The organism is Lacinutrix sp. WUR7, assembly GCF_016864015.1.
GTDB lineage: Bacteria > Bacteroidota > Bacteroidia > Flavobacteriales > Flavobacteriaceae > Oceanihabitans.
This window is the reverse complement of the sequence record NZ_CP045067.1, coordinates 150,343-208,013: the sequence shown is the minus strand read 5'-3', so window position 1 is coordinate 208,013 and position 57,671 is coordinate 150,343. Positions and strand designations below refer to the sequence as shown.

The following is a 57,671-nucleotide window of genomic DNA, read 5'->3' as shown; positions in this document are numbered from 1 at the left end:
AATTGCCTTTTCATTATTTTTACTAGGTATTATTTTTGCAACTTGTTTTGCTTTGCTCTTTTTTGCATTTCGTAATCAATTACCTAAGTTATATGTCGATTTTGATGATGCCAAAAATTTAGTAGACAATACCGAAGTAGTTGCTATTGCGTCTAAATTAATGCTTGCAGCAGCCATTTTTCAAATCAGTGATAGTATTCAAGTTGTAGTTCTTGGTGCTTTACGTGGTTTGCAAGATGTAAAAATACCAACCATCATTACCTTTGTTTCCTATTGGCTAGTTGGTTTTCCAGTAAGCTGGTTTTTTGGTAAAGAAGAAGCTTATGCTAGTTTTGGTATTTGGTTAGGATTACTTGCAGGATTAACAACAGCATCTATATTATTGTTTATTCGTTTTAACTATTTGACTAAAAAGCTGATTAATGCTGAACGTTAATGTCAGGTGGAGCGCTGTCGAAACCTATTCGTTCTGGACAGCGCTGGAACAGACAAAATATTTATATTTGTAAAAACAAAACTAGACAAATGACACTTCCTAAATTTATACTTGGTGACAATACAGATCATCCAAATGCAATCTTTGTAATACACACAGAATTTCCAATGTTTATTATCAACTTGGAAGATGATGAGGTAGAATGGTTAGAAGATTTTGATCAACACGATCAAAAGGAACTAGAACTAGAAACGGAGAATCTAATAACAGAAGCGACTGCTTTTTACGATAGAGAAGTAGCGCGTTACGATGAATAACTGCGTTAAGGATTGCAGTGAAAATCCTTTTTTATTTTTCTTAAAAAAGATTGTAGCGTAAAGCCTGACTTTTTGCTAATCGGAAAGACGAATACTAAATTTGGCAAAAAAGTGCAAAAAGGAACGCCCAAAAAATAGAAAATGCTAGACCAACTGATACAATACGATAAAGAATTATTTTTATTTTTAAATAATTTAGGAACGCCAACTTGGGATGCTTTGTGGTTATTGATAACCAATAAGCTCACGTTTATTCCTTTATATGCTTTGTTGTTGTTTTTAATCTATAAGCAATTCGGGTTAAAAACATTAGTCTTTTCTGTTTTGCTAATTGCACTTATGGTTACGTTTACCGACCAAATAACCAATCTTTTTAAACACGGTTTTCAGCGTGCTAGACCTTGCCGACAAGAAGGTGTCATGGAACAAATGCGCTTTATTGCAGAGCGTTGTGGACCTTATGGTTTCTTTTCTGGGCATGCATCAAACACCATGGCAGCAGCAGTTTTTTCAGGTTTGTTACTTAGACCTTATTATAAAAAACTCATTTTTATGTTACTTCTTTGGAGTGCAATTGTGGCATATAGCAGAATTTATGTTGGCGTGCATTATCCTTTAGATATTCTTTGCGGAATGACTTTTGGCGCACTATCTGGTTTTATGTTCTATAAAATAATGAACTATATTATTAAACGCTTTGTTGTGTTAGAGCATGTTTAAATAAGAATATTAGATCTATATAAGACCTGAGTGTTTAAAGCGTGAAGGTTGACCTATTTTTTAGTCAGCACATAATAATCGCACATCAATCTGCCATTATATTTTCTAGAGTCTGTGGCCACTTTGTTTAGATCGTAAGTTGCTACTTTTTCTATAGTATATATGGTATTTAATTTTTCCTGATCTTCCGGTTTTATACCATTTGCTAACATACCAAAAGTATTCTCTTTTGGGAAGTTATACGTGCTATCTTCATTTTTTATTTCTGGAATCTTTGCTCCGAATTGCCAAATCATTTCTGGCGAAACATAATTAAAGCAATATACTTTTAATTGCGCGGCTGATGCTTCGGCATTTAAATTAGAAATAGGTTTGTAATTGCTACTAGTTAATACATTGCTTAGCGGTAAAGCAGTTAGTAAAACGGAAGCGAAGAATAATACGGTGTATATAAAGACTTGTTGCATGTTTTTCTTTTTTAAATGCATTAAAATCAAAACGCCGAGCGTTACTAAAACGATAGATGCCAATACATACCAAAACCAATAACCTGTTAAGTTATCCTTTAAAAATACATAAGCTATAACAGGAAAAGCGATTCCGATACAACCAATTAGTCCGAAATTAAAATAGACAGGTATTGTTTCTTTTTTATCTTTTAAGTCTTTAAATCTTCGGATTAAATATTCGATATAAAAACCAATGTTTATGGACAACGGAATTAAAACAGGCATGAGATAGCGCGATTTTTTTTCCGGAATTATAGAAAGTAAAACAACGGCAAGTATAGTCCATAAAAAACTAAATCGGTAGGCTTTTTTGTTACGCACTCTATTTTTTAAATACGGATAAAGTAAGCTTATAAATGCAGGAATGGTCCATAAACCACTTTGTGTAAAAAAGCTCCAATAATAGTAAAAAGGTCTCACATTATAACTCGACCAATTACCAGTTTCTTTTTTTGTAATGGCTTCAAAAGTAACAGGATCTTGCAGTCTTACATATATAAACCACCAAAGTCCAATGATCGCGGTTAGGATAATAATACTTACATACGAAAATGCTTTCGTTTTAAAGTTCTTATATTTAAAAGTGAATCCATAAGCTATTAAAAAAGGTAGTAGTAATGCATACATAGAAACAGGACCTTTACACATAAAGGAAAGCCCTATAAAAACACCAGAAATAAGCGTGTGTTTCCAGTAGTTCGTTTTTTTATTAAAAAGTTGCAGCAAATGAAAAATAGCAACTAGCATAAAACCATGTGCAAAAATATCCCAAGGTGCTTCTATAATAATTCCTATTACATAAAAAGAGCTAATGGTAATTAAGGCATTTATAAAACTGTGCTGGTTGTTTTTAAGTAGTACCTGTGATAATTTATAAACAAAAGTCCCAATAAGCATTACCATAATTACAGCTGGTAAACGCAAACCAAAAACGCTTTTGATACCGAAAATAAAACTGGAAATAGCAGCTAGCCAAGTTGGTAAAGGCGGTTTTTGGTAACGAGCAACACCATTCATTGTGGTTAATAGCCAATTGTTGTCTACATGCATTTCACGAGCAGTAATAAAATTTCGTGCTTCCATGATAGAAACAGGAATGATTTCCAGGTTTGGTAAAAGCATAATGGCTACCAATACGCAGATACTAATTATTGGGAATTTTTCAAGTGTTTTCAATAGGACTCTTTTTTAATAGCATTAAATTACGACTATAAATTACGGCACCAAAAAGCTGACCAACAAATAATACTGGATCTCTTCTAATAATAGCATAGGTTAAAATTAAAATAGAGCCAATTAAACTTAGTAGCCAAAAACCTAAAGGTAAAGAGGATTCTTTTTGTTTCTCAGAATATAGCCATTGAAATACAAAACGTAACGTAAAAACTACTTGCGAAACAATACCTAAAGCCAATAGCCAAAACGGAATTGCTTCGTTTTTAAACAGACGTTCTACGTCAATAGTATTGTTGTTAAAATAAAATATAGAAATAAAAACAGGAACTAAAAGTAAAAACCAACGCATTACTTTGGGGAATTTCTCCCATTGCTTTTGCAATTGTAAATTTCTTATATAAATAAAATAGGTGAGTCCTTGTCCTAGCATAATGGCAAAATCGTCACGTAAATAACCATATACAAATAATAAAAAGGAAGCGAATAAGCTTAATGTCCAGAATAGTGTAGGTGTCGTTACTTTTTTTTGTTTTTCGCTAGTAATCCATTGTATTATTAGTCGAGAAGAGAATAATAGTTGTGCTGTAAATCCAATGCTATATATTATCCAAGTACTCATTATACCAATTTAATTATAAAATGTTGTGTCAAAATCGTAGGTATTTTTAAATTTAAAAACGCCGTGATTAAATCGCATAGCATCGTTACGGAATTTATGAACAAGGTATTAAAATTTAAATAGAACAAGATGACAGGCTATGTTTTATGGTTAAATAGGTATTAACCTTGTTTTGCAACTTTGTAATTAATGTATTTTTTCTTCATCCATAAATAGGCAAAGCAATCTGCTAGCGGACCAAGTAATCGGTTCCATACACCAAAATTTGCTTGACCAGCTATTCTAGGAAAGTGTTGCACAGGAATTTGAATTACTTTTCCATTTTGCAATAAAATCATTGCTGGTAAAAATCGATGTAAACCTCTAAACATAGGAATACGTTTAGCGTAATCTGTTTTTATCACTTTTAACGGACAACCAGTATCGTCCATTCCGTCATGCGTAAAACTTCTTCTAATACCATTGGCAATTTTAGACGACATGTTTTTTACAAAACTATCCTTTCTGTTGGAGCGTACTCCAGTGACTAAATCGTAAGGCCCAATATGTTCTAAAAGTAAATTAAAATCTTCAGGAGCAGTTTGTAAATCGCTGTCTATATATCCAACTAGTTCTGTTTCTGTATAGTCAAAACCTGCTTTAACTGCTGCACTTAAGCCTCTGTTGGATTCGAAAGAAATAAATGAAAATTCTGGGTTTCTATTACAAATAGTCTCGATTAATTCTTGACTTTTGTCTTTAGACCCATCATTTACAAATAGAATTTTGGTTTTTTTTGTTGCTATTTTGGTATAAGCAAGTAATTCTTTTTCTACACGAAATAGATTGTCTTCTTCATTATAAACAGGAACAATGATGGTAAATTGAAAATTCATATAAACGTAACTTAATACTGCAAATGTATTCTTTTTTGGTCAATAGAAATTCTTTGTAAAAAAAAATCTGTTTCTTTGTGTTATAAATCTTTTATAGGTAACATCTATAACTAAAACTTGATAGGCAAGAATAAGGATTAAATAGATGTTACATGTGACTTTTGAAATATTATAGATATAAACACATGAAAATTTTAATAACTGGAGCTGCAGGTTTTATTGGCTCGCATACAGCAGAACGTTTACAAAGCTTAGGCCATGAAGTTATAGGTGTGGATAACTTTTCATCTTACTATAGTTTAGCATTAAAGAAACTAAACGAAAAGGCCCTTGCAGAAAAAGGGATTACGATAATTAATAAAGATTTGCGGGATACAGATTTAGCCGAAGTTTTACCAAAAGACATCAACTATATCTTTCACTATGCCGCTCAACCAGGAATATCTAAAACATCTACCTTCGAAGATTATTTTAGTAATAATATTATTGCTACTAAAAACCTGATTGATTATGCACTCACTTTAGACCATTTAGAATTATTTGTAAATATTGGAACCTCTTCTATATACGGATTAGAGGCTACTTTTCCAGAAACGGTTGCTGTAAAACCAGCTTCCCATTATGGTGTTACTAAATTAGCAGGAGAGCAATTAGTACTTCAAAAAAGTAGAGAAAATATTTTTAAATCTTGCTCTTTACGACTGTACTCTGTAATAGGACCTCGTGAAAGACCAGAAAAAATGTACACCAAACTTATTGCTTGTGCTTATAATGATACTGCTTTTCCATTATATGAAGGAAGTGGAAGTCACTTAAGAAGTTTTACCTATGTTGGTGATATTGTAGATGGCGTGGTTAGTGTTATTACTAATGAAGAAAAAGTAAATGGCGAAATTATTAACCTTGGTACAGAAGTAGAACATACTACACAAGATGGTATTGAAGCTGTTGAAAAAATTATTGGTAAGTCTATAAAAATTGATCACGTAGATGCTAGAGCAGGAGATCAATTGCGTACCAAAGCTAATATTGATAAAGCTAGAAAGTTATTAAATTACAATCCGAAAACAACCTTATTAGAAGGTGTGGAAGCACAAGTGAATTGGTATAAGGCTAATTTTTTGTAGGTTTTTGTTGTTGTGAACAAAGCGAAGAATCTCCTTAAGATTTCTATAGGTTAAAATATATAATAATATAATAAAGATAAAGCACCGTTTTAGGACTGTGCTTTTTTTTGTATTTAAAGAAAGGTTTTGTACCTAATCTACTCTGTTATTACTCGGATTCATTATCAAATGATAGGCCAATTCTAGTGCATTCTCTTTTTCTTTTAACGATAAGGTAATTGGTAGTTGTGCTAATCCAATTAGTCGGCGCATGACTTCAATACCAGTTATTTGGGATAAAAGTTCAGAATCGATAGTATTCGGATAGTTTTTTTGAATGGTAGAAAGCGCTGTTTTATTTTTAGCGATTAAAATAGCATGTGCAGCTAGAACTCCAAGATCAAATTCTGGGAAACCTAAAAAGCTAAATTCCGGGTCAATAATATACACCTGTTCCTTTTTTGTCATCCAACTTCCAGGATAAAAGTCGCCATGTATTAAAGTGGTTCCGTCCGATAGGTATTTACTTCCAATCTCCTTAATTTTTGCTTTCAGTAATGCATCTTTTTTGTAGGCAGTAGAAAGGTTTTCTAATCCGGGTTGTATTTCATTTAACGAAAATCCATTGTTTTCCATAAATGGTAGTTCAAAAATATGCTGATAATTCAATAGACGTAAATCTTTATTTTTCGGATAGTCTTTAGGTGCCTTTGCGTTATGAATATTAGCAACAATTTGAACCAGTAATCCCAGTTGCTTTGTTTCCAATGTTCCCGTATTATACAAATACGTCATGTCTTCACATGCGCCTAAATCTTCAAGAATTAGTAAATAATTTTCGGCATTATATTTTAAAATCTTTGGAAAGTGCTTATTCAATAAAGCATTGCTAGAAATCGTTTTATAAAATTGATATTCCACATCAATACGTGCAATAGGTGCTTCAATATCTTTATATTTTTGAACAAATGGTCTAGATTGTTTTAAAATAAAGGAACGTAAATTAGTAGTAACACGTAAAACTACATTCATATTTCCTTCACCAGGCTTGCTTACTTTGATAATGTGTTCTTCTGTAGTATTAAAAAAGCCAATCTTTTGTAAAAGGGCTTTAATTGCTGCTATGGGAGTTTGTTGATCAATAAACATAAACGTATTCGATTATAAATTTTTTAAAGCGTTCCAGAAATTAGCTTTCATTGCAGGAACGTCTATTTGGGTATGTATGCCAATGCTGCGTTTTGTGTTTTCCGGAGGCGTTGCAAAGGGTTGTATGGTAGACAATTCTGGGGATGCCAAAGCTTCAATTATTGCAACATCCCACATAACCCATTTTTCTTTTTTGGGATCCTCTTTCGTCCACCAACGATCATAGGTTTCCCATCTGTTTATTAAATAACTGGCAACGCCTTTTTTATTTTTTAAATGGCGATTGACTTCTTGTTTTGTGAAAATTAAATGCTGACTAGTGGTCGCCGTCATTACGTCAAGATCTAATGTTTTGGTGTTGAGTAAAACTTCTACAGCAATAGGATCATTCCCAGAGTTGAATTCTTTTTTATTATACACATTGGTATCTGGAGTATGCCAAAAACCAAGATAATGTACTTTCAGTTTCGGAATTATGGAAGGGTCTTCTAAAATAGCGGAAGCTATATTTGTAGTGGAACCCAAAATAACGACATGCAATTTTTGATGCTCTTTCATTTGATGGGCTGTTTCAATGATAACGCGAGAAGCTTCGGAAGGAGCAGGCTTTCCATATTCCTTTAAAGGCGTATTACTTCCCAACGGAAGCGCAATTCCTTTCACATCCATTAATCGTATAATTTCTTCATTAATGATTTGGCTTTCCATAACCGTGTTTTCTGAAGCTAATGGTGACGTATGAAACTGAGCAGAACTTATTGCGTGTAGATTAAATTTAGGCTGTAAAATAGCGCTTACAATAGCGAATAAATCATCTACTTCATTTGCCGTATCTGCATCGATGATTACATCTATACTTTTGGCAGTATCTTGTGCTTTCACATTCAGAAAACAAAAAAGTAAAAGTCCGTTAAAGAAATGAAAAATCATTTTTTTAACAGAATTATTTAGATATGATTTTTTAAATAATGTCATTATAATATTTTTATATCCTTTATTTAAAAAGGTCATTTTTTGATGGTTTCTATATGATTCGAACGCTTATGATACAGTTGTTTGTTCCATTTTAATATCTAAAAAAAACCATAGCAAAATGCTTGCTGTGTATGAGTCGTAAATTTTGTGTTTTATTACTAATATTAAATTATAAAATATAGAAAAACAAAAAACACCGTTTTATAGTGGTGCTTTTTTATTAGCTAGAATAATCCAAACAGAACAGCTTTAAAGGAGTTCGCAAATAACTTGTAGTGCATTTTCTAATATAGAAATAGAAAGAGTAGGCGTGTTTATTAGATGAGATTCTCCATCTATTTGTACTTGAAAGCTTGTGTTTTCAGAGTTTCTAATTATAAGGTTTTTATCTTGATAGGTTTTTACTTCTTTTAATACATGTTGTTTTTTAAACAAGACTAAAAATCCAAATAAAAGCGCTTTTAGCTTTCCAATTTTAGAAACTATTAATATATCTAATAAGCCGTCTTTTAACGAAGCTTTAGGTGTAAGACTAACATTATAACCTAGCTCATTAGAATTGGATATAAATACCATAAAAGGAGCTGCTAACTCCGTTTTATCATTAATGATAAGCATCGCATTATTTTTTTTAGTGTTTAACGACTTAAAAGTTGCCTTTACATAGGTTAGGAGTTTTCTGCTTTCTGAAAGTTCGTAATACTTTACAACTTGTGCATCAAATCCAATACCTGTATTGCTAAAAAAATAATGCTCATTCATACAACCAACATCGACTTTACAAATATTTTGGTTTTTAATGGTTTGAATAGCATCTGCTATTTTTTGCGAGATTTTTAAATGAGATGCTAAGCCATTTCCAGAACCAATAGGTATAATACCAAGAATAATGGGCTGGTTCACTAAACAAGATGCAACTTCATTAATTGTACCATCGCCACCACAAGCTATTATGATGTCCGCTTTTTCTGCGATAGATTCTTTTGTCAATGAAATGGCATGCTTTTTATATGCGGAATGCTTTATAGTTACGCTATAGTTTTCAGTATTAAAAAATGTTTGAAGATAAGCAAGTGTAAAGCTATGCTTGCCTGAACCAGCAATTGGATTTACTATAAAATGTATACGTTTCAACTTATTTTATTTTAAGTCCGTTATTACTATATAAATAATCTGCTACTTGATAAAAAGCAGTTGTTTCCTCTAAAAAAGTGTTGTTTATAGGTTTTGGTATTAAAGCATTAGTTTCTTTATTCCAGCGGTATTGTGTTTTAGTTTTTTGATCTCCTAAAACCATAAGCGAATCTCCTTTTAATAAGCCTAATTTTCTGTAGTTTCCTATAAATGCGCGTTCGTCTTTTGGTTTCATCTGTAATACATTTTTACCAAAAAGATTCGAATCGTACTCCCAGTTGAGTAAATCAAACAACGTAGGAAACATGTCTATTTGAGAACATAGCTGATTTACTTTTTGTGGATTTTGATTTGGGGCATTAAATATAAATCCTGGGATATGATAATTGGCAACATCCAATTCCCATTTTCCTGCACTGGCAGCACAATGGTCACTCATAATAACAAAAACGGTGTTTTTAAACCAAGGTTTCGTTTTTGCATTTTCTAAGAAAGTATGAATAGAAAAGTCTGTGTATTGTATTGCTCCATCTCTTTCTTGACCAGAAGGGATAGCAACTTTATTATCTGGATATGTGTATGGCCTATGGTTGGAAGTAGTCATCACAAAGTTGAAGAATGCTTTGTTATCAGCATAAGATTTGTCCGCTTCGTTTAAAACCTTATTAAATATATCTTCATCACAAACGCCCCAAGCATTTTCAAAAGTGACTTCGTTATTTTCAATATTAGTCCGTGTTGTTTTAATAGTGTCGTTTAACAAAAATCCTCTTCCTCGATCTACAATATTAAAACCATTACCACCAAAGTAGGTGTTCATATTATCAAAGTACCCATCGCCTCCATAGAAGAAACTGTTGGTATAGCCTTTATCTTTAAACACTTCAGCTATCGTGAATAAGTTCGTGTTGTTTTTCCGTTTTACAATACTTCTTCCGGGTGTTGGAGGAATAGAAAGTGTTATGGCTTCCATACCTCTTACGGTTCTGGTTCCTGTAGCAAATAGGTTGGTAAAGAATATACTGTTGTCTATTAATGTATCGAGGTTTGGCGTAATATTTCTTGTGCTACCAAAATATTCTAAACGTTTAGCGCCTAGACTTTCGATACAAATAAAAATGACATTGGGTTTTATAGGTTTGTTTATGGTGTCTGTGTTGCTTACATTTCTAAAAATAGCATTTTGGTTTTCTATAAAGTGATTACCACTTTTGGAGTAGCTGTTTTTAACGATATCAAAAGCTTTCTTCGTATTTATGGTATTATAAAATTCGGTATAGGAAAGTTCGTTATTTCTAAAAGCGGCAAAAAAGGAATAAATACCCGTTTTTGCTATTTCGTTGTTATATCTATTCTCAAATTGTTCAGCATTTTTATTCGTAACAAAAAAGCCAAATAATAAAGGGATAATTAAAAGTATACTTGTGGGTGCTATTTTATGTTGGAAACTGTCGCTATTGTTAAAGGTTTTAATGAAAACATCTCTCTTTTTTGTAAAATAGAATAACAAAAATAGGATAGAGAAAATACCTAGAAGTAGTATTGGTATTGGGTACGACTCGTTAATATTTTTTAAAACTTCGCTGGTATAGATTAAATAGTCTACAGCAATAAAGTTAAATCGTCTGCTAAACTCTTCCCAAAAAGCAATTTCAGAAAAAAATGAAAAGATAAAAATGAGTAGACCAAGTACAAATGCAAAGTAAGTAATTCCTTTATCTAAGACAGATCCATACCATTTTGTAGGAATGAAAAGTAAGTATATGGCATAAGGTAAAGTAAAAAAGGAAACCGTACCAATATCGAATACAAACCCAATAAAGAATGTTTTTAGTATGCTAAGGATGGAGGTTTCTACCTCGGAATAATTCCAAATAAAAAAGCTAATTCTTATGACAAAGGAGAATGTTAGAAATATTAAAAGGTAAGTTTTTAATACGGAAAAACGGTTAGGAAAAAGGTTTTTAAACATTTTGTGTAGGGTTGTTTTTTAGATTTTTATGAGCTATAAATAGAAGTAAAGTCATGAGTAGGATGGATACTATGGAAGCGTTTAACGTACCAAGATCTAAACCTCCTTTGGATATAGGTTTTGTTAAAAAATCACCAAAGGTTGCTCCAAATGGTCTAGTGAATATAAATGCAATCCAGAATAGGACGATCTGATTTATTTGGGTCAAATAATGTAAAGAGACAACCACTACAATAATTAAGGAAGTTACTAATGCACCGTGTAGATAGGTTAAACCAATAACATCACTCAAGTAATCGCCAAAGGCTGTGCCTAAGCTGTTAGAAAACAAAACAGCGATCCAGAATAATATTTCTTTGTTTTTATAGAAAATCGGATAGACACGTAAGTCTTTAAATTTTCGATACCAAAAATAGAGAACTAGTAGAAGTCCGATAAGCAAGATTAGGCTTCCAAAAGTGTATCCTAAATGCAGGCTTCTATCTATAAAATCGGATATTTCGGTACCCAATGTTGTTGTAGCAATAATGACTAGCCAAAAATAAATTGGGAGGTATTTTTTTGTGTGTAATTGTATGATTAGGACATTAATAAAAAAGACTAAAGTGATAAAAAGACTAGTTAGGTATCCCAGATTTAAGGTCATTGAAAGGTAATCGCCTAGTGTTTCACCAAGTGTTGTAGCAACAATTTTCATGCACCAAAATAGCATGGTTACTTCTGCAACTTTGTTATATTTCTCCATTAGTAAAACATTGTTTTAATAAAAATTCTTGCGAACTTTTAATTAGTTTTAATTAAAGAACGTACTTAAAAAGGAGGTAATTATTTTGCTGTAGTTCAGAATAAGTTATCTGAACAAATTTGTAGATTTACAAGTGTTTTTTCTTGTATTCGGAAGGTGTTAATCCTTTGGTTTTCTTGAATGTAGAGTTAAATGTGGCTTTCGAGTTAAAACCAACTTCATTAGCTAAGGCTAGAAGTGTATAATGAGCATATTGGTCGTTTTTAAGGAGTTTAATGAACGCTTCTACGCGATATTCATTTACAAAATCCTGAAAATTGGTATGCATATGATTGTTTAATATTTCAGAAATATATTGTCTTGGTATTTGTAGTTCTTCTGCCACTTTATGAATAGAAAGTTTGGTATCTGTAAAAGCTTTGTCCTTTTCCATTTTATGAATAAGGGCTTTTTTGTATTTTGTAATTTGCTCCGGATTTAGATTCGAGTTTTTATATTTGATCGCTTTTTTGTTTGGTAATGCATCTTTAGGAGAAAGGATAAGTTTTAATGTTATCGCATAGAATAAAAAAGCAATGACTACTAGTAGATAGCTTCCAAAATTAGCATCTGTAGAAATGATAATTTCTTTAAAATGAAACCAACTTAATATTTCATTTACGATAGAAAGACTTATTAGTAAAATTAATGGGATGATAAAATAAAGCATCCATTTCCTGTCTTTACTTTTAAGTATTAAAAAGCTAGTATAGGCCAAATAACTTAAGAATGTAATTTCTACAAATAGTTCTAAAAGCTCTATAATTATGTTTTCTTCGAATACATGAATCTCTAAGACTTCAATAAAAAAGTAAATAATATTAGGAATAAAAAATAGGTAATCCCTTTTCAAGAAAGAGGATTCTTTAGATACGTGATATTTAATAAACAGAAATAGAAAGGTGATAAATAACGATTTATCAAAGAAGAAAAAATCTTGGTATTTTAGAAACATATTGTTGTAATCATCTCCAAGAATATATAATATTACAGAAATAATACAACCAATAAGTAAATAAAAAGCTGGTTTTAAATAGCTCTTTTTATTCTTAAAAAGCACAACTAATAAAAGTAAACCTTGTAGTAAAGTAACTATTTGTATGGTGTTAATCATGGTTGTTTTTTAATCCCAATAAATAATCTGCCGCAGCAAAAGGGGTAGTTTTGTTATCCTCAATAAGTTGCAGCTGTATTTGTAGAGCATCTTTAATATCAGGATTATTAAAAAAGTTGCTTTTTAATTGCGCTTCAATAGTTTGAATAAGCCAAAACTTATTCTGTTCGTTCCTATTGTGGTTTAAGTACTTGTTTTTAGTGGTAATTGCGATGTAGGATTCAATGATTTTCCAGATTTCATCAATGCCTTCATTATGCAAAGCGCTACATAATGTTACTTTAGGTTGCCATTCCGAATCTTTTGTAGGATAGAGGTGAAGCGCTCTGTTAAATTCTACTTTAGCAATTTTAGCACTTCTTGCATTGTCGCCATCAGCTTTATTAATAGCAATAGCATCTGCCATTTCTATAATTCCTCGTTTTATACCTTGCAATTCGTCTCCAGCTCCAGCGAGTTTTAACAGTAAAAAGAAATCTACCATACTATGTACCGCAGTTTCACTTTGACCAACACCAACAGTTTCAATAATAATAGTATCAAAACCAGCAGCTTCGCAAAGAATAATAGTTTCTCGTGTTTTTCTAGCCACACCACCAAGAGATTCTCCAGAAGGCGAAGGTCTAATAAATGCATTTTTATCTTTTACCAAGTCTTCCATTCTAGTTTTGTCACCAAGAATACTTCCTTTGGTTAGCGAACTACTAGGATCAATTGCTAAGACAGCAACCTTTTTTCCTTGACTTGTCAAATAGGTTCCAAAAGCTTCAATAAAGGTGCTTTTTCCAACACCAGGAACTCCGGTAATACCAACACGAACCGAATTATTAGCATGGGCTAAACAGGCTTTAATTATGGTATTTGCTTTTTCTAAATGGGCTGCGTTTTTACTTTCGACTAAAGTAATTGCTCGACTTAATGCGGTAATGTTTCCTTTTAAAATCTGCGAAACTAAATCGGCCGCACTTGGCTGTGCTTTTCGTTTTTGTTTAATTTTATTTATAGAACTAACATTGGTTATTTCGCTTACGGAAACACCTTGTTTTTCTTGCAATGCAGATTTCTTTTGTTTTGCCACTTTTTTGATATTCTTAAACTCTAAAATTTCGAGCTATTTTATAAAGGAATAAATGTAAGGTTTAAGTACCTAATTTAGCAAATATAAACGGAATTTAAAATAGGATAAGATTATAATTGTTTGGATATCATGAATACTAAAAAACTAACTTTCTCACTATTATTCATTTGTGACATTTCCATTTATAAACGTTTTTAAACATTTTATTTCGCTTAATGCACTAGTTTTAGTCTGTAAAGGATTTTTATTGAGTATTATAAAATCAGCATACTTTCCTTTTTCTAGAGAACCTATTTTATCTTCCATATTAATTTGCCAAGCAGCATTTATGGTTAAAGCTTTTATTGCTTCCATTACGGTTATACTTTGGTTTTTACCTAATGTATCTCCAGAGATTGTTTTACGCTCAACAGCAGTTTGTATGAGTCTAAAAGGATTACTTTCAAACATTGGTTGGTCGGCGTGCAAAGAGTATTTTATGTTATTATCTTGTATAGTATGAATTGGTAATATCTTTTCGGCTCGTTGTTCTCCTAAAATATCCGCTTTTAAAGCATCCCCATAATAATACAAATGATTTATATGAAAACTCGGCGTAATATTTAACCTTTTCATTCTATCCATGTTTTCTAACGGAAATAATAAACAGTGTTCTAATCGATGTCTTGATGTTGAGAAATCCAGTTCGTTTTCCAGTTCTTCAAAAGCATCCATCACTTCATTTATAGCCGCATCTCCTTGGGTATGCATTGCAATTTGCCATCCTTTGGAATGCTGTTTTCTAATAAAGTTTTTTAAACTATCCTTTTTAATCAAGGCTTTCCCTTTACTATTAAGAGGAATATGTAATTTGGTATTTGTGAGTTCAGTGTTTAGATAAGGTTCACTTAGGTACATAGAACCAATGTATGGCGAGCCATCATACCAATGTTTAATTCCTATAATATCATAAAAATCATTTCTCTCTTTTATCTGTTTTGGTAACAAATGTGCCATGTCATGTCGTAGGTACATAAAATGTCTAGGTCTTTGTTTTCTTTTAGGAAGAATGCCAATCTTGTCTAATAAACTCCCAATTAATTCCGGTTTGTTATTGGATAAATGATTAAATAATAAAAGTGGTTTTTTATCCGAAATAGTAATTCCTGCAGATACAATAGTTGTGTTTCCGTTTTTGGCATAGTCAGACATTACTTTAGAAGCTGCTTTTGAAAGTCTTTTTGGTGTTAAAACTTCTTTCTTTAGGATGTCGAAAAACGGTTTAACCGCTTGTTGTTCTACTATTAAACCATTAAGGTTGCCTTTTTTATCTTTACCATAATAACTATGATTTGTTGGATTAGGTGTGTTTTTGTGGATGCCTACAAGTTCAAAAGCCTTAGTGTTTGCCCAATAGTTATGTAAACTCTGACTAAAAAAGAGAACAGGATTTTCTGGAGCAATGCTATCTAAGTATGTTATAGATGGAGGAATTAAATCGGATATTAATATTGGATCAATTCCTTTACAGATTATCCACTCTCCTTTATTTGTTTTTTTTACGATGCTTTCAAAATCCTTCCAAACCTCGTTGTTAGAATGGTGTTTAAATCCGGATAAATCGTGCATTTCAGATAAAAACATACTTATAGAAAAGTGGGTATGCGGATCAATAAATCCTGGTAATACAGTAGCTCCTTTTAAATCTACAATAGATTCGCTCTTTGAGATGTGTTTTTCAAGTTGCTTGGCAGTACCAATTTCTACTATTTTTCCATCTTTAATAAACATTGCTTCCGCAAAAGGTTGCTGTTGGTTTAATGTTATAATGTTACCATTGGTATAAAGGGTAGGAGCTGTTCTTTTAAAATCTTGAATAAGGTATAGGTAAGAAAGAAACAATAAACCGATAAGGAATAGGCTTATTTTTAGCAGTTTTTTCATGGATAAAACTTTAGTTATTACAACAGCATTGTATAAATGTATAATTAATTATTGAAATGATTATGAATCACTAGTATGATTTAAAGAATCTAATTCATCCATGAGTGTTTCAAATAATTTAAAAATATTAGATAAACTTTCGAAATCTTTTTTTCGAATACCTCCTTTAAAAATGAAGCTTTTCCCATCTAATTTTATGCTTGGATTTTTACTATCCATTAAACATTGTGTTTCTACATTTTCAAGAAGCAATTCCGAAAAGTTACTTTTTTCACCTCTAAAATTATACGTTTCAGATCTGGAGATGAAAGTGAAAAATTGTGATTTACTAAGCGTACAGGAAAGGAAATTAGATTTTAAATCTGTTTTTCTAGCGTTTATAGTTATTGTTGTGATCCTTCTATTCCATTTTACAGATACATGAATAACCCAACTATTATAATTTTCAACAAAATGAACATCTCCTTTTAGAAGTGTTTTCATGGAGTTAATTATAGGTTGGGTGAATTTATGTTTTTCTTGCAAATGGTTTTTTAATGTTAATCAACAACGGGTAATTGGGAGGGATTATTTATTTCAGCGGCACCACAACCATGGTGTCATCCCAAGCCATTGTTAAAGATAAATTGTCTGTAGAATTATCAAAACCAATAGTAAACTGCTCCACAGTTGTATCTATTTTTTTTACGGGAACACTAATATTAACCACATCAAATTCGGGAACACGCATAGGTTTCATTTCCATATCTACGCCCCAAGAATATTGTTTCGAGTTAAACATGACATTCCAAGTGGAGTCATGGGGTATGGTCCAAACTGTATATTTTCCAGCAGGAAGGGAATCTTTACCTATTTTTAATGGTTTATTGGTTTCAAAAGTGGTAGCTTCATTAGCTCCAGTTCGCCAAACTTGATTATAAGGAACAAGTGCGCCAAAAACTTCGCGATCTCTTTTAGAGGGTCTATTATAAAAAACTTGTAGCTTAATATCATCTACTTGAAAAGTCACCGTTTTTTCCGGACTTAATCTACTACTAAATAAACCATCGTTTTTATAAGAATATATAGAAACTGCCACTACAGCAACTACTAACACGCCGATAACCCATTTTAAAAAGGTATTCATTTTTACAAATTTTTTAATATAAATTAAGAATGTAAAGATACTTTAAAGTAAGCATCTTTAAAAAGCTAATGCAAATTTCTTACCAATTATTAAAAAAAGATTACCTTTTTTGCAACACAATCATTTTTTAATCGTCTTTAAGGAGAACAAACCAAAAACCAAAACTAAAAAGCGTGTTTCAAACAGAAATTATTGAAAAATGCAAACAGAACAACCGACTAGCACAAATGCAGTTGTACAACCAGTATTGCAATGGTATGTATATAGTTGCTAATCGATTTGTAAAGGATGCAGCAGAAGCAGAAGATGTAGTGCAGGAGGCTTTTATTAAGGCATTTGCAAAACTACATCAATACAAAGCGGAAGTTACTTTTGGTGCTTGGTTAAAACGAATTGTTGTTAATAAAAGTATCGATTATTTAAAATCTAAAAAGCAACAAGTAGTTGCATTAGAAGAAGTGCACTTAAAAGTAATAGATACTGCCAATGATGACAAATGGTTAGTAGATGACACAACAACGGTGACAGAAGTTAAAAATGCGATAGATACGTTACCTGAAAAATACAAATATGTGATTACGCTTTTTTTATTAGAAGGTTATGATCATCAAGAAATCTCAGAGATTTTGAACATATCGCAAGTTGCATCTAGAACCCAATTATCTAGAGGAAAACAAAAATTGCAAGAATTATTAAAACACAGAAAAGATGGCACAAGATATTAGAGACTTATTAAAGCAAGATTTGCAAGAGCAAAATAAAAATATGCCAGAAAATCACGAAGCTAGATTTCTTGATAAACTTAACAAGGCAATGCCAGAACAGCAAAAACCTAAATTTAATTGGTTACAAATTGCTGCAAGTATTGTATTGTTTGTTGGTTTAGGTTATGGAGGCTTTAAGTATTTTAATAATCCAGTTTTACCTGTAGATAATAATACAACAGTTGTTGCTACTAAAAGCTTAGGAGATGTGTCTCCAGATTTAAAAAAGGTAGAAGATTATTATTTAGCTAATATTAATCTAGAACTATCTAAAGTGAAATTAACACCAGAAAACAAAGAAATGTTTGATGGTTATGTACAACGTTTAGAAGATTTAAAAAAGGAATACAGTAAGCTATCTGTAGAGTTAACAAAAAATGGTCCTGACGAGCAAACCATTAATGCACTTATCGATAATTTGAAATTTAGATTAAACTTATTACACCGATTAAAAGAACAATTAAAAACATTAAGTACGTTGGATACCAATCCAGATGTAATTTAAAAAGATATACAAAAATGAAAAAATCAAAGAATTTTCACGAACACTTATACCATAAGAATAACGTGAGTAAAAATTTAAGAATAACAATCCTGACCCTTTTTGTCGCTATAAGTACTATGGCACAACAAAAACTAGAGAAAATATCACAATCGATCAACGTAGATAAAGACGCAATAATACATTTAAATACAAGTCATACCAATATTGAAATTGAAACTTGGAACAAAGATGTTATTGAAATTGAAGCATACATAGAAAGTGATATACTATCTAAAGAAGAATTGCAAAAAGCCTATAATGCTTGGCAAGTAAAAGTAGATGGTTCTAAAAAATCAGTTACCATTGAAACAGAAGGAGTTTCTAACTCTTGGTCTAACGAAGGGATTGCGCTTTTTGATGAAAACTCCATAGATGCCCTTAAAGAACTAGAGTTTAAACTGGCCGATTTACCAGTAATGCCATTGGTAGAAGGTTTAATGGAGTCTTTACAGATAAATAATATGCCGAAAATGCCAAACCTTCCTGATTTACCAGATGGAATGAATAACTTTAATTTCGACTATGAAAAATACCAAGAAGAAGGGGAAGATTATCTAGAAAAATGGAGCAAGGAATACGAAGATAAATATGGTAAGGAGTATTCTGATAAGATGGAAAACTGGGCTAAAAACTTTGATGATAAAGATTGGAAAGAATACGAAAAGAAAATGGAAGCTTGGGGCGAAAAATTTGGAGAACAGTTTGGAAGTGAATTTGAAAAAAACATGGAAGAATGGGGAGAAGAATTTGGAAAGAATTTTGAAAAAAAGATGGAAGCTTGGGGGCAAAATTTAGAAAAAGCAATTGAAGAAAGCGATTTTGAAGAAAATATGGAAGCTTGGGGAGAAGCTCTAGGGAAACGTATTGAAGCATCTATTGAAAGATCTTTTGGAGAAGAAGGAGATAAGAAAGATGAGACGCATGAAGATTTATTTTCTAGTTCTAAAAAATCGAACTTAAAAGTAAAGAAGACCATAAAAATTAAAATGCCTAAAAAAGCAAAACTTAAATTGAATGTAAGGCATGGTGAACTTAATTTAGCGTCGGTAATACACAATTTAAAAGCAGATATTTCGCATTCTAGTTTAACAGCAAATACCATTGATGGAAGCCAGACTTCCATCAATGTTTCGTATTCTCCTGTTAAAATTACAAATTGGAATGCTGGCGAATTAAATCTTAACTATGTAGATCAAGCACGAATAACTGCTGCTACTAGTTTGGTTTTAAGTGCAAATTCTTCCAATGTTATGCTTAAAAATATTTTAAGCAATGCCATTATAGATGGTAGTTTTGGTGATTTAGTTATCGGTAATATTTCTAATGATTTTAAAAATATTAATCTGGTTTTAGAAAACAGCGAAGCCAATGTGAAACTGCCTCAAGGAGATTATAACTTATTTTATAAAGGCACAAAATCTTTATATAATAACGAAAGTACTTCTAGTAAAACCATAAATAGTGACAGTAATAAAACCATCGTTATTAATGCAAAATATAGCAATGTAGTAGTTGAAAAGTAAACATCTATACACCTTTAGTATTTGTCAAACGGAATGTGTTTCCAATTCTGAAATACATCCAAAAGAACCAATTATCTCTTTTTAAACTTCATGCATTTATGTTTACTTTTGAAAGAAAGTAGATTCAATGCATTCTGAAGATTTCTTCTTATTCTTAAAAAGCATCCACAAAAAACCGCTTCGTGTATTAGATGCTACTATTCCAAATTCAGATTATATTTCAATAGATTTATCGGAAAACAATTCCGATTTAAATACGTTTAATGTTTCTTCTTCGCAAGATTGGCAAGGTTTTATACAACACTATTTAAAAAAGCATAATAAAAAAGTTGCTTTTGGTGGTTATGCTGAAAAGCGAAATATTTACAAACGAAGTACTTATTTTAAGTCCCAAAATATAGAGGAAGAACGAAACATTCATTTAGGCATCGATTTATGGATTGCGGCAGGAACAAAAATATACACACCTTTGGATGCAACCGTTCATAGTTTTAAAAACAATCCTAATTTTGGGGATTATGGACCAACTATAATTTTAAAGCATAGTATTAAAGATCAAGTTTTTTATACCCTTTATGGTCATTTAAGTGTGGCATCTATACAATCTATAAAAGTAGGTCAACTTTTAAAAGCGGGAGCATGTATTGCAACTTTAGGAGATGCAACAGTTAATGGCGATTATGCGCCACATCTACACTTTCAAATTATAAGAAATATGGAAGATTATATTGGTGATTATCCTGGAGTATGTAGCAAAAAAAATCTGAACAAGTTTATAAAAAACTGTCCAGACCCTAACACGTTACTAAAGCTTGGTTATTGATTAATTAGTATTTTAAAATTGGCGACTTCATTTTCTATAGATGTAATGGTTATAAAGTATAACGCTTCTTCTAGATGTTGCACAGGAATAGCTATTTGGTTTGAAATAGTATGTATATCTTCTATTTGTTGAATACGTTTACCATCGATACTGTGAATGCTTATGTTTTTAATTTCTGAAGCAGTATTTGTTTTGATATAAAGCACATCACTTACGGGATTTGGAAATACTGAAAAGCTTTCACTAAAGTTGTTTTCTTCGGTAGTAAGTGTTGCTAATATAATATTGTTTGCAGACCCTATTATATCGATACCACTACTATTTCCTACACCAGTTCCATTAGGGTTTCCATTGGATGCTAAGTCATGCGTAATCAATATGTTTTCTGTGGCTGCTACAACCTCAAAAACAGCAGTAAAAACGGTTGTTGTTCCAGTTACGTCATTGGATAAAGAACCAGCAGAATATCGTATCACCCCAGATTCTGAGGTGATATTTTGTATTTCATTTAAATCCGTATTATCTGGAGTTAAACTGTTTAATTGAATGGCAGAATTATTGTAATTTAAATATACTTGTACCACTCTGTATGGTGTTGTTCCTGCAACTGCCTGCAAAGTGTATGTAAAAGTTTGTCCTACCGTTACTGGAGGAACTACATCTACATTAGCTACTACATCTACTGTTTGTGCAGTAAGATGGATACTACTAACCAAAGTTAGTAATAAGAACATTTTTATCTGAATTGATTTTAATGTTTTCATAATTTCTATTTTTTAATCGTTTTGTGTTTCGCTAGACAACCCATAGTTTCCAGATAATATTCCATAGTCTAAAAAGTTGACGCTTAAATTTTCATCAAAATCTGCACGGCTGTCATATCCCATCTGAATGGAATTTAAACCGTATGTGCCAGATAGAATCCCATAGTCTAAATAATTGATAGTGTTATCATTATTAATATCTCCAGCTAATAATTGGCTTACAGTTTCTGTTTGATTACTTATTAAAGAAACATTTAAAAGGCGTTGTAAATACATAGGATGTTTTACTAATACTTTATAATTTCCTGGAAGAATTTCTGTGCTTAGTATTATATTTCCAAAAGCATCTGCTGTTTCGCTTAAGCTGTAAGCAGGAGTTACTAAATCATTAACGTTATATATAATAACCGAATAGGTACCAGAATGATCTGTTTTACCCTGTAAAGAAACATTTAAGTTTAAACTATAGGTAGAAGTAACCGTTATTGTTTGCACACAAGTTAGTGAGTCATTTCCTGCAGCATCTGTTGCCGTCCATGTTATGGTTGTTTCCCCTAAAGGATAAGGATCTGTTAATAGTAAGGCATCATTTCTTATTCCATTATAGGTAAAGGTGCTTGGGCAATTGTCTGTTGCTGTTGGTTCTGCAATAGGTATCGTTGCTTGAGTGACACCTTCAGCGACAAGTTCTTCTATATTTGAAGGACAAGTAATTACAGGTAATTCGTCGTCTGTAATCGTTATGGTTTGATTACAAGAAATAGAATCATTACTGGAAGCATCTGTTGCAGTCCATGTAATAATAGTATCACCAACAGGGTAAGGATCTGTTAATAGTAATGCATCATTTCGTACGCCAGTATATGTAATTGTACCCAAACAATTATCTGTTGCAGTTGGTTCTGTAATAGTAACTATAGCGTCACAAGAAGCGGTATCCGCAGTTTGTGTAATATCTAAAGGACAAGTAATCACAGGTAATTCATCTTCATAAATCGTTATTGTTTGATTACAAGAAATAGAATCATTTTCTGCAGTGTCTGTTGCAGTCCACGTAATAATAGTATCACCAACAGGATAAGGATCTGTTAATAATAAGGCATCATTTCGTACGCCAGTATATGTAATAGTTCCAATGCAATTATCTGTTGCAGTTGGTTCTATGATGGTAACCAAAGCATCACAAGAAGCGGTATCCGCAATTTGTGTAATATCTAACGGACAAGTAATAACAGGTAATTCGTCGTCTGTAATCGTTATGGTTTGATCACAAGTAATCGAATTATTACTAGCTGCATCTGTTGCAGTCCATGTAATAATAGTATCCCCAACGGGATAAGGGTCTGTTAATAATAAAGTGTCATTTCGTACACCATTATAAGTTATAGTAGTGGTGCAATTATCTGTTGCAGTTGGTTCTATGATGGTAACCAAAGCATCACAAGAAGCGGTATCCGCAATTTGTGTAATATCTAACGGACAAGTAATTACAGGTAATTCGTCGTCTGTAATCGTTATGGTTTGATCACAAGTAGTCGAATCATTACTAGCTGCATCTGTTGCAGTCCATGTAATAATAGTATCCCCAACGGGATAAGGGTCTGTTAATAATAAAGCGTCATTTCGTACACCATTATAAGTAATAGTAGTGGTGCAATTATCTGTTGCAGTTGGCTCTATAATTGTAACTAAAGCATCACAGACAGCTGCATCCGCAGTTTGTGAAATGTCTGTAGGACAAGTAATAACAGGTAATTCATCATCCGTAATTGTTATTGTTTGATCACAAGTAATGGAATCATTACTAGCGGCATCTGTTGCTATCCAAGTAATAATAGTATCCCCAACAGGATATGGATCTGTTAATAATAAGGCATCATTTCGTACACCATTATAAGTAATCGTTCCTGTGCAATTATCTGTCGCAGTTGGATTGATGATTGTAATTAAAGCATCACAAGCAGCTGCATCCGCAGTTTGTGAAATATCTGAAGGACAAGTAATTACAGGTGATTCGTTGTCTGTAATCGTTATGGTTTGATCACAAGTAATCGAATTATTACTAGCTGCATCTGTTGCAGTCCATGTAATAATAGTATCCCCAACGGGATAAGGGTCTGTTAATAATAAAGTGTCATTTCGTACACCATTATAAGTTATAGTAGTGGTGCAATTATCTGTTGCAGTTGGCTCTATTATGGTTACAAGCGCATTACAAGAAGCGGTGTCCGCAGTTTGTATAATGTCTAACGGACAAGTAATCACAGGAGGTTCGGTATCTTCAAGAACGGTCCAAATAAATGTTTCTGTAGCATCGCTACTACCAAGTTTAGAAACCGTAACAGTTACTTGATGTATACCATCGCTATTTAATCCTCCAGTTGTAGCACTAGCATCTATAGTGCCAAAAATTAGCCCATTAGTTGGTTCAATTTGTAATCCACTTGGTTGTCCGATAATGGAATAGGTGAAGTTTTCAGAAGCGCTTCCGCCATTAGCAATAGCAGAAAAATCTGAAATTTCTAAAGCACAATTGGTAATATCTGCAATAGGATCGATACTGATATCCGAAGCTTGTAAGGCAAGAATTTCAATAGCATTTACCATTGGATTTTCTAAGATTCTAAAAAATTCAATTTCTAAAATTCCATCTAATACAAGTACGTTTTGCTGAATCAATCCTGCAACTCTATTACCATAAGTTTCAGAAGGGTCAAAGTTTTCTAAAAATCTTTGGTTTTCTATATCTACACTATATAATCGTTCTCCAGGTTCCGATGTTCCATTATATAGGTTTGCGACATAAAAATTCACAATATAATCGCCATTGGGTACCGGAATAGAAAATATCATAGGAATAGAAGAAGCACTAATACTCCGTTGTGAATTCATAACGGTTTCATAAGTAGTTTGGTCTATATAGTTAGGAATGGATGCATCTTTTAAGGAGTAATCTAAAGTAGAAAGTACATATCTAGATCCAGAAGAAACAGAATAGGATACGCCTGTATAAGTTCCATTAAGTTCATTAAATTCCCAATCTGGACCAGAATCATTTGCGGCTACTAAAGGGCCTCCAGCATTTATTCTAACTATTGGTGAAAATGCATCTGTGATTTCTCCTGTTAAATTTATTGGAATAGAAGGGTTGTTTCCTGAATGTACAATTTCTACAGAAGCGCTCTTTCCTCCTAAAATAGTATTCGAAATAAAGTGAATAGGAATTTCTTCACTGGTTCCTGCATTAATGGTTAATGGTAAGGATATATTACTTGAAAACATAGCAGCGTCTGTGCCAGAAAAATTTAGTGCAGTTATGGTAATAGCATCATCTGTTGGTCCTCCCTCATTATTTACGGTTATATGTTTTGTTCTTAATGAATTGGTAGTAGGGGTTAAGCCAAAATCTAAAGGATTTGGATTGGAAGTTAATATGCCGTTTTGGTTTTCATACACTTCAAAATAATCCCAAGTAGCCGTAAAAGGATTGGAATCATTCCCAGATGCATCTTTAGCTGTGGAAACCATACCAATAGCTAAACCTTGATTGTCTGTGGCATCTAAAAAGTTTAATGGCAAGCTAATAGGGCTGCCTAACACCACTAGTGTTTGTCCGTCATCTATGGAATAAAATGGTTGTGCTGTATTTGCGGAAGGATTTATACTAAAGTACAAACCTACAGAACCTGCATTTAATATTCCGGGAATATCATAACTATTGTTCGAGGTAATAACACCATTGTCTTCTAATAATACTTGTAAGCCATTTTCAGAATCACTATTACTAACGCCATTCATTAAAACAAGCTTCAGGTAGTTGTCTTGATCGCCATTACCAAAACTTATACCATAAGATTGATGATCTATAGGAGCTGTTTGCGAACCGCTAATCCCGAAAAAAGGAGACTCTATTTTAGAATGAATGGTAAACGGATTAGAATTGGTATCTACATTAACACCAAATTGAAACCCATTTTTTTGGTCGTTTGTTACGGTATCACCTCCAGTAGTTAGATCTACAGTGGCTTTTCCAGCAGCACCACCAAAAGATAAATTCTCTTCTACAAATTGTGTTAAATAATCTGTAGTTCCAGAAGGATCTAGCATTAAGCCAGTAAAACCTAAACCAAATAAACCAGTTCCTGGGTCATTATTCCAAAAAGGTAAATCTACAGGGAGATTGGTGGTTAAACCATTATTTGCATCCAAAGCAAATACATCATTAACATCTAATACGCCATCGTTGTCATCATCTGTGTCATTTAAATCGGAAATAAAATCCCCATCATTATCATTTGGTTTGCTTCCTTGTGAGCAAATATTAGTGCCGTTATCTAATTCATCCTGATTAGAAAATCCATCTCCATCGTTATCTGCAAGCGCATCATAACCTGGCTCTCCAGGTTGTGTGCAATCTAAATCGGACGGTTCAAAAACAGTAATGTTATTTGCACCGTAGGTTGCTGCCCAAACGGTACCCGGAAATATATCTGTATCTCCTTGTGCTGTAACATCTAAAGGTAAAGCGCCAAAACCACTAAATACAACTTCGTGCTCTAAAACACTATCTCCAGCAGCATTTAACACATATCTATTAATGTCACCATTAAAGGAAGCTGTTAGTATATTACCTTGCATGATGCCACCAAAATTACTAGCAGTATATTCCGTTATTCCATTAGTAGAAGAAGGGCGAAAATCTAGAATGTTAATTTTTGAACTACCTACAGGTTCATCGACTAGGTATTCTGCTAAACGAGGATCATCGGGGAAATCTGCAATAGTAAAAGAAGGATTGAAATATCCTGAAGTACCTGCTATAAGCGTTTGTAAGTCATTAGTGCTTGTTGCTACCCAGGAACCATTTATATTTTGGTATGCTATGATATTCGCTCTAGAAGGAAATGCATTTATAGGAATTGGGTGTCCGCCATAATAGGTTTTATTGGCATCATTAACTGTCCCAACAAAATGTAAAGGATCACCAATCAAACTACTTCCAGACTCATTCATTTCATTCGTTATATAATGATTTAATGGATCGTAGGTTACTGTACTTTCATCTCCTAATAATGTATTTGTTGCATTATCGTAAATTTTAGGAACACCTCCCCAAAGGGAATTTGGTCCATTATCTGAAGTATAAATTCTTCCGTTTTCTGTAATAACAACATCGTAGGCATTTCTAAAACCAGGAGCAAATAGTTGAATTGGACCTCCTGCTTCAGGAAAAGCCTGATTTAAACTATTATGCCCTCCAAAAGGATCGTTGATATCAATGGTTGCATCTCTTAAAGGGTGTCCAACTGGATACGGAAATTCGGCATGTGTTTTATCGATATCTAATCTTGTTGGGTCATTTAAAGTGGGTAAATCATAAACGTAATCCGTATTGTTTCTAGGATCTGTATATACAGGCATTTGGTCTAGTTGCGAAAGATTGACTATTAACATAGAACCAGATAAAAAATATTCTGGAGTACCAGCAAAATTATTACTTGGTGCCCCTTTATTCGTGTTACCGCCTTGCACAATTAAAAGATAAGTGCTTCCAGAGCGTTCAAAAATATCCATGCCGTTTATGGCATGGTTTTCTTCACAACGAGGTAAGCCTCTAATTAAATCGACTTTATTCCAAGTAGAACCATTCCATTCTAATTTAGATAAAATACTAGAATTCGTGTCTAAGTTGGTATCGCTTCCAGCACCTCCACCACCAAATAGGTAGTCAGATGAGGTTACATAAAGAATTGGATTTGTAGAAGTTCCTGCAGTAGCTATCCCAGTAATTAAACGCTGTTGTGTCGTATTCGCAATACCAGAATCATCATGATTAACAATTCCAGTTTGAATAGCAGTAATCTGTTCTGTAGTTGATATGGAGTAGGTTCCATTTCCAGATGTAGCAGCATCTCTATTTATAGTGTATGCCCAAATTTTACCATCTTGTTGTGCAACATATAATCGGTTGTCTGGACCAAATTCTAAAGAAGTAGGGTTAAGAACCGTTTCTCCAACCAAGCCAGATGCGCCAAAACTAATAGTTTGCGCAAATATATTTGGTGAAAAATGAAATGCAGAAATTAAGATAAATAGCACAAAATTTCGCTTTAATGCAAAGTAAAGCTTCATAATTTTTTTTCGTTTTTTATTAAGTGCTATTAATCGAAAAAAATGTAGGAGTATTTGTTGCTGTTTAACAACGATTTAAATTTAAGAAATATTGAATAAACTACCCTATAAAGCGAAGTATATTCGTTGAAACGGAAGAAAATCGGTTGTTTTGTTTGCGTGAAAAAAAAGAATTATTAAATGAAAAATTTATTCTTCATTCATTTTCTTAATTGCGGCTATTCTACCAACAAAAAAAGCAGCAATTACAGCAATTATTCCTGAAATTACAGACCATGCTGGATGTGACATTGCAAAAGAGCCACCAATAGATCCTAAAATGATTATTCCTGCAACAATATATGCGGGAACTAGAGAAGTTTCTGAAACTGCTGTTGAAGCTATCATACCACCTATAATACCAAAAAAGTGAGCTACAATAACTAAAATCATTGCTCCAGTAGGTATTAAATGCATGTTTTGTTTTATGGAATCTGGATCCATAGGATTTGCTCCTGGGGGAAAGGTGAAAAATTGAGGGCCTAAAATGTATAATAAAAAGATTACTAGCCCAGAAACAACTAGACCAACAGCAATAGCAAATGCGTTTCTCATATCTTCAATTTTTGGTTTGGTTTTTTAAAGATACAAAAAAAATATTGTTAAAAAATTGCGGTATATTAGTTTTTGACCAGAAAGAACAGAGGTGCAAACAAAAATTATTTCATATTTATGGGAATGGAAAGCATGGTTTTTTTCCAAGAAATCTCTAATTGCACACTGTTTGTATTTAAATAAATAAAGTTTGCAGATAGATTAATCGCTGGTGTTAATCGTTTTTTGGATGCTACAGTTACTTCGCCTACAATTAAACTTTTATCCAATTTTTTACTTGTGCTGCCTGTGTTTTTATAAAATACAACAAGCCAGTCGTTACCAGGAAAAGATGACATTAATGTATTGACAGGTTTCCAATCATTACCAGGGAATCTTAATTTGGATTTTTTTGGCTTCCAATCGTTACCAGGAAATTTTACTAAAGAATTTTTAGGATTCCAATCATTACCTGGAAAAACATTTATAACATCGTTTGTTGGTTGCCAATCATTGCCCGGGAAGTTGGCTATAGTGTCTTTTGGCTTCCAATCATTACCCGGAAAGACATACAAAGAATCGTTTGCAGGTTTCCAATCGTTACCAGGAAAAATGAGCAGTAAATATTTTCCAGCTTTAATATTTATATTATTTATAATAACATCTTTATTAAAGGCTATTTCTGTTTTACCATTAACATTTTGTTTCCATTGTTGTTTATACTTTTCTATGTTTTTCTCTGAATGCCATTGCAGCTTTGTTGGTTGTTGGGTGCTAACTTTTAATTCTGTAGCACCAATTTTTTGAATCGTTGTTGTTTTAATCAGTTGCTCTTGCGCACTTGCAAAAGAAGAAATACATAGAGCAAAAAGCGCGTAATAAAGAATGTTGATTTTCATAATATTGATTTTAAAAAATAGATTGTTTAATCCTTATAGCTGTTTTTCTATTTGTGTATATATTCTACTATATCATTTTTAATTGGAAATACAGGAGGAGGGCTTTGATTCCCTGGGAGTGTCGGGTTTGTGATTTGTCCAACTGCGGAATTTACAGCATCTTGATTGTCTGCAGGAGCTCGAGATAAAATAAGTTTCCCTTTTCTATCATAGTTTTCTAATAAAGAAATAGTTGCTAAAAAAGCCTCTAGTTTTGTAAACTTAAAATTAAAATAAACATTTTTTAGTCCGTTACTTTTATAAGTACCAATAATCTTAATCGTGTAAAGCGGGATACTTTTTTCATAAGGTTTTAAATTGGAATCTTGTAACAGTACGGTAGCGTACTCTTGTTTTAACGTTTTTACTTTAAATGGTTCCATTTTATAATCATCTGTTTTAATATAAAAATTCAGATAGTCTAGATTAAATAAAACGTTGTTTTCATTTAGAGAAATCGTATTCGGAGCTGGATTATTTAAGGTGATTTGTGCAGATACATTTATACTTAGAATAAATGCAACAATCAATAATAAATTTTTCATGGGTTAAATAGTTATAAATTTATAGATGTTATAGCGTTGGTTATTGATATACTAAACTTTAGATATAGTATGATTCATTAAAACGCTCACTTATTAATAAAAAAAATCCTGATAGGTTAACATCAGGATTTTTTTATTTCTACAAAGTCTATAGATAGACTAGTAATAACTATTTATTTGGTTTCTATATTTTAAATGATTTTTTATTCATCAATTAAAACCCATTCCCCTTTTGCTATTAAAGGTTCTGCTTGTTTGTATTTTACGGTTTTATTTTCCCCACTCATAACGTGCTTAATAGTAACTCTGTCGTTACGTCCAACTTTTGGTTTGTCGCGTACAATAGTTTCTACTACTTCTGGTTGACGTTGTGTATTCCCAGCAGCTCTACTTTGTGCAGAACGTTCGTCCATGTTTGGAATTTCTTCTTTTTGCGTTTGTAAGTTTTCCTTTGTACGCGTTTCTTTTGCTTCTTGAATATTAGATTCTTGCGTTGGCAATTCTCCTTTAAATAAGAAAGAAATTACATCTTTATTTACTTGATCTATGGTTGTTTTAAACAACTCAAAAGCTTCAAATTTATAAATTAATAAAGGATCTTTTTGCTCATGAACTGCTAACTGCACCGATTGTTTTAACTCATCCATTTTACGTAAATGCGTTTTCCAAGCATCATCAATAATCGCTAGTGTGATGTTTTTTTCAAAATCGGTTATTAGTTGTTTTCCTTTTGTTTCATACGCTTTTTCAAGATCTGTAACAACTTGTAAAGATTTTACACCATCTGTAAATGGTACTACTATTCTTTTAAATTTATCACGTTGTGTTTCGTATACATTTGCAATAATAGGGAATGCTATTTCTGCATTACGGTCCATTTTTGCTCTGTAATGATCAAAAGCAGCTTTATATACACGTTGTGCAATATCTAGAACAGGAAGCTTTACAAATTCAGCTTCAGTGATAGGAGAACTCATAGAGAAATAACGAATCAATTCAAATTCGAAATTCTTAAAATCGGAAGCTCCTTTATTTGTTTCTGTAATGTTTTCCGCGGTATCATAAACCATATTGGCTATATCTACACGAAGACGTTCTCCAAACAAAGCATGATATCTTCGTTTGTAAACTACTTCACGTTGCGAGTTCATGACATCATCATATTCTAGTAAACGCTTACGTACACCAAAATTGTTTTCTTCTACTTTTTTCTGTGCTCTTTCAATAGATTTAGAAATCATAGAATGCTGAATCACTTCGCCTTCTTCTAATCCCATTCTATCCATCATTTTGGCAATACGTTCACTACCAAAAAGACGCATTAAATTATCTTCTAACGAAACATAGAACTGTGAGCTACCAACATCTCCTTGACGACCAGCACGACCACGTAATTGTCTGTCTACACGACGAGAATCATGACGTTCTGTACCAATAATTGCTAAACCACCTGCTGCTTTTACTTCGTCAGATAATTTAATATCGGTACCACGACCAGCCATATTGGTTGCAATAGTTACTTGTCCAGATCTACCAGCTTCGTCTACTATTTCTGCTTCTTTTTTATGTTGTTTTGCATTTAATACATTGTGAGGCACTTTACGAATAGAAAGCATTTTTCCTAAAAGTTCTGAGATCTCTACATTGGTTGTACCAATTAAAACAGGTCTTCCTGCTTGTGAAAGTTTGGTTACTTCATCAATAACCGCATTGTATTTTTCACGTTTTGTTTTAAATACTAAATCTTGTCTGTCATCACGGGCAATTGGTTTGTTTGTCGGAATTTCTACAACATCTAATTTGTAAATTTCCCAAAACTCACCAGCTTCTGTTACCGCAGTACCTGTCATACCAGAAAGCTTTCTGTACATTCTAAAGTAGTTTTGAAGGGTTACCGTTGCAAAAGTTTGCGTAGCATCTTCAATTTTCACATTTTCTTTAGCTTCGATTGCTTGGTGTAAACCGTCAGAATAACGACGACCATCCATAATACGACCTGTTTGCTCGTCTACAATCATTACTTTATTATCCATTACCACATATTGGTTGTCTTTTTCAAAAAGAGCATATGCTTTTAGTAATTGGTTCAATGTGTGTATACGTTCCGATTTGATTCCGAAGTCTCTGAATAAATCTTCTTTTTCTTCTGCCTCTTCCTCTTTACTTAATCCTTTTGCTTCAATTTTAGCAATTTCAATACCAATTTCTGGCATCACGAAAAAGTCCGGATTATCTTTTCCAGAGATGTATTCAATACCTTTATCTGAAAGTTCTATTTGATTGTTTTTTTCTTCAATTACATAGTACAACTCAGCATCTACCTTTGGCATTTCGCGGTTGTTGTCTTGCATGTAATAGTTTTCTGTTTTTTGAAGTAGTTGTTTAACACCTTCTTCACTTAAAAACTTAATTAAGGCTTTGTTTTTAGGAATACCTCTATAGGCACGAAGTAATTGAAAACCACCTTCTTTTTCATCGCCAGCAGCGATTAGTTTTTTTGCTTCGGCTAAAACACCTGTTAAGTATTTACGTTGTACCGAAACAATATCTTCTACTTTTGGTTTTAAGGCATCAAACTCATGTTGATCTCCTTTTGGTATTGGACCAGAAATAATTAATGGTGTTCTTGCATCATCGACTAAAACCGAATCCACCTCATCGACTATAGCATAGTGATGTGGACGTTGCACTAAATCGTCAGGATTATGTGCCATATTATCACGTAGGTAATCAAAACCAAATTCGTTGTTGGTACCATAAGTAATATCTGCATTATATGCTTTTTTTCTAGCTGCAGAGTTTGGTTTGTGGTAATCTACACAATCTACACTTAAACCATGAAACTCAAAAATTGGAGCCATCCATGCGCTATCCCTTTTTGCTAGGTAATCATTTACGGTTACTAAGTGCACACCACGACCAGCTAAGGCATTAAGATACACAGGAAGTGTTGCTACTAATGTTTTACCTTCTCCAGTATGCATTTCGGCAATTTTACCTTGGTGCATTGCAATACCACCAATTAATTGTACATCATAATGAATCATGTCCCAAGTAATCGCTTTTCCAGCAGCATCCCATGAGTTTGCCCAAATGGCTTGATCTCCTTCTAGTGTTACATAATCATGTTCTCCAGAGATTACTCTGTCAAACTCATTTGCAGTAACGGCAATAGAAGTGTTATTTGTAAAACGTTTAGCCGTTTCTTTTACAACCGCAAAAGCTTCTGGTAAAATATCGTTTAATACGTCTTCTGTTACTTTATAAACATCGTCTTTTATAGTATCTATTTCTAAATAAATGTCTTCACGTTTGTCAATATCCTCTTCCTTTTCTGCTGCTTCTAAAAGAACATCTATTTTAGTTTGAAGTGGTTTACGTGCTTCCGCTATTTTTTCTTTAAAGAAATCTGTTTTTGCTCTAAGTTCATCGTGAGATAAGGCTTCTAGAGCTGCTTCAAAGGTTTTAATTTTATTTACTAAAGGCGTTATGGACTTTACGTCTTGCTTAGACTTGTCTCCAACAAACATTTTTAGTACAGAATCTAAAAAATTCATGCGTGGTATGTTTTTGTTTTTTATATCCCTTTAAACATAGCTTAATGGGATGTAAAGTTTTTGATTGTTATTGTGTATTTATTGAAATCCTAAATGAAAAGGATATCAAAGATACGTTAAGTTGTTATTTTATTTTAGTTATAGCCAATAAAAAAAGCCTCGATATGAGACTTTTTTATTGATAATTTTTTCGATATTAATACTCGTCCTCATTCCAGAGGTAATCTTCGTCGGTTGGATAATCAGGCCAAATTTCTTCAATAGAGTCGTAAGAGTCTCCTTCGTCTTCAATTGCTTGTAAGTTTTCAACAACTTCTAAAGGTGCTCCTGTTCTGATTGCGTAATCAATAAGTTCGTCCTTTGTTGCTGGCCAAGGTGCATCACTTAAATAAGATGCTAGTTCTAATGTCCAATACATTTCTAAATTGTTTTTATTTTTGCAAAAATAAATTTTTAGTTTAGATAGTCAAGAAAAAAGTGAATTATTTTTTCAATAAATTAAAAGAACGTCAATTTTAACTGTAAGCTACTGGCTATTAAAGTATTTTGCAGTTGTTACTAATTGCAGATGAAAAATGCTATTGCTTTTCAGGAATCCATTTTACTTCGTCTGCCTTTAAATCATAAGACAACTTTCGTGCCAAGACAAAAAGATAGTCTGATAATCGGTTTAAGTACATTAAAGTAGTTGGTTCTACCGTTTCGATGTCGTTTAATGCCGAAGCTAAACGCTCTGCGCGTCTGCAAACACAGCGTGCTATGTGACAGAATGACACGGTTTGGTGACCACCAGGAAGTACAAAGTGCGTCATCTGAGGCAAGTCTTCGTTCATGGTATCCATTTCCTTTTCTAGCAGCTCTATGTTTTCGTTAGAAATCTTAGGAATGTTTAAACGTTCTTTTCCATTTTTAAGCACTGCTTTTTCTGGATCTGTAGCTAAAACGGCTCCTACCGTAAAAAGACGGTCTTGTATATGGATAAGAATTTCTTTGTATTTGGTATTTATGTCTTGATCTCTAATTAAACCAATATGGGAGTTTAGCTCATCTACGGTTCCATAACTATCAATACGAATATGGTGTTTAGCGACTCTGGTACCTCCAAAAAGTGCCGTAGTACCTTTATCTCCTGTTTTTGTGTATACTTTCATGTATGCAAGTTAAAAGTTATAAGGGAGAAGGCAAAAGAATGGTCGTTAAAAGTTGTGTTGTTAAGTGTTAAAATAAGAAGAGGTTTGTGGGATTTTGGTTGTGGTTTTACCCTAAATAATCTCGATTTCAGCTCCTTCCTTTAGCTAAAGGAAGGTGGTTTTTTGTTGTAACAAAAAAGCGGATGGTTTGACGTAAAAGGCGTAGCACTTTTATAGATGTAAATAAGAAGGGAGGTTTTTTGAATCTTTAACACCCCTAAAGTCCCCTCAAGGGGACAATTAGTTATTGCTAAGTATAATATTTTAGGTTTGATTGTTTGTTTTGGGGTTGTTATTAAACACCCCTATGCGCTTTGCTCGGTATCTTCAATAAAAATATATTTTCACTTCAATAACCCTCAAGGGATATTTCTTGCGTGCTTACTCGGTATTTAAAACACCCCTAAAGTCCCCTCAAGGGGACAATCCTAGCGAGTATACTCTAATTGTAAAATTAGCTCTTGTTTCATCTAGAATAATAAAAAGACATTCGATTTCAGCTCCTTCCTTTAGCTAAAGGAAGGTGGTTTTTTGTTGTAACAAAAAAGCGGAAGGTTTGCCCTAAAAGGCGAAGCGCTTTTTAAAATGTAGCATTAAAAAAACGGATAGTCTACATATTGGCAGCTTAAAAAGGACCTGTAGGATTTTCCCGCAATAAGGATTGTAGAGGTTAGCTTTTGTAAAACTTCCATAAAAGGTTTTACAAAACTAGTAACGGAAAGCCTGGTTGTTTTTGGTTTTTTTTACCAAAAACAAATTGCCCAAATAAGAAAGAGATTTCTCGACAAGCTCGAAATGATAATATTCTAAAACCAAAATTACCTATTTCTAGTATCACTCTCCACCACGCCATCTCTTAAACGAATTACACGATGTGCATGCGCTGCAATTTCTTCTTCGTGGGTTACCATAATCACGGTGTTTCCTGCTTTATGGATTTCATCAAACAAGCCCATGATTTCTAATCCTGTTTTAGAGTCTAAGTTTCCTGTTGGCTCATCGGCAAGAATAATGGAAGGGTTGTTTACTAAAGCTCTACCAACTGCAACACGTTGTCGTTGTCCACCAGAAAGTTGGTTTGGTCTATGGTCCATTCTGTCGGCTAAACCTACATCTGTTAAAACTTCGGCAGCACGCACATGACGTTCTGATTTCGATTTCCCAGCATAAACCATTGGTAATGCCACATTATCTAAAGCTGTGGTTCGTGGTAATAGGTTGAAGGTTTGAAATACAAAGCCAATTTCTTTATTACGAATATCTGCAAGTTGATCGTCAGACATCTTACTAACATCTTGACCGTTTAACAAGTAGCTTCCAGAGGTTGGTGTGTCTAAGCAACCTAAAAGATTCATTAATGTAGATTTCCCAGAACCAGAAGGTCCCATAATTGCTACATAATCACCACGTTCTATATTTAAATCGATTCCTTTTAAAACATGTACGGTTTCTGTTCCGAGTTTAAAATCACGAATAATATTTTTAATTTCAATAACGTTGCTCATCTTTTATTTTTTGTTGCTACAAGTTAAAATATTCTATAAAGGTAAGACGCATTTTAATAAAAGTTGTTACACTCTAATGGTAAAATGTTCTTTTTCTTGTTCTTTACGGAAGCATACGAATCCCCAGAAAAAGGTATCTATAGTTACGGTGACTTTTTGGTGTTTTTTTATTTCTTCCCAAGCTTCTGTCATGGAAGGAGACCAGTGAATGTCATCAAAAATAAGTACTGAATCATTATGAATATTATCCAGTAAAGTTTCAAAATAGTTTAAAGTCGCTTCTTTTTGATGGTTTCCGTCGATGTAAATAAGGTCGAAATCTTTGTTTTTGATTTTGGCTAATTCCGTTTCAAAATCATTCACTTTTAAATCGATGTTTTGCAAGTTAAAAGCATCGAACTGTTGTTTTGCTATTTTTGCGGTTTCTGGGCAACCTTCTATAGTTAGTATGTTTGCATTTTTATTTCCTAAGCTTAAAGCTGTGGTTGCTAATCCTAAGGAGGTTCCTAGTTCTAGTGCGTTATTAATTGGAAAGTAATTTGCAATGCGGTAGAGTAGTCGTGCTCTTTTTTTAGTGATTCCTGCGGTTTTTGCAATTTTTGAAATGGGTCTTTGATCGGATCTAAACACGCGACTTCCAGCACCAAAGTCGGTTACAGAAATGGTTGTATTGTTTTGGTATAGTTTTTCTCTGTATTGTTTTAGCGTATGGTAATCTTTAAATTTTGTTTTGTTGTAAAAACATAAGGTTACTAGTTGGTAAACAAACGGAGAGTGTATACCATGTTGGTTGGTAGATTTTTTTAAGAATTTTAAGTATTGTTTTATTTGGTATAGCATGGTTTTGGGTAAAGAGACAAAGGTAATAAGGGGGAAGACAAAAGGCAAAAGTTAAAAAAGATTTCTCGACAAGCTCGAACTGACAATTTCAACTAACAACTATTTCGTAAAAGAAATCAAAGACGGAAGAGTTTTAGCATTGGTTCTCGATACAATCCCGAAAAAAATATCGGGATCACTCGAACTGACAAATGTTTTAGTGTTCCGTAATCTGTTAAAAAAGATTTCTCGACAAGCTCGAAATGACAATTTCAACTAACAACTATTCCGTAAAAGAAATCAAATACGGAAGGGTTTTAGCATTGGTTCTCGATACAATCCCGAAAAAAATATCGGGATCACTCGAACTGACAAATGTTTTAGTGTTCCGTGTTCTGTTGAAAAAGATTTCTCGACAAACTCGAAATGACAATTTCAACTAACAACTATTCCGTAAAAGAAATCAAAGACGGAAGGGTTTTGGCATTGGTTCTCGATACAATCCCGAAAAAATATCGGGATCACTCGAACTGACAAATCATCAAACTGCGACTATAAACTGAGACTGCAAACTGTAAACTAATTCCCCCCTTCTAATTTTTCCATAAGTTCAAACCAACGTGCTTCTTTGGTTTCCATTTCTGTAATGATATTTTGTAATTTATCAGAAAGTTCGGCTATAGCATCTTGCGATAAAGTTTCGTCCAGGAATTTTGCTTCTAATTCCTTTTTGTCAAACTCTAAAGCTTTCAGCTTGCTTTCCATGTTCTTATATTCTTTCTGCTCGTTGTAAGAAAGTTTATTGTTACTTTCTTTTTTCCAAGATTTCTTTTCTTTTTTATCGTCGGAGCTTTCTGCTATTGCTGGCTGACTGTCTTCGTAGGTTCTAAAATCACTATAGTTTCCAGGGAAATCTTCTACAACACCTTCTCCTCTAAAAACAAAAAGATGGTCTACAATTTTATCCATAAAATACCTGTCATGCGAAACCACAATCAAGCAACCAGGAAAATCTAGTAAGAAACTTTCTAATACATTTAGGGTCACAATATCTAAATCATTAGTAGGCTCATCCAGAATTAAGAAATTCGGATTCTGAATTAAAACCGTACACAAATACAGTCTTTTTCGTTCGCCACCACTTAGTTTTTCAACAAAGTCGTATTGCTTTTTTCTGTCGAAAAGAAAACGTTCTAAAAGCTGTTGTGCACTTATTTGTTTTCCTTTTTTTAATGGAATATAATCCCCAAATTCGCGAACTACATCTATAACTTTTTGGTTTGGTTTTATATCAATTCCGCTTTGCGTATAGTAACCAAATTTCACCGTTTCTCCAATCACGATTCTCCCAGAATCAGGCTGTGCTGTTTGTGTAAGAATATTTAGAAAGGTGGATTTTCCAGTTCCATTTTTACCAATAATACCAATGCGTTCCCCTTTTTGGAAGTTGTATTCAAATTTGTCTAATATTACTTTGTCTTTAAAAGCTTTCGATATTTTATGAATCTCGATAATTTTGGTTCCAAGGCGTTCCATGTTTAGCTCTAGCTGCATCTCATGATCATTTCTGCGTTGGTGCGCTCGGTGTTTTATTTCGGTAAAATCATCTATTCTAGATTTCGATTTGGTAGTTCTAGCTTTTGGCTGTCTACGCATCCAAGTCAACTCTTTTTTGTACAGTTGCTTTGCTTTACCTGTTTCTACCGTTTCTATGTTGATGCGTTCTTCTTTCTTTTCTAGGTAGTAGGAGTAATTTCCTTTATAAGAGAATAATTCGCCTTGATCTAATTCTATAATTTCATTACATACACGCTCTAAAAAATAGCGATCATGCGTTACCATAAAAAGAGTGATGTTTTCTTTTGCAAAAAAGGATTCTAACCACTCAATCATTTCTAAATCTAAATGATTGGTTGGCTCATCTAGAATTAGTAAATCGGGTTTGTTAATTAGGGCATTCGCCAAAGAAAGACGTTTTTTTTGTCCGCCAGAAAGCGTGCTTACTTTTTGGTCAAAACCTTCTAAGTTTAGCTTGAATAAGATTTGTTTGTATTGCGTTTCAAAATCCCAAGCGTTATGTATTTCCATGTTCTCAAAAGCTTTTTGATACGCTTCTTCGTCTTCCGGATTTAAAAGTGCTTTTTCATAAGCTTGAATCACTTTTAGAATTTCATTATCAGAACTGAAAATAGTTTCTTCAATCGTTAGATTTTGGTCTAAAATAGGTTCTTGCGGTAGAAAAGAAACCACGATATCTTTTCTAAAAATTACTTGACCAGCATCTGGTTCATCTAATTTTGCTAGAATGTTTAGGATAGAAGTTTTTCCGGTTCCGTTTTTAGCTACAAAAGCTACTTTTTGATCTTTGTGAATACTAAAAGAAATGTTTTGAAAAAGCGTAAGCTCTCCATACGATTTCGATATATTTTCTACGTTGAGATAATTCAAATTATATGTTTTTTACAAATAACGTACAAAAAACCAAAAAAAGTTCCATAAGTTTTTATATTCCTCTTGAAAAGTTATATTTGTTACAAAACATTAAAATTCAAAAATGAAGAGATTATTTCTTGCGATTTCTCTACTAATTACTGTGTTTGTCAGCTCTTGTATTCCGCATAAAGACACATTATATATTCAAGATAAAGGAACTTCCATAGATTCTTTACAAACTATAGTAGAGCAACAGAAACCATATCGTGTACAAATTAACGATATCTTAAACGTTCGTGTAAAAGCCTTAGATCAAGATAATGTACAAATTTTTAACCCTATAGGAAATGGAGATCTAAATGCAAGTGGTGTAGAAAGGTCTTACTTTGATGGGTTTACTGTAGATCTGCATGGTAATATTAGGATTCCAACATTGGGTAAAATGAATGTTTTAGGATACACTACCGAAGAGATTGAGCAAATGATAGAAAAAAAGCTATTGGCAGAAGAGTTTAAAGAAACCGCCAATATCTTTGTAACGGTAAAACTTACCGGATTAAAATACATTACCACAGGAGAAATAGGAAGCACCGGAACTAAAATCTTGTTTCAAGAACGTGTAAATATAATTGAGGCTATTGCAAATTCTGGCGATATTCCAGTAACAGGGGATAAGAAAGATGTTTTAATTATTAGACAATATCCACAAGGGCAAAAAATTCACCATCTAGATTTAACAGATATTAATGTGATGCAATCTCCGTATTATTATATCCAACCCAACGATATGATTTATGTAAAGCCATTACGACAAAAAGCTTGGGGAACAGGAACCAATGCTTTACAAAATATTGGAGCTCTTGCAACTGTTTTGTCTGTAATAACTACTACTATATTATTATTACAACGCATATAAATTATGGCCTACAACGAATTTGATGATATAGAAAGTTTTGAATCTAATCATGTTGCTTTTGACTTTAAAGGCTTCTTATTTAAAGTTATTAATTTATGGAAGTTTGTGCTGCTATGCATTGGTGCAGCATTAATTATAGCGTATTTAATAAATGTAAGAAAACAAAACGTTTATAAATTAGACTCTTTAATTAGTGTAGAGAACGATCAAAACCCTTTTTTTACAGCCAATACTAGTATCTCTTTTAATTGGGGAGGTGTTTCCGGTAAAATGGGAAAAACCATTACCACTTTAAAAACGAGAACCCATAATGAAAAGGTAGTAGACTCGCTTCAGTTTTATATGGATTACCTGGTAGAAGGTAAGTATCGAAAATTGGATATTTACAAAAAGGCGCCCTTTCGTGTGGATTTAGATCTTTCTAAACCGCAGATACTTAATAAGTATATTGGAATTCGTTTTCTAAACGCTACCGAATTTGAAGTTTTTACAGCTTATGAAGGAACTAGCGGGAGAGGACAACGTTATGATACCAAAAAATTTGTTTCTGTTACTACACCCTCCGGTGTTTTTACAAAGAAGTATAGTATAGGAGAACCTGTTGTTTTGCCTTTTTTTAATGGGACACTGCAACTTAGAGAAGATAAAATAATAAAACCACAAACCGAATTTTATATCTTGTTTAAGAATTTTGACGGCGTTGTACATTCTTATAAAAGTAGTATTAATGTAGGTTCGTTTAATTCCACAAATTCACCAGTATTAAAGTTATCATTAGCAGGTACTAATAAAGCAAAAATAGTAGATTACTTAAATACTACTGCTGTTATTTTAAGTCGCACCGAATTGGAGCGCAAGAATTTATACGCTACCAATACGATTAAATTTATAGATAGTAGTTTGGCCGCTGTAGATACGAGCTTAAAAGACTTTACTCAGGAAATGAATACCTTTAGAAAGAAAAATAAGGTGTTTGATGTTGGCGCTGAAATGACCGATATTTCAGGGAGATTAAAAACCTTTGAAAGCCAGAAAGAGCAGGAGCAAACCAAGCTGAATTATCTAAATAGGTTACAAAGTTATTTACAAACCAAAACAGACTATACCAATATAGCAGCACCAACTTCTGTAGGTATAACCGAAGGAAATATTTTAAGTAGCGTTAAGAAAATAACAGGTTTAGCTATAGAACGAAAAAGTTTAGAATATACTACTCGTGAGGAATCGGAGATCTTTAAAAATATTGACCGACAAATAGATGCAGAAAAAAATGTCCTGCTGGAAACGATTAAATCGACCATTAGTACTATTAATATTCAATTAGGAACGATTAATAGGAACATTGCAAATATGAATGCGAAGTTGAGTGGGCTTCCTGAAGATCAACAAGAATATTTAAAGATTCAGCGAAAGTTAGATATTAGTCAAGAAGCTTATGATGTGTATATGCAAAAGCGAAGTGAAGCGGCTATTGTTAAAGCGGCTAATATTTCGGATATTACTATTGTAGATGAAGCAAAAGATATTGGAGGCGGAAAGATTGGTCCTAACACCTCTCTAAATTATATGATGGGATTGATGCTAGGTTTCTTTATTCCTTTGTTCCTCATCTTTGTGATTTTCCTTTTAGATAATACCATTCATGGTTCGGATGAAGTAGAACAATTATCGAATATTCCTATTCTAGGCTTAATCGGTAAATACAAATACCATAATAATTTAGTGGTTTTTGAAAAACCTAAATCGGCAGTAGCGGAATCTTTTAGAGCCATTCGTTCTAGTTTACAATTTTTCTATAAAAATAAAATGAAAAATGAAAAACAAGAAGGCGGTAAAACCATTATGATCACTTCTTCGGTTAGTGGGGAAGGTAAAACCTTTTGCTCTATTAATATTGCTACCGTATATGCTATGTCTGGGAAGAAAACCATTTTATTAGGACTGGATTTACGTAAACCAAAAATATTTGATGACTTTGATTTAACCAATGAAAAAGGAGTAGTAAATTATTTTATTGGGGACAGTACTTTTGATGAAGTAATCAATCATACCAAAATAGACAATTTAGATGTAGTTACTTCAGGGCCTATACCCCCAAATCCTTCCGAATTATTAATGAGTGATAAGATGGAAGATTTAATCAAAAGGTTACGTGAAGAATATGATATGATTGTATTAGATACACCTCCTTTAGGTTTGGTAACCGATGCTTTAGAATTGGTACAGTATGCAGACGCTTCTATTTTTATGGTGCGTTTAGACTATACCAAAAAAGGAATGTTGCAATTAATTAATGCTAAATATCGCGCAGGAGAGGTGAAGAATATTAGTATTGTACTTAACTTTTACAAGCATAAAACCAATCATAATTACGGTTATGGTTACGGTTATGGCTATGGATATGGGTATGGTGTTTACGGAAATTCGTATCATGAAGACGACAAGAAATCATTATTTAAAAAAGCTAAGGCTTTTATAAAAAGTATTTAATATATTCGTTAACGCTATTAATCAATAAAATACATAATGAAAATGCATAAGATAACCGTTATCGGTTTAGGGTATGTTGGATTGCCTTTGGCAGCAGAATTCGCTAAAAAATATCCGGTAGTTGGCTTTGATATCAACACCCTTCGAGTGGCGGATCTACAACAAGGAAGAGATAAAACCTTGGAGGTAGAAACCGAAGACCTTAAAAAAGTATTGGTTACCAATACCAAAGAATCTAAAGGACTTTATATAACCAATAATCCTGAAGATTTAGCAGCATCTAACGTTTTTATAATTACCGTTCCTACGCCAACAGATGCTTTAAACAAACCTATTTTTACGCCACTTGTAAAAGCCAGTGAAACGGTTGCAAAAGTATTAAAAAAAGGAGACATTGTTATTTATGAATCTACAGTATATCCTGGTGTTACCGAGGATATTTGTGTGCCTATTTTAGAAGCACAATCGGGTTTGCAATACAACGTTGACTTTTTTGCAGGCTATTCCCCAGAACGTATTAATCCAGGAGATAAAAAACATACCGTTACTAAAATATTAAAAGTGACTTCTGGTTCTACACCAGAAATCGCTACCGTAGTAGACGATTTATATAAATCGATTATTACTGCAGGAACCCACAAAGCACCATCCATAAAGGTTGCAGAAGCAGCAAAAGTGATTGAAAACTCGCAACGCGATATTAATATTGCCTTTGTGAATGAGTTGTCTAAAATATTTAGAATCCTTGATATCGATACCAAAGCCGTTTTAGAAGCAGCAGGAACCAAATGGAATTTCATCAACTTCACACCAGGATTGGTAGGAGGGCATTGTATAGGAGTAGATCCTTACTATTTAGCGCAAAAAGCAATTGAGTCTGGTTATAACCCAGAAATTATTTTAGCAGGCCGAAAAATGAATGACAGCATGGGGAGCTATGTGGCGCAAGAAACGGTGAAACTAATGATTAATAAAGGAGCAACTATTAAAGGAGCTAAAGCCTTGGTTTTAGGGATTACCTTTAAAGAAAACTGTCCAGATATTAGAAACTCTAGAGTAATAGATATTATTAACGAATTAGAAACCTACCACGTAGATGTAGATGTGTTTGATCCTTGGGCTTCGGCAGAAGAAGTAAAGCACGAGTATGGTTTTGATTTATTATGCTCTAAAACAGAGATTAGTGATAACTATGATGCTATTATTTTGGCGGTTAGTCATAATGAGTTTCTGAAGATAGATATCGAAAAGTTAAAGTCACCAATAGGGGTCATATTTGATGTGAAGTCTTTATTGCCCAAAGAAATGGTAAACGGAAGACTTTAAAAGGTTTTAGCATTGCGAAAAGCAAAGCGATAAATCATAACTGGAGTCTAAAAAATAAATGCGATGTCATTTCAAGCTTGTCGAGAAATCTCTTTGGAACGGATGACTAAAACCAATGTCATTTCGAGTGATCCCGATATTTTTTTCGGGATTGTATCGAGAACAAGTATAACAAAAAGCTTCGTAATGACATCTAAACACTAAAACCAATGTCATTTCGAGTGATCCCGATATTTTTTTCGGGATTGTATCGAGAACAAGTATAACAATAAGCTTCGTAATGACATCTAAACACTAAAACCATGTACAATAAACCATACCACACCCAAGATTTATCTAATTTTAGTTTCTTAGTAACTGGAGGAGCAGGTTTTATAGGGTCTAATCTGGTAGCATACCTATTACAATTCGGCGCAAAAAAAGTACGCGTATTAGATAATTTTTCTAATGGCTATAGAGAAAATTTGACCGAGTTTATGGACAACCCAGCATTCGAATTATTAGAAGGTGATATTAGAGATCTTGCCACCTGTAAAAAAGCGATGTTAGATATCGATTATGTATCGCATCAAGCAGCATTAGGTTCTGTACCTCGTTCTATAGCAGATCCTGCCACTACGAATGATGTTAATATATCTGGGTTTTTAAATATGCTTATCGCATTAAAAGAAAGTACTAGCGTAAAACGCATGGTATATGCAGCATCTAGTTCTACCTATGGCGATAGTAAAGCATTACCTAAAGTAGAAGAAACTATTGGTAAACCATTATCGCCTTATGCGGTAACGAAATATGTAAACGAATTATATGCCGATGTTTTTGGAAAAACCTACAATACCGATGTAATAGGTTTTCGCTACTTTAATATTTTCGGACCAAAACAAAGTCCGAATGGTGCCTATGCCGCAGTAATTCCATTATTTATGCAAGCCTTAAAAGATGGAGAAGCACCAACTATTCATGGCGATGGGGAGCAAACCAGAGACTTTACTTTTGTAGCAAATGCAGTACAAGCAAACGTAAAAGGCATGTTTGCTAGTGAAGCAGCAAGTAACGAAGTATTTAATATAGCTTGCAACGAGCGTATTAGTGTGAATTACTTATGGAATACTTTAAACCAAGCAGCGAACACGAATATAAAAGCTATTTATGGTCCTACACGTCAAGGCGATGTAAGAGATTCTTTAGCCGATATTTCTAAAGCCGAAAAACTATTGGGATATGCCCCAGAGTATACGGTAGGAGAAGGCTTAGCATTAACTTGGAAGGTGTTTAAAGACTAATGTTTCTATTAGATTAAAATACACGAATCTTTTAAAATAAAAGATTACGTTTTCTTATATTAGCGATATGTATCCTATGGATTATATTATTAGCATTCAAACCCTTTCATGGCATTAGAAACTAGAGTTTACCAAAAAGAACGTACTATAAAAGTTGGCGCGCTTTTAAAAGCAAGTCTTCAAGATATCTATACTTCGCGCTTTTTAGCTAGACAATTGGCAGAACGCGATATTAAAGCGCAGTATAGGCAATCGTATCTTGGTATTATTTGGGCGTTTATAGCGCCATTAACCACGGCATTCGTATGGATTGTTTTAAATAAAAGTGGTACCATACGCTTGTCAGATACTGGTATTCCGTATCCTGTCTATGCTTTTTCTGGGACTTTAATCTGGTCTATTATTGTTGCTTCTATTAATTCGCCTATGGGGAGTACCAATGCTGCCAAAGGAATATTAAGTAAAATTAATTTTCCAAAAGAAGCTTTAATTCTCTCCGGTATATATAAACTCCTTTTTGATAGTAGTATAAAAGTAGTACTCTTATTGGTGTTTGTTCTTTTTTACGGGGTGGGTTTACATTGGTCTATGCTATTATTCCCGCTAGCCATATTAGGTGCTATTGTTTTAGGTACTACATTAGGCTTATTTATTACTCCATTAGGTTTATTATATAAAGATATTGGTAGAATTATTAGTATGGGGATGCAATTTCTTATGTACATTACACCTGTAGTATATGCCATACCTAAAAGTGGTTTGATGCGTGATGTTATGACGTGGAACCCGATAACACCTATCGTTTTAACCGCACGCGATTTAGTAGTGGGGATGTCTCCTACACATCTAAATTATTTTTTAATTACACTGGTTGTTTGTATTCCTTTTTTGTGTTTAGGTTTGGTGATTTATCGTATTTCTATTCCAATTATTGTAGAACGTTTAAGTGCCTAATGGAAACAAGAGTGCAGGAAGTCCATGAAATAGCAAACGAAAATAGAAATCCAAAATACATACATGTCTAACAATAACAATACAATACAAACAGATCCAAAACGTGAAAACGAAGTGCTGGTTGAGGTACAAGGCTTGGGTAAAAAGTTTTGTAAAGAACTTAAAACTAGCCTTTGGTATGGGGTTAAAGATTTAGTTAGTGGTATTCGCGGTAAAAAAATAGAAAGTGTACTTAGACCTAAAGAATTTTGGGCAGTAAAAGATATTAATTTTGAGTTACGCCGTGGAGAATGTTTAGGTTTGATAGGGCATAATGGTGCAGGGAAGTCTACCTTATTAAAAATACTAAATGGTTTAATAAACCCAGATGCAGGAAGCGTAACCATGCGCGGGCGTGTATGTGCACTAATAGAACTTGGTGCAGGTTTTAATAGTATATTAAGTGGGCGAGAAAATATTTATAATAATGGTGCTATATTAGGGTTTAGCCGTAAAGAAATAGATGAAAAACTAGAGGATATTATTGCCTTTGCAGAATTAGAGGAATTTATAGATATGCCAGTACAACATTATAGTTCGGGTATGAAAGTGCGTTTGGGATTTGCAGTTGCAGCAGAAATGGAACCGGATGTGTTGATTATAGATGAGGTGTTGGCTGTTGGTGATATTGGGTTTAGAACAAAATGTTTAAATAGAATTGGAGAATTACTGCCTTATTGTGTAACTATTTTTGTTTCTCATGCAATGCCACAAGTAGCGAGAATAGCGAATAAAATTTTATTAATGAATAAAGGGCAAACTCTTGTTTTAACAGAAAATATATCTTTAGGTATACAGAATTATTATAATTTGTTTTCAAAGAATGAAGGAAAAGGAATAATAGCAGGTAATAATAAAGTGAAATTTGAAGATTTATTTATCAATAGCGTTAGGTATAAACAAAAATCTATTGCTGTAAAATATAACGAACCATTAGAATTGATATCTAGTTTAAGGGTTGAAAATGAAGCGACAAGGTATTTTATTAGTTATGGTTTTATAGATGTTGATACTAAAATAGTGGCAAATGTGTTTTCTGAAATAAGTGAAATCAAATTTAGTAAAAAAGGTGATGTTGAAATAAAAACAGTTGTTGATTCAGTATTACTAGGTGCTGGTATTTATACTATTTCTATTGCTATAAATCAGATATTAGCATCAGGAAGTAGAGGTGAGATTTATTATTATAATAGTAATATAGCAAGTATTTTAGTTACAGATGTTATTTCTGCGATAGCTCCTGTTCAATTTTTAGCAGAATGGTCTGAATCAAATTAATTGGATATGAGTTTTTTAAAAAAAACAAAAAAGAAAATAATCTATATTCATATAGGTTTTATGAAAACAGGAACTAGTGCTATACAATCTTTTTTAGTGCAAAACTCTTCGTTTCTAAAAAAAAACAATTTGTATTTTCCAGAAGTTAATAAAAAGGCAATGAATTATTTAGGTTTTTCATTGTTAAATGAGGTTCCTCCATACGTACATCATCAATTAGATGTTGACAGAGTTACATTATACAAGAATTTAAAAACTGAAATAACCAAGGCTAAAGAAGATAATATTATAATAAGTACTGAAGCGTATTCATTAATGTCAACAGATTTTTTCCTAGGAGATAAAGCACCAATTTTACTAAAAGAACTATTAGAATCTAAGAAATTTCAGTTTAAAATCATTGCTTCAATTAGGCCACAAATGGATTATGTGATTTCTCAATATAATCAACATATAAAAACACATAACTTTTATAGTCTATATCATGGAGGTATCAATAAATTTTATGAAGAAAAAAAAGAATTATTTAATTTTAATACGGTTATAAAACGATGGGAAAGTGTTTTTGGTAAGGAGAACATTATTCTTAATGTTTATGAAAAACAAAATGATAGTGTAAGCACATTTTTAAATTCTTTTAATATTGACTATATGCCTCAAAAAGAAGGGGGCAGAAAAGATGTTAATTCCAAAATGTCTGATAAAGGACTTCAATTTATGAATTTTGCTAATAAGTTTGATGTAATTAAGCAAACAGCTAAACAAAATTATTTATTAGTAGATATAATAGAGGACGTATTACAGGAAAATAAAAAAAGTAAAACTCTTCCTGAAGAACTAATAAATACTATAAAAAAGGATTGCGAAAAGTGTAATATGGCTTTGTCTAAGAGATATTTTAATGAGAATACAGATTGGTTTACTGAAGATTTTAATAGTATAGAAAGAGCAAAAGTTAATGTGGATAATAATTTAAATATAGAGGAAGTTGTAAAAATAGCAACTGCTATTTGGAACCATTATCAAAAATAGAACGAATGAATAAAAGAATTATTTTTTCCTGTGTATTAGATTATACACCAGTTATGGCAGTTCAGAGTTATATATGGTTAACAAATTTGTTTGCGGTAGACATTATGCCAAAAGATATCTATGTACATTTAGTTACAGAGGTTCCTCGTGACTTTATGGTGTATTTAGAAGCTAAGGGAGTAAACGTTGTTAAGAAAACTCCTTATGATAGTAGGAATAAGTATTGCAATAAACTAACACAGTTAGAAACATTTTTAGATGTAGTCGATTACGATTATGTCTTTTTAATGGATTGTGATACCGCTGTAATCAATTTAGAAAATATTGAGTTAACCAATGAGGTTTACGCTAAAATTGTAGATTTTCCTAACCCTCCTTTACCAATTCTACAACGTATATTTGATAAAAATGAATTGCAGTTACTACCAGTAGGAACTGCATTTTCAATACAAGGAGAACAGGTAACGGATTGGAATAATTGTAATGGTGGTTTATATATTATAAAAAAAGACTTTTTAAAAATATTAGCACCAAAATGGATACATTATGCTAAAGTATGTATTGAGCAAGAAAGTTTGTTTACGCCAAAATATAGTAAGCATGCAGATCAAGTAGGTTTTGCTTTAGCACTAACCAGTTTAAGTAAAAAAGTTACACATCTTGGTATAGAATGGAATTATCCAATTCATGTAAATAATTCTATAGAGGTAACTCCTAAAATAATTCATTTTCACACTGAAATAGATGAACATCTTCAAGTAAAAACAAAAAATAAAATTGTAGTTGCGGAAACCTTGAGGATTATTAATTCTAGAATTAATTCTAGTTTAGAAGAGAATTTAAGTAACTCTTTGTTTTGGGATTATAGGTACTTAACTTGTCCTAGTCTAGGTAGTGGAGTAGGGTCAAGAGGTGAGGTTTTAGAGTTGAAAATAAATTTATTAAAACATTTAACCTATGGCAAGAAAACGGCTACTATAATGGACATTGGTTGTGGAGATTTGGAATTGATGAAAGATATGCCTTTTGAAAATTATCTAGGTTTAGACGTGTCTGAGGAAGCGGTTAAAATGGGGAAACAAAAAAGGCCAGACTGGGATTTTAAAACTGTTCCTATATCAGATAGTTCAATTCAAGAAGTGGACATAACCATGTGCTTTGATGTGTTAATTCATCAAAGTGATGCTAATAATTTTAAGGTTATTGTTGAAAAACTAGTAAGTAAGGCTAAAAAACGTATAATTATTGGAGCGTATAATGAAGCTCCTTCTTTCGGTTCAACAATTACCCATTTTCATAATGCAATCTTTAATGAAGTTTCTCAATATAATAAATTCAGTGAGCTAGCAATTGTAAAAACGTATAGAGATGTCTCTGTATTAGTTGGTACAGTCCATGAAAACACGCATCAAAGAGATATTGTTTCGACGAATTTAAATAAAGCATATAAGCAAGTTAATCGACCAGACTTGTTGCAATATATAGTTGATGTTTCTAGGCATCATTTAGGTTTTTATACAGCACATTATCCACGGGTATTTGAATATACTTGGATTATAGAGCAATTAGAAGATAAAAAAGATATTACTGTTTTAGATATTGGAGCAGGAGTATGTCCAGTGCCATTATGTCTTAATGATATGGGGTTTCATGTTACAACTGTTGATTTGCATCCAACGGTACGAAAACTAGAAGATAAAGCAAATTGGAATGAATGGGGGTATTTAGATTATAGCGTATTTAATAAAGCAATAACTTCAAAACATCAAGATTTTACTAAAGTAAGATCTTTAAAAAAGTTTGATTGTATTTATTCTATTTCTGTTATTGAACATATGCCTAAAGCAATTCGAGTGAAAATGTTAAAACGCGCTTCCAAATTATTGAGAAAAGGAGGTGAGCTTTTATTAACTATTGATGTAGCTCCTAATACCAATGATATTTGGAATTACTCCGAAGGGAAACTAGTAGAAAGTCAAGAGGTTCACGGAACAATGGAAAGTTTTAAAAGGGAAATAATAGCTGCTGGTTTTAAGATTATTTCTGAACATATACAACGAGATATTTTTGAATCAAGAACAGATGTTTGGTATATAAAAGCAACTTTAGAAAGAAAAAGTTTTTTATGAATAAACAAGTAATTTGCATAACCGGAATGCATCGATCGGGAACTTCGCTTTTAGCTTCTTGGTTATTTGAGCAAGGTTTAAAAATGGATGTTGGTGGGTTAGTTGCAAGTGCTGTAGGAAATAAAAAAGGGCATTTTGAAGATGAAGAAATAATGAAATTTCAAGCACAATTAATAAAAATTGCAAAACCAGAAAGTAAGGGATGGGTTGTAAAAGATGCTATACAAGTGCAAGGCTTTAAAAAAGGTGTGCAAGGAATTCTTAATAAAAGAGAATCGTTTAATCAATGGGGTTGGAAAGACCCTAGAAGCGTTTTACTTTTAAATGAATGGAATACAGCTGTAAATGATTTGAAATATATTTTTATTTGGCGTGAAGCAGATGCGGTTATTAATTCTTTGCAAAAACGAAAGAAAAGAAGTAAACATCCGTTAGACCAAATAAGTCTTAAACACTGTTACCAAACTTGGTTGCATTATAATAAAGAAATTATTGATTTTTATACTAAAAACCCTTCGAATTGTGTGTTGATTAAATTAGATGATTTTTTAGAAAATGATAAAAAAGTATTTGATTATTTAACCAATGCGTTTGAATTAAATTTAAACTATAAACCCCTAAATACTATAGTGGAAAACACAATGTTTTCAGAAAAGACAAATAATATTATAAAAAAAACGTATAAGTTTTACTTTAAACCAGAGTTGGTTGAAGCGCAATTATTACAATTAAGTTTATCGTTTTAATATGCCTAAAGTTTCCATAATCATACCCAACTACAATCACGAAGCTTTTTTACAGCAGCGTTTAGATACTGTGCTTAATCAAACATTTCAAGATTTTGAAGTTATCTTATTAGATGATGCTTCTACAGATAGTAGCCCAGAAATTTTAATGCAATATAAAACACATAGCAAAGTTAGTCATGTTGTTATAAATAGTGAAAATTCAGGAAGTCCATTTAAGCAATGGCAAAAAGGAATAGAACTAGCTAAAGGAGATTATATATGGATTGCCGAAAGTGATGATTATTGTGCGTTGCATTTTTTGGAAACCTGTTTAAAATCATTAACTAAAGATGTTGGGTTGGCATACACGCAGAGCATAGATGTTGATTTTGAAGGAAAAGAAACTTCCCATAGAATACGTTATACCAAGTCTTTTAAACCAAATATTTGGAAAGATAATTTTAAGATGCCTGGTTTTGATTTTAACGCCAAGTATTTAATAATAAAGAATGTTATTCCTAATGCAAGCGCTGTTGTTTTTAAAAAAGAAACGGTTCATGCAGGTTTTTTTAATGAAGCTTTGCTAGCTATGAAAATGTGTGGCGACTGGTTTTTTTGGTTGCAATTGGTATCTAATACGAATGTTACTTTTGTTAGTCAAGATTTAAACTTTTTTAGACACCATAAGCAGGTAAGTCGAAATCATTTTAATAGTAATAAAAAAAAAGTGAGACTGCTTGAAGAATCTGTTATAAGGGAGTATTTAAAAGAGAAACAAGGGATTGAAAATAAAGTATTAAATAATAAGCTGCGTGTTAACTGGTTTAAATTACACACAAAGAAAGACTTGTTTGCTAGTAGTTTTTATAAATTACAAAACTCTTTTACTAAAAAGGTTGTATTCGCTTTTCAGTTTATATGCTTTAAGCTTAAAAAATATTAATTAATGAACATTGCCATTTTTTCACCCAATCAAAACCCATATTCTGAAACTTTTATTCAGGCGCATAAAAAGTATCTTAAAGGAGGTGTGTTTTACTATTATGGAAAGCCTGGGCGTGTACAGCTAGAAGGTGTTTCTTCTTTAGTCAACAAATGGGCGTTATTACGATTTCGTATTATTCGTAAATTAAAAAAGTATTCCTTTTCTTATATAAAAGAACAATCTGTACTTACTTCTTTAAAAAATAATGCTGTAGATGCTATTTTGGTGGAGTATGGTACGCATGCGTATGCCTTATTATCCATTTTAAAAGCGAGTGGTTTGCCTGTAGTAGTGCATTTTCATGGCTATGATGCCAGTGTACATACGGTAATAAAAGCATGTAACGATTATAAAGAAGTTTTTAGTTTAGCGACAAAAGTCGTTGCTGTTTCTAGAAAGATGGAGCAGATGTTGTTAGCTATAGGTTGTCCTAAAGAAAAACTGGTGTATAATGTGTATGGCCCACAACCAGAATTTGAAACGGTGCAACCAACGTATGCCAAAAAACAATTTATAGGTATTGGTCGTTTTACCGATAAAAAAGCACCATACTATACTATTATGGCTTTTAAAGAAGTAGCTAACAAACATCCAGATGCTAAGTTGTTATTGGCAGGAGATGGGATGTTGCTAAATATGTGTCAGAATTTAGTAAGACATTATCATCTTGAAAATCAAGTACAGTTTTTAGGTATCATTACACCAGATGCATATAGAGAATTATTAACCGAGTCCTTAGCCTTTGTACAACATTCGATTACTGCTGCAAATGGCGATATGGAAGGAACACCATTAGCGGTTTTAGAAGCAAGTGTTGCTGGATTACCAGTTATAGCAACGAGACATGCAGGAATACCAGATGTCATTGTAGATGGCGAAACCGGATTGTTGTGTGAAGAACAGGATGTTACCGGAATGGCTAATAATATGCTTCAACTGTTAGAAGATAAAGCATTTGCTATAAAAATGGGCACTTCTGGAAAACAACATATTTTAGCACATTTTAGTATGGAACACCATATAGCAGTTTTGCAAGACATTTTAGAAGGTGCTATGACACAGACTATTTAAAAAATAAAAAACGGATACTGCAGTATCCGTTTTTGTATTTCTACCGATACTTATGTTACAATACTTCTAAGATTTGCAATGCATTAAACGTTCCGTTTTTTAACGGATATTGTATGTTATTAATTTCTTGATAGAAAGCGACTTTTAACAAGTAAAAACTTTGTCCTGTACCTGTTGCGGGAGCCGCAGGTGTTAAGGTTATTGTAGAAACTGTACTATTAATAGGAAGATTTTCTACATTACTTGTTTGAAAATCTTTTACTTCTGTCGCAAAATCTAGGTTTAAAAAACCAGCCGTAAATTCTACATGCGTGGCACCTTCTGGTACTGCTAGCCTTTGCGTTGGAATAAAATTATTAATAACCACCTCTCCGGTAGCGGTATCTAGAATATAATCGGATAGCAATACTTCGGAAAGACTGGATTTTCTATTAAAATTAAATCCTCTTAATGGTATTTTACCATCTGGTGTTGCTATGCCCACTGCCACATTCCGTTTTCCTCTAACAGAGGTAAGATCGAAATTTTTGACTTGGGTCATTACTTGCGTTACTCGGGATGCTAGTTTACTATCTTTAGCATTTGCTAGTATGTCAATAATAGCACGACGCAGTATTTTACCACTGGTTGCACTAGCGCCAAACTCACTATTGTTTTCTCGCGTTCTCTGAAACGCAGGATCTTTTTGTATGCGTGATTTACTTACACCACCTTTGGTGCGTACACGATACCCATCTTCTGTTTTGTAGAAGTTTACATCATCTAATGTTCCTTCTATTTTAAATAAACTTTTGTACTTCGCCATTTTATTATCATTTATGTATGCTTTCTACTTTTTAGTGCATACTGGTTTTACATTATTAATCATTACACAGCCGTTTATTAAAGGTGCACTTAAGCATGAGCTCCTGCTTAAAAAATCAATAATAAGCGCTATTGTAACTTTCTTGGCGCTAATGTAGTGGGTGTTTGTTTTTTGTGTTTTGGTTTCGAGTGGTTTGCTTGTTTTTTGCGGGTCTTCGTATTTTATTTTTGTTAACACCTTGTTTGTGTGTTTTTTGATGCTTTTTCATGTTTTTGGTGTGTTGTATTATGGGGACTAGTTTACACGGACTATCTATGGCGTATCTACGGAATATCTACGGATTATCTATGGGTCATCTCGTTGTTGACTATTTGTAGTAGGATAATTCTAAAAACAGGCATAGCATTTGTGTTAAGTTGTTTGTTATTAGTGTTTGGCATGGGTTTTTTTAAATATTCTCTTTTTTTTAACCGAATTATTTTTTAGCTTAGTACTATGTGATTCAATGAAAATTCCACAAATAATGAAGAATATACCCACAACGATCCCAAGATTGTATGAAGCAAATATGTATATATCCGAAAGAAGTTGCTATCTTATTAGGTAAGTCTTTAACTACGGCTCAAACTTTGGTGCGTACTATAAAAGATGTACATGGCAAAGACAAACATCAAGCGTTAACCATACGGGAGTTTTGTGCATATATGGGTTTGCCGTATACAGATGTCTTTAACATGATTAATAGGGTTGTAGTAGATAAGGAGCTTGCTTAAAACTGTTTTTTCTTTTCCTTGCCTTTGATTCTTTGTTCTATACTTTAATTACTTATTGCCTACAATGGATTCTTTTATAATCTACCTTAGTTTTTTTTCTTTTTAGCCTTCGTTTTCTTCTGACTTTGTATATTGGTAGCGTAAATAGTATTTATGTCCAAACCAGCTTTAGTATCTATTATTATTCCTACTTTTAATCGTGCCCATTTGATTGGAGAAACGTTAGATTCTGTGTTGGCACAAACCTATCCAAATTGGGAATGTATTGTGGTAGATGATGGCAGTACGGATGGTACTAAAAAACTTATAAATGCTTATGCTACTAAGGATGATCGTTTTCAATATTACAAACGACCAGATAGCTATTTGCCAGGAGGTAATGGCGCTAGAAATTATGGGTTTTTAAAGAGTAAAGGAATTTATATACAGTGGTTTGATGATGATGATGTAATGTTGCCTGAATTTTTAAATAAAAAAGTCTTGACTTTTAATCAAAATTTAGAAATGGTTATCTGTTCTGGAAGTTACGTGAAGAATGACTTATCACACATAAAAAATATTGATGTTAGTTTGCATACTTCTTTGTTTAAGGACTATGTTTTATGGCGAGCAGAAATTTTAACACCTTCGGTTTTGTTTAGAAAATCCTTTTTAGAGGGTAAAGTCTTATTTTTAAATAAAATATACAGAGGCCAAGAAACGGAGTTTTTTTCTCGTATGTTTTTTAAGCTTTCTATAGAAAAGTTTAAGGTTTTAAATACTCCTTTGTTTTTATATAGACAGCATGAAACCACTAAAAGCACCATTAATAAAGGTTATTTTCCCAAGTTTAAATATTCCCAAAGTTATATTTATATACATAATTTTAAACGATCTATAGATTTAAAAGATAAAGATTTGATTAATCATTGTTTTCAGACTCTTTTAGTTTATTTTTTTGCTAGTATTAAAAATAAAGATTCTAAAACAACAGATTATATTTATAAAGAACTTTCAGAAATCTTAAAATCTAATTATTTTAAAGTGTATATAATGTTTAAAAGTGTAGGAAACGTATTAATTTTTTTGAAAAGAAGTAGTTATCTTGTAGAGAAACAATTTCAAGATATACGTTTATGAAAGAATTACCTTTAATTTCTATAATCATCCCAACCTATAATCGAGCTCATATTATAGGGGAAACCTTAGACGCTATTATAGCCCAAACATATAGTCGTTGGGAATGTATAGTAGTAGATGATGGGAGCACAGATAATACCGATGAGGTGTTAGAGCGTTATATAAAAAAAGATAGTAGATTTCAGTATTATACCAGACCAAAGGATAGAAAAAAAGGTCCTTGTAGTTGTAGAAATTTTGGCTTTGAAAAAAGTAAAGGAGACTATGTTAATTTTTTTGATAGTGATGATTTATTAAAGGCAGACGCGTTTGAAACCTGTTTAACTAATTTTTTAGAAGAAACAGATGGTGTAATAATGAATAATGTTTTAACAGATTTTAATACAGGGAAACATTTAAGTAGCAATTCCATTCAATCGGCTAATTTATTAACCGACTATTTTATTGGAAAAATCACCTTTTTAGTTTGTGGCCCCCTTTGGAGGCGTTCATTTTTAGAGAAACAACCTTATTTATTTGATGAAACCATTAGGAATGTGGATGATTGGGATTTTAATTTACGTATGTTATATGCAAATCCCCAATTGATTTACCTAGATGACATATTAATTTATTATAGAAAAAATCATGGTTCTTTTTCTGAAGAAGTAAGGAAACTAAATAAAGAAGAAATCTTATCTGATTTTAAGGCAAGGGATAAACAATTAAAACTATTTAAGGATTTTGGTTATGACATTAACCACCAAATTAAAAATTATATTATTACTCGATATTCTAAACATTTGAGAATTGCGTTACGAGAAAATGCTGCAGTAAGGTCACTATTATTTAAAAAACTTTTAAAACAATCATTAGCATTTAGTTATTACATTCAAGCCGTAAGGTTTAGTTTTGGATATGGGCTTTTTATTTATTTTAAGCGTGGAATGAAATATTTAAAGTTTAATACTAAATAATTAGAAATGAAGAGAGAGTTGGTTTCAGTGATTATTCCGACCTATAATAGGGCTGCTTATATTCGTTTTACTTTGGCTTCCATTGCAAAGCAGACTTACACGCATTTTGAATGTTTAATAATTGATGATGGGAGCACAGATAATACGCGAGATATTTTAATTGATTTCTGTAAAAACGATAGTAGGTTTACATATTTTTTAAGGCCTAATAATTTATCGAAAGGTGCTAATTCATGTAGGAATTTTGGAATATCAATGAGTAAAGGGACTTTTGTTTCGTTTTGTGATGATGACGACTGTTGGGTCTCTAATAAATTAGAATTACAATTAAATATTTTTAAAAAGCATACCCATATTTCGGTTGTTACTGGCGATATTGCTTATATTAATAGTGAAGGGGTGTCTCTTAATAATGTGAAATCTCATTGGCCAAATAACCATGGATTTGTTTTTAAACAGTTTTTGATTAAAAATAGAACGTCTATGGTGACGCCTATGATAAAACGAGGCGTTTTTGAAAAGGTTGGAAATTTTAATACTGATTTTGTTATTGCCGAAGATTGGGAGTTTTGGCGTCGAGTAAGTTATTGTTTTGATTTTTATAGTATTAACGAAGTATTGTGTTTTGTTAGGTTGCACCCTGAAAACATGACCAAAACGAGAA

At 32.7% G+C, this 57,671-nt stretch carries 48 protein-coding genes (2 of these 48 only partly in view); 23 read left to right on the top strand and 25 right to left on the bottom strand.

Annotation, left to right across the window (positions count from 1 at the left end; genetic code table 11):
* The 3 genes from FG167_RS00930 to FG167_RS00920 form a co-directional block, all read left to right on the top strand.
* A protein-coding gene (locus FG167_RS00930; RefSeq protein ID WP_203459626.1) for an MATE family efflux transporter crosses the window boundary here: on the top strand, positions 1–436 show its end. The gene continues 941 nt to the left of window position 1, outside the view; the window shows 436 of its 1,377 coding nt (coding positions 942–1,377); its start codon lies beyond the left edge, outside the window; its stop codon occupies positions 434–436.
* 89 nt (positions 437–525) lie between these two features.
* On the top strand, positions 526–753 hold the full coding sequence (locus tag FG167_RS00925; RefSeq protein WP_203459625.1) for a hypothetical protein: 228 nt from the start codon (positions 526–528) through the stop codon (positions 751–753).
* Between the two features lie 141 nt (positions 754–894).
* Positions 895–1,473, top strand: a complete 579-nt coding sequence (locus FG167_RS00920) for a phosphatase PAP2 family protein (RefSeq protein WP_203459624.1) — start codon at positions 895–897, stop codon at positions 1,471–1,473.
* A 53-nt stretch (positions 1,474–1,526) separates the two neighbouring features.
* Here the strand turns inward: FG167_RS00920 and FG167_RS00915 are convergent, their stop codons facing one another.
* The 3 genes from FG167_RS00915 to FG167_RS00905 form a co-directional block, all read right to left on the bottom strand.
* Complete coding sequence (locus tag FG167_RS00915) at positions 1,527–3,158, bottom strand: glycosyltransferase family 39 protein (protein ID WP_239004425.1); 1,632 nt, start codon at positions 3,156–3,158, stop codon at positions 1,527–1,529.
* Entirely contained in the window at positions 3,145–3,777 is a 633-nt protein-coding gene (locus tag FG167_RS00910) for a lipid-A-disaccharide synthase N-terminal domain-containing protein (RefSeq protein WP_203459623.1), read from the bottom strand. The genes FG167_RS00915 and FG167_RS00910 overlap by 14 nt, the downstream gene beginning before the upstream one ends.
* Positions 3,778–3,938: 161 nt before the next feature.
* Entirely contained in the window at positions 3,939–4,652 is a 714-nt protein-coding gene (locus tag FG167_RS00905) for a glycosyltransferase family 2 protein (RefSeq protein ID WP_203459622.1), read from the bottom strand.
* 185 nt (positions 4,653–4,837) lie between these two features.
* On the opposite strand from FG167_RS00905, the gene FG167_RS00900 reads away from it, so the two are divergent.
* Positions 4,838–5,779, top strand: a complete 942-nt coding sequence (locus FG167_RS00900) for an NAD(P)-dependent oxidoreductase (RefSeq protein WP_203459621.1) — start codon at positions 4,838–4,840, stop codon at positions 5,777–5,779.
* A gap of 132 nt (positions 5,780–5,911) precedes the next feature.
* On the opposite strand, the gene FG167_RS00895 is transcribed toward FG167_RS00900, so the two are convergent.
* From FG167_RS00895 to FG167_RS00850, 10 genes are all read right to left on the bottom strand, one after another.
* Positions 5,912–6,907 carry a phosphotransferase gene (locus tag FG167_RS00895; RefSeq protein WP_203459620.1) on the bottom strand — a complete coding sequence of 332 codons (996 nt, stop codon included), beginning with the start codon at positions 6,905–6,907 and terminating at the stop codon, positions 5,912–5,914.
* 12 nt (positions 6,908–6,919) lie between these two features.
* Entirely contained in the window at positions 6,920–7,882 is a 963-nt protein-coding gene (locus FG167_RS00890; protein WP_203459619.1) for a nucleoside hydrolase, read from the bottom strand.
* A 249-nt stretch (positions 7,883–8,131) separates the two neighbouring features.
* Positions 8,132–9,016: a diacylglycerol kinase family protein gene (locus tag FG167_RS00885; RefSeq protein WP_203459618.1), complete on the bottom strand. Its 885-nt coding sequence runs from the start codon at positions 9,014–9,016 to the stop codon at positions 8,132–8,134.
* 1 nt (position 9,017) lies between these two features.
* Entirely contained in the window at positions 9,018–10,988 is a 1,971-nt protein-coding gene (locus FG167_RS00880) for an LTA synthase family protein (RefSeq protein ID WP_203459617.1), read from the bottom strand.
* On the bottom strand, positions 10,981–11,733 hold the full coding sequence (locus FG167_RS00875; protein ID WP_203459616.1) for a hypothetical protein: 753 nt from the start codon (positions 11,731–11,733) through the stop codon (positions 10,981–10,983). Before FG167_RS00875 ends, FG167_RS00880 begins: the two co-directional genes overlap by 8 nt.
* Before the next feature lie 127 nt (positions 11,734–11,860).
* A complete protein-coding gene (locus tag FG167_RS00870; RefSeq protein WP_203459615.1) occupies positions 11,861–12,886 on the bottom strand; it encodes an AraC family transcriptional regulator in 1,026 nt (341 codons plus the stop codon).
* Positions 12,879–13,964, bottom strand: coding sequence for a methylmalonyl Co-A mutase-associated GTPase MeaB (gene meaB / locus FG167_RS00865; protein WP_203459614.1), 1,086 nt, complete (start codon positions 13,962–13,964; stop codon positions 12,879–12,881). The genes FG167_RS00870 and meaB overlap by 8 nt, the downstream gene beginning before the upstream one ends.
* Positions 13,965–14,123: 159 nt before the next feature.
* Complete coding sequence (locus tag FG167_RS00860) at positions 14,124–15,887, bottom strand: amidohydrolase (protein ID WP_203459613.1); 1,764 nt, start codon at positions 15,885–15,887, stop codon at positions 14,124–14,126.
* 60 nt (positions 15,888–15,947) lie between these two features.
* Complete coding sequence (locus FG167_RS00855; RefSeq protein ID WP_203459612.1) at positions 15,948–16,370, bottom strand: hypothetical protein; 423 nt, start codon at positions 16,368–16,370, stop codon at positions 15,948–15,950.
* A gap of 88 nt (positions 16,371–16,458) precedes the next feature.
* Positions 16,459–17,013 (bottom strand): DUF2911 domain-containing protein, encoded by a 555-nt coding sequence (locus tag FG167_RS00850; RefSeq protein ID WP_203459611.1) that lies wholly within the window; start codon positions 17,011–17,013, stop codon positions 16,459–16,461.
* Between the two features lie 173 nt (positions 17,014–17,186).
* Here FG167_RS00850 and FG167_RS00845 point away from each other — a divergent pair, with 173 nt between their 5' ends.
* The 4 genes from FG167_RS00845 to FG167_RS00830 all read left to right on the top strand — a co-directional run bounded on the left by FG167_RS00845 (position 17,187) and on the right by FG167_RS00830 (position 20,667).
* Entirely contained in the window at positions 17,187–17,738 is a 552-nt protein-coding gene (locus FG167_RS00845) for an RNA polymerase sigma factor (protein WP_203459610.1), read from the top strand.
* On the top strand, positions 17,722–18,282 hold the full coding sequence (locus tag FG167_RS00840) for a hypothetical protein (RefSeq protein WP_203459609.1): 561 nt from the start codon (positions 17,722–17,724) through the stop codon (positions 18,280–18,282). Before FG167_RS00845 ends, FG167_RS00840 begins: the two co-directional genes overlap by 17 nt.
* 14 nt (positions 18,283–18,296) lie before the next feature.
* Positions 18,297–19,844 (top strand): hypothetical protein, encoded by a 1,548-nt coding sequence (locus FG167_RS00835; protein WP_203459608.1) that lies wholly within the window; start codon positions 18,297–18,299, stop codon positions 19,842–19,844.
* A gap of 127 nt (positions 19,845–19,971) precedes the next feature.
* On the top strand, positions 19,972–20,667 hold the full coding sequence (locus tag FG167_RS00830; RefSeq protein ID WP_203459607.1) for a peptidoglycan DD-metalloendopeptidase family protein: 696 nt from the start codon (positions 19,972–19,974) through the stop codon (positions 20,665–20,667).
* On the opposite strand, the gene FG167_RS00825 is transcribed toward FG167_RS00830, so the two are convergent.
* The 11 genes from FG167_RS00825 to FG167_RS00775 all read right to left on the bottom strand — a co-directional run bounded on the left by FG167_RS00825 (position 20,661) and on the right by FG167_RS00775 (position 39,138).
* A complete protein-coding gene (locus tag FG167_RS00825; RefSeq protein WP_203459606.1) occupies positions 20,661–21,431 on the bottom strand; it encodes a T9SS type A sorting domain-containing protein in 771 nt (256 codons plus the stop codon). The genes FG167_RS00830 and FG167_RS00825 overlap by 7 nt on opposite strands.
* Positions 21,432–21,443: 12 nt before the next feature.
* Positions 21,444–27,563, bottom strand: a complete 6,120-nt coding sequence (locus FG167_RS00820; protein ID WP_203459605.1) for an HYR domain-containing protein — start codon at positions 27,561–27,563, stop codon at positions 21,444–21,446.
* 189 nt (positions 27,564–27,752) lie between these two features.
* The gene (locus tag FG167_RS00815; protein ID WP_203459604.1) at positions 27,753–28,157 is read right to left on the bottom strand and encodes a hypothetical protein; all 405 of its coding nucleotides are present in this window, start codon (positions 28,155–28,157) and stop codon (positions 27,753–27,755) included.
* A 104-nt stretch (positions 28,158–28,261) separates the two neighbouring features.
* Positions 28,262–29,035, bottom strand: a complete 774-nt coding sequence (locus FG167_RS00810; protein WP_203459603.1) for a DUF2911 domain-containing protein — start codon at positions 29,033–29,035, stop codon at positions 28,262–28,264.
* 47 nt (positions 29,036–29,082) lie between these two features.
* The gene (locus tag FG167_RS00805; protein ID WP_203459602.1) at positions 29,083–29,619 is read right to left on the bottom strand and encodes a hypothetical protein; all 537 of its coding nucleotides are present in this window, start codon (positions 29,617–29,619) and stop codon (positions 29,083–29,085) included.
* Between the two features lie 203 nt (positions 29,620–29,822).
* Positions 29,823–33,176: a preprotein translocase subunit SecA gene (gene secA / locus FG167_RS00800; protein WP_203459601.1), complete on the bottom strand. Its 3,354-nt coding sequence runs from the start codon at positions 33,174–33,176 to the stop codon at positions 29,823–29,825.
* 196 nt (positions 33,177–33,372) lie between these two features.
* Complete coding sequence (locus FG167_RS00795; protein WP_008272287.1) at positions 33,373–33,594, bottom strand: DUF2795 domain-containing protein; 222 nt, start codon at positions 33,592–33,594, stop codon at positions 33,373–33,375.
* A 160-nt stretch (positions 33,595–33,754) separates the two neighbouring features.
* Complete coding sequence (locus FG167_RS00790; RefSeq protein ID WP_203459600.1) at positions 33,755–34,327, bottom strand: cob(I)yrinic acid a,c-diamide adenosyltransferase; 573 nt, start codon at positions 34,325–34,327, stop codon at positions 33,755–33,757.
* Between the two features lie 857 nt (positions 34,328–35,184).
* The gene (locus tag FG167_RS00785; RefSeq protein WP_203459599.1) at positions 35,185–35,871 is read right to left on the bottom strand and encodes an ABC transporter ATP-binding protein; all 687 of its coding nucleotides are present in this window, start codon (positions 35,869–35,871) and stop codon (positions 35,185–35,187) included.
* Positions 35,872–35,937: 66 nt separating this feature from the next.
* Positions 35,938–36,711, bottom strand: a complete 774-nt coding sequence (locus tag FG167_RS00780) for an O-methyltransferase (RefSeq protein WP_203459598.1) — start codon at positions 36,709–36,711, stop codon at positions 35,938–35,940.
* A gap of 558 nt (positions 36,712–37,269) precedes the next feature.
* A complete protein-coding gene (locus tag FG167_RS00775; RefSeq protein ID WP_203459597.1) occupies positions 37,270–39,138 on the bottom strand; it encodes an ABC-F family ATP-binding cassette domain-containing protein in 1,869 nt (622 codons plus the stop codon).
* A gap of 106 nt (positions 39,139–39,244) precedes the next feature.
* Between FG167_RS00775 and FG167_RS00770 the strand changes: the two genes are divergently transcribed.
* The 11 genes from FG167_RS00770 to FG167_RS00720 all read left to right on the top strand — a co-directional run bounded on the left by FG167_RS00770 (position 39,245) and on the right by FG167_RS00720 (position 53,354).
* The gene (locus FG167_RS00770) at positions 39,245–40,039 is read left to right on the top strand and encodes a polysaccharide biosynthesis/export family protein (protein WP_203459596.1); all 795 of its coding nucleotides are present in this window, start codon (positions 39,245–39,247) and stop codon (positions 40,037–40,039) included.
* Positions 40,040–40,042: 3 nt separating this feature from the next.
* Entirely contained in the window at positions 40,043–42,529 is a 2,487-nt protein-coding gene (locus tag FG167_RS00765; RefSeq protein ID WP_203459595.1) for a GumC family protein, read from the top strand.
* A 36-nt stretch (positions 42,530–42,565) separates the two neighbouring features.
* Positions 42,566–43,855 (top strand): nucleotide sugar dehydrogenase, encoded by a 1,290-nt coding sequence (locus FG167_RS00760; RefSeq protein ID WP_203459594.1) that lies wholly within the window; start codon positions 42,566–42,568, stop codon positions 43,853–43,855.
* Between the two features lie 302 nt (positions 43,856–44,157).
* Positions 44,158–45,138 carry an SDR family oxidoreductase gene (locus FG167_RS00755; RefSeq protein ID WP_203459593.1) on the top strand — a complete coding sequence of 327 codons (981 nt, stop codon included), beginning with the start codon at positions 44,158–44,160 and terminating at the stop codon, positions 45,136–45,138.
* 108 nt (positions 45,139–45,246) lie between these two features.
* Positions 45,247–46,092: an ABC transporter permease gene (locus FG167_RS00750; RefSeq protein WP_203459592.1), complete on the top strand. Its 846-nt coding sequence runs from the start codon at positions 45,247–45,249 to the stop codon at positions 46,090–46,092.
* 63 nt (positions 46,093–46,155) lie between these two features.
* Positions 46,156–47,409 carry an ABC transporter ATP-binding protein gene (locus FG167_RS00745; protein WP_203459591.1) on the top strand — a complete coding sequence of 418 codons (1,254 nt, stop codon included), beginning with the start codon at positions 46,156–46,158 and terminating at the stop codon, positions 47,407–47,409.
* Between the two features lie 6 nt (positions 47,410–47,415).
* Positions 47,416–48,441, top strand: a complete 1,026-nt coding sequence (locus FG167_RS00740) for a hypothetical protein (RefSeq protein ID WP_203459590.1) — start codon at positions 47,416–47,418, stop codon at positions 48,439–48,441.
* 5 nt (positions 48,442–48,446) lie between these two features.
* Complete coding sequence (locus FG167_RS00735; RefSeq protein ID WP_203459589.1) at positions 48,447–50,570, top strand: class I SAM-dependent methyltransferase; 2,124 nt, start codon at positions 48,447–48,449, stop codon at positions 50,568–50,570.
* The gene (locus FG167_RS00730; RefSeq protein WP_203459588.1) at positions 50,567–51,316 is read left to right on the top strand and encodes a hypothetical protein; all 750 of its coding nucleotides are present in this window, start codon (positions 50,567–50,569) and stop codon (positions 51,314–51,316) included. The genes FG167_RS00735 and FG167_RS00730 overlap by 4 nt, the downstream gene beginning before the upstream one ends.
* 1 nt (position 51,317) lies before the next feature.
* Positions 51,318–52,241, top strand: a complete 924-nt coding sequence (locus FG167_RS00725) for a glycosyltransferase family 2 protein (protein WP_203459587.1) — start codon at positions 51,318–51,320, stop codon at positions 52,239–52,241.
* Between the two features lie 3 nt (positions 52,242–52,244).
* Positions 52,245–53,354 (top strand): glycosyltransferase, encoded by a 1,110-nt coding sequence (locus FG167_RS00720; RefSeq protein WP_203459586.1) that lies wholly within the window; start codon positions 52,245–52,247, stop codon positions 53,352–53,354.
* Between the two features lie 55 nt (positions 53,355–53,409).
* On the opposite strand, the gene FG167_RS00715 is transcribed toward FG167_RS00720, so the two are convergent.
* Positions 53,410–54,159 (bottom strand): hypothetical protein, encoded by a 750-nt coding sequence (locus FG167_RS00715; protein ID WP_203459585.1) that lies wholly within the window; start codon positions 54,157–54,159, stop codon positions 53,410–53,412.
* 557 nt (positions 54,160–54,716) lie between these two features.
* Between FG167_RS00715 and FG167_RS00710 the strand changes: the two genes are divergently transcribed.
* The 4 genes from FG167_RS00710 to FG167_RS00695 all read left to right on the top strand — a co-directional run.
* Positions 54,717–54,932 (top strand): hypothetical protein, encoded by a 216-nt coding sequence (locus FG167_RS00710; protein ID WP_203459584.1) that lies wholly within the window; start codon positions 54,717–54,719, stop codon positions 54,930–54,932.
* A gap of 153 nt (positions 54,933–55,085) precedes the next feature.
* Positions 55,086–56,051 (top strand): glycosyltransferase family 2 protein, encoded by a 966-nt coding sequence (locus tag FG167_RS00705; protein WP_203459583.1) that lies wholly within the window; start codon positions 55,086–55,088, stop codon positions 56,049–56,051.
* Positions 56,048–57,007 carry a glycosyltransferase family 2 protein gene (locus FG167_RS00700; RefSeq protein ID WP_203459582.1) on the top strand — a complete coding sequence of 320 codons (960 nt, stop codon included), beginning with the start codon at positions 56,048–56,050 and terminating at the stop codon, positions 57,005–57,007. The genes FG167_RS00705 and FG167_RS00700 overlap by 4 nt, the downstream gene beginning before the upstream one ends.
* Before the next feature lie 6 nt (positions 57,008–57,013).
* On the top strand, positions 57,014–57,671 hold the 5' portion of the coding sequence (locus FG167_RS00695) for a glycosyltransferase family 2 protein (RefSeq protein ID WP_239004424.1). Its footprint extends 251 nt past the window's final position; only the first 658 of its 909 coding nucleotides appear in the window; the start codon lies at positions 57,014–57,016; its stop codon lies off the right edge, out of view.

Coding starts and splice junctions, on each gene's coding strand:
- FG167_RS00925 (WP_203459625.1), top strand. CDS start 526: ATGACACTTCCTAAATTTATACTTGGTGACAATACAGATCATCCAAAT.
- FG167_RS00920 (WP_203459624.1), top strand. CDS start 895: ATGCTAGACCAACTGATACAATACGATAAAGAATTATTTTTATTTTTA.
- FG167_RS00910 (WP_203459623.1), bottom strand. CDS start 3,777: ATGAGTACTTGGATAATATATAGCATTGGATTTACAGCACAACTATTA.
- FG167_RS00905 (WP_203459622.1), bottom strand. CDS start 4,652: ATGAATTTTCAATTTACCATCATTGTTCCTGTTTATAATGAAGAAGAC.
- FG167_RS00900 (WP_203459621.1), top strand. CDS start 4,838: ATGAAAATTTTAATAACTGGAGCTGCAGGTTTTATTGGCTCGCATACA.
- FG167_RS00895 (WP_203459620.1), bottom strand. CDS start 6,907: ATGTTTATTGATCAACAAACTCCCATAGCAGCAATTAAAGCCCTTTTA.
- FG167_RS00890 (WP_203459619.1), bottom strand. CDS start 7,882: ATGACATTATTTAAAAAATCATATCTAAATAATTCTGTTAAAAAAATG.
- FG167_RS00880 (WP_203459617.1), bottom strand. CDS start 10,988: ATGTTTAAAAACCTTTTTCCTAACCGTTTTTCCGTATTAAAAACTTAC.
- FG167_RS00875 (WP_203459616.1), bottom strand. CDS start 11,733: ATGGAGAAATATAACAAAGTTGCAGAAGTAACCATGCTATTTTGGTGC.
- FG167_RS00870 (WP_203459615.1), bottom strand. CDS start 12,886: ATGATTAACACCATACAAATAGTTACTTTACTACAAGGTTTACTTTTA.
- FG167_RS00860 (WP_203459613.1), bottom strand. CDS start 15,887: ATGAAAAAACTGCTAAAAATAAGCCTATTCCTTATCGGTTTATTGTTT.
- FG167_RS00855 (WP_203459612.1), bottom strand. CDS start 16,370: ATGAAAACACTTCTAAAAGGAGATGTTCATTTTGTTGAAAATTATAAT.
- FG167_RS00850 (WP_203459611.1), bottom strand. CDS start 17,013: ATGAATACCTTTTTAAAATGGGTTATCGGCGTGTTAGTAGTTGCTGTA.
- FG167_RS00840 (WP_203459609.1), top strand. CDS start 17,722: ATGGCACAAGATATTAGAGACTTATTAAAGCAAGATTTGCAAGAGCAA.
- FG167_RS00835 (WP_203459608.1), top strand. CDS start 18,297: ATGAAAAAATCAAAGAATTTTCACGAACACTTATACCATAAGAATAAC.
- FG167_RS00830 (WP_203459607.1), top strand. CDS start 19,972: ATGCATTCTGAAGATTTCTTCTTATTCTTAAAAAGCATCCACAAAAAA.
- FG167_RS00825 (WP_203459606.1), bottom strand. CDS start 21,431: ATGAAAACATTAAAATCAATTCAGATAAAAATGTTCTTATTACTAACT.
- FG167_RS00820 (WP_203459605.1), bottom strand. CDS start 27,563: ATGAAGCTTTACTTTGCATTAAAGCGAAATTTTGTGCTATTTATCTTA.
- FG167_RS00815 (WP_203459604.1), bottom strand. CDS start 28,157: ATGAGAAACGCATTTGCTATTGCTGTTGGTCTAGTTGTTTCTGGGCTA.
- FG167_RS00810 (WP_203459603.1), bottom strand. CDS start 29,035: ATGAAAATCAACATTCTTTATTACGCGCTTTTTGCTCTATGTATTTCT.
- FG167_RS00805 (WP_203459602.1), bottom strand. CDS start 29,619: ATGAAAAATTTATTATTGATTGTTGCATTTATTCTAAGTATAAATGTA.
- secA (WP_203459601.1), bottom strand. CDS start 33,176: ATGAATTTTTTAGATTCTGTACTAAAAATGTTTGTTGGAGACAAGTCT.
- FG167_RS00795 (WP_008272287.1), bottom strand. CDS start 33,594: ATGTATTGGACATTAGAACTAGCATCTTATTTAAGTGATGCACCTTGG.
- FG167_RS00790 (WP_203459600.1), bottom strand. CDS start 34,327: ATGAAAGTATACACAAAAACAGGAGATAAAGGTACTACGGCACTTTTT.
- FG167_RS00785 (WP_203459599.1), bottom strand. CDS start 35,871: ATGAGCAACGTTATTGAAATTAAAAATATTATTCGTGATTTTAAACTC.
- FG167_RS00780 (WP_203459598.1), bottom strand. CDS start 36,711: ATGCTATACCAAATAAAACAATACTTAAAATTCTTAAAAAAATCTACC.
- FG167_RS00770 (WP_203459596.1), top strand. CDS start 39,245: ATGAAGAGATTATTTCTTGCGATTTCTCTACTAATTACTGTGTTTGTC.
- FG167_RS00765 (WP_203459595.1), top strand. CDS start 40,043: ATGGCCTACAACGAATTTGATGATATAGAAAGTTTTGAATCTAATCAT.
- FG167_RS00760 (WP_203459594.1), top strand. CDS start 42,566: ATGAAAATGCATAAGATAACCGTTATCGGTTTAGGGTATGTTGGATTG.
- FG167_RS00755 (WP_203459593.1), top strand. CDS start 44,158: ATGTACAATAAACCATACCACACCCAAGATTTATCTAATTTTAGTTTC.
- FG167_RS00750 (WP_203459592.1), top strand. CDS start 45,247: ATGGCATTAGAAACTAGAGTTTACCAAAAAGAACGTACTATAAAAGTT.
- FG167_RS00745 (WP_203459591.1), top strand. CDS start 46,156: ATGTCTAACAATAACAATACAATACAAACAGATCCAAAACGTGAAAAC.
- FG167_RS00740 (WP_203459590.1), top strand. CDS start 47,416: ATGAGTTTTTTAAAAAAAACAAAAAAGAAAATAATCTATATTCATATA.
- FG167_RS00735 (WP_203459589.1), top strand. CDS start 48,447: ATGAATAAAAGAATTATTTTTTCCTGTGTATTAGATTATACACCAGTT.
- FG167_RS00730 (WP_203459588.1), top strand. CDS start 50,567: ATGAATAAACAAGTAATTTGCATAACCGGAATGCATCGATCGGGAACT.
- FG167_RS00725 (WP_203459587.1), top strand. CDS start 51,318: ATGCCTAAAGTTTCCATAATCATACCCAACTACAATCACGAAGCTTTT.
- FG167_RS00720 (WP_203459586.1), top strand. CDS start 52,245: ATGAACATTGCCATTTTTTCACCCAATCAAAACCCATATTCTGAAACT.
- FG167_RS00715 (WP_203459585.1), bottom strand. CDS start 54,159: ATGGCGAAGTACAAAAGTTTATTTAAAATAGAAGGAACATTAGATGAT.
- FG167_RS00710 (WP_203459584.1), top strand. CDS start 54,717: ATGAAGCAAATATGTATATATCCGAAAGAAGTTGCTATCTTATTAGGT.
- FG167_RS00705 (WP_203459583.1), top strand. CDS start 55,086: ATGTCCAAACCAGCTTTAGTATCTATTATTATTCCTACTTTTAATCGT.
- FG167_RS00700 (WP_203459582.1), top strand. CDS start 56,048: ATGAAAGAATTACCTTTAATTTCTATAATCATCCCAACCTATAATCGA.